The organism is Allobosea sp. TWI1241 (genome assembly GCF_039673065.1).
In the GTDB taxonomy this organism is placed as follows: Bacteria; Pseudomonadota; Alphaproteobacteria; order Rhizobiales; family Beijerinckiaceae; genus Allobosea.
The window spans coordinates 1-55,746 of record NZ_JBDJKW010000014.1 but is presented as its reverse complement, the minus strand read 5'-3'; the positions used below and the strand labels follow the sequence as shown (position 1 = coordinate 55,746).

General features: G+C 71.7%; 52 protein-coding genes (1 of these 52 only partly in view). 24 read left to right on the top strand and 28 right to left on the bottom strand.

From position 1 onward, the window contains the following. The 4 genes from ABE438_RS16680 to ABE438_RS16665 form a co-directional block, all read right to left on the bottom strand. Nucleotides 1-311: the 5' portion of an ABC transporter permease gene (locus ABE438_RS16680; protein WP_346503784.1), read on the bottom strand. Its footprint begins 550 nt before the window's first position; only the first 311 of its 861 coding nucleotides appear in the window; it begins with the start codon at nt 309-311; the stop codon falls past the left edge of the window. Then, nucleotides 308-1,255, bottom strand: coding sequence for an ABC transporter permease (locus ABE438_RS16675; protein ID WP_346503783.1), 948 nt, complete (start codon nt 1,253-1,255; stop codon nt 308-310). Before ABE438_RS16675 ends, ABE438_RS16680 begins: the two co-directional genes overlap by 4 nt. Nucleotides 1,256-1,259: 4 nt before the next feature. Continuing rightward, nucleotides 1,260-2,750: an ABC transporter substrate-binding protein gene (locus ABE438_RS16670; RefSeq protein ID WP_346503782.1), complete on the bottom strand. Its 1,491-nt coding sequence runs from the start codon at nt 2,748-2,750 to the stop codon at nt 1,260-1,262. A gap of 71 nt (nt 2,751-2,821) precedes the next feature. Then, nucleotides 2,822-3,538 (bottom strand): GntR family transcriptional regulator, encoded by a 717-nt coding sequence (locus ABE438_RS16665; protein ID WP_346503781.1) that lies wholly within the window; start codon nt 3,536-3,538, stop codon nt 2,822-2,824. 157 nt (nt 3,539-3,695) lie between these two features. On the opposite strand from ABE438_RS16665, the gene uxaC reads away from it, so the two are divergent. From uxaC to ABE438_RS16630, 7 genes are all read left to right on the top strand, one after another. Then, on the top strand, nt 3,696-5,099 hold the full coding sequence (gene uxaC / locus ABE438_RS16660) for a glucuronate isomerase (protein WP_346503780.1): 1,404 nt from the start codon (nt 3,696-3,698) through the stop codon (nt 5,097-5,099). A gap of 39 nt (nt 5,100-5,138) precedes the next feature. Further along, entirely contained in the window at nt 5,139-5,972 is an 834-nt protein-coding gene (kduI, locus tag ABE438_RS16655) for a 5-dehydro-4-deoxy-D-glucuronate isomerase (protein ID WP_346503779.1), read from the top strand. Beyond that, on the top strand, nt 5,972-6,736 hold the full coding sequence (kduD, locus tag ABE438_RS16650; protein WP_346503778.1) for a 2-dehydro-3-deoxy-D-gluconate 5-dehydrogenase KduD: 765 nt from the start codon (nt 5,972-5,974) through the stop codon (nt 6,734-6,736). The genes kduI and kduD overlap by 1 nt, the downstream gene beginning before the upstream one ends. 48 nt (nt 6,737-6,784) lie before the next feature. Then, nucleotides 6,785-8,254, top strand: a complete 1,470-nt coding sequence (locus ABE438_RS16645) for a mannitol dehydrogenase family protein (RefSeq protein ID WP_346503777.1) — start codon at nt 6,785-6,787, stop codon at nt 8,252-8,254. Nucleotides 8,255-8,308: 54 nt separating this feature from the next. Next, nucleotides 8,309-9,157 carry a transporter substrate-binding domain-containing protein gene (locus tag ABE438_RS16640; RefSeq protein ID WP_346503776.1) on the top strand — a complete coding sequence of 283 codons (849 nt, stop codon included), beginning with the start codon at nt 8,309-8,311 and terminating at the stop codon, nt 9,155-9,157. Between the two features lie 82 nt (nt 9,158-9,239). Further along, entirely contained in the window at nt 9,240-9,986 is a 747-nt protein-coding gene (locus ABE438_RS16635) for an enoyl-CoA hydratase-related protein (RefSeq protein ID WP_346503775.1), read from the top strand. 130 nt (nt 9,987-10,116) lie between these two features. Beyond that, entirely contained in the window at nt 10,117-10,569 is a 453-nt protein-coding gene (locus ABE438_RS16630) for a Fur family transcriptional regulator (RefSeq protein ID WP_346503774.1), read from the top strand. Between the two features lie 43 nt (nt 10,570-10,612). Here the strand turns inward: ABE438_RS16630 and ABE438_RS16625 are convergent, their stop codons facing one another. Both ABE438_RS16625 and acs read right to left on the bottom strand, forming a co-directional pair. Further along, nucleotides 10,613-10,897 (bottom strand): DUF3892 domain-containing protein, encoded by a 285-nt coding sequence (locus ABE438_RS16625; protein WP_346503773.1) that lies wholly within the window; start codon nt 10,895-10,897, stop codon nt 10,613-10,615. Between the two features lie 142 nt (nt 10,898-11,039). Then, nucleotides 11,040-12,992 carry an acetate--CoA ligase gene (gene acs, locus ABE438_RS16620; RefSeq protein ID WP_346503772.1) on the bottom strand — a complete coding sequence of 651 codons (1,953 nt, stop codon included), beginning with the start codon at nt 12,990-12,992 and terminating at the stop codon, nt 11,040-11,042. Between the two features lie 262 nt (nt 12,993-13,254). Here acs and ABE438_RS16615 point away from each other — a divergent pair, with 262 nt between their 5' ends. Beyond that, nucleotides 13,255-14,376 carry a DUF2235 domain-containing protein gene (locus tag ABE438_RS16615; RefSeq protein ID WP_346503771.1) on the top strand — a complete coding sequence of 374 codons (1,122 nt, stop codon included), beginning with the start codon at nt 13,255-13,257 and terminating at the stop codon, nt 14,374-14,376. Between the two features lie 33 nt (nt 14,377-14,409). Here the strand turns inward: ABE438_RS16615 and ABE438_RS16610 are convergent, their stop codons facing one another. From ABE438_RS16610 to tsaD, 4 genes are read right to left on the bottom strand one after another with little or no spacing between them, the layout of a single operon-like run. Further along, nucleotides 14,410-14,817 (bottom strand): EVE domain-containing protein, encoded by a 408-nt coding sequence (locus tag ABE438_RS16610; protein WP_346503770.1) that lies wholly within the window; start codon nt 14,815-14,817, stop codon nt 14,410-14,412. Beyond that, nucleotides 14,817-15,146, bottom strand: a complete 330-nt coding sequence (locus tag ABE438_RS16605) for a hypothetical protein (RefSeq protein ID WP_346503769.1) — start codon at nt 15,144-15,146, stop codon at nt 14,817-14,819. The genes ABE438_RS16610 and ABE438_RS16605 overlap by 1 nt, the downstream gene beginning before the upstream one ends. Before the next feature lie 9 nt (nt 15,147-15,155). Next, nucleotides 15,156-16,142, bottom strand: coding sequence for an NAD(P)H-dependent glycerol-3-phosphate dehydrogenase (locus ABE438_RS16600; RefSeq protein ID WP_346503768.1), 987 nt, complete (start codon nt 16,140-16,142; stop codon nt 15,156-15,158). Between the two features lie 52 nt (nt 16,143-16,194). Next, on the bottom strand, nt 16,195-17,238 hold the full coding sequence (gene tsaD, locus ABE438_RS16595) for a tRNA (adenosine(37)-N6)-threonylcarbamoyltransferase complex transferase subunit TsaD (RefSeq protein ID WP_346503767.1): 1,044 nt from the start codon (nt 17,236-17,238) through the stop codon (nt 16,195-16,197). A gap of 182 nt (nt 17,239-17,420) precedes the next feature. Between tsaD and hemC the strand changes: the two genes are divergently transcribed. The 5 genes from hemC to rpoH all read left to right on the top strand — a co-directional run bounded on the left by hemC (nt 17,421) and on the right by rpoH (nt 24,479). After that, nucleotides 17,421-18,380 carry a hydroxymethylbilane synthase gene (gene hemC, locus ABE438_RS16590; protein WP_346503766.1) on the top strand — a complete coding sequence of 320 codons (960 nt, stop codon included), beginning with the start codon at nt 17,421-17,423 and terminating at the stop codon, nt 18,378-18,380. A gap of 32 nt (nt 18,381-18,412) precedes the next feature. Next, nucleotides 18,413-20,515: a uroporphyrinogen-III synthase gene (locus tag ABE438_RS16585; RefSeq protein ID WP_346503765.1), complete on the top strand. Its 2,103-nt coding sequence runs from the start codon at nt 18,413-18,415 to the stop codon at nt 20,513-20,515. A gap of 16 nt (nt 20,516-20,531) precedes the next feature. Continuing rightward, the gene (locus ABE438_RS16580; protein ID WP_346503764.1) at nt 20,532-22,232 is read left to right on the top strand and encodes a heme biosynthesis protein HemY; all 1,701 of its coding nucleotides are present in this window, start codon (nt 20,532-20,534) and stop codon (nt 22,230-22,232) included. A gap of 104 nt (nt 22,233-22,336) precedes the next feature. Then, nucleotides 22,337-23,365, top strand: a complete 1,029-nt coding sequence (locus ABE438_RS16575; RefSeq protein ID WP_346503763.1) for an RluA family pseudouridine synthase — start codon at nt 22,337-22,339, stop codon at nt 23,363-23,365. A 217-nt stretch (nt 23,366-23,582) separates the two neighbouring features. After that, nucleotides 23,583-24,479: an RNA polymerase sigma factor RpoH gene (gene rpoH / locus ABE438_RS16570; RefSeq protein WP_346503762.1), complete on the top strand. Its 897-nt coding sequence runs from the start codon at nt 23,583-23,585 to the stop codon at nt 24,477-24,479. A 17-nt stretch (nt 24,480-24,496) separates the two neighbouring features. Here rpoH and ABE438_RS16565 read toward each other — a convergent pair whose 3' ends face one another. Then, nucleotides 24,497-25,540, bottom strand: a complete 1,044-nt coding sequence (locus ABE438_RS16565; protein ID WP_346503761.1) for a DUF2125 domain-containing protein — start codon at nt 25,538-25,540, stop codon at nt 24,497-24,499. 128 nt (nt 25,541-25,668) lie between these two features. Here ABE438_RS16565 and ABE438_RS16560 point away from each other — a divergent pair, with 128 nt between their 5' ends. After that, nucleotides 25,669-26,214, top strand: coding sequence for a gamma-glutamylcyclotransferase (locus ABE438_RS16560; protein ID WP_346503760.1), 546 nt, complete (start codon nt 25,669-25,671; stop codon nt 26,212-26,214). 16 nt (nt 26,215-26,230) lie between these two features. Here ABE438_RS16560 and ABE438_RS16555 read toward each other — a convergent pair whose 3' ends face one another. The 5 genes from ABE438_RS16555 to ftsE all read right to left on the bottom strand — a co-directional run bounded on the left by ABE438_RS16555 (nt 26,231) and on the right by ftsE (nt 29,967). Further along, nucleotides 26,231-26,614 carry a hypothetical protein gene (locus tag ABE438_RS16555; protein ID WP_346503759.1) on the bottom strand — a complete coding sequence of 128 codons (384 nt, stop codon included), beginning with the start codon at nt 26,612-26,614 and terminating at the stop codon, nt 26,231-26,233. Nucleotides 26,615-26,672: 58 nt separating this feature from the next. Beyond that, complete coding sequence (locus ABE438_RS16550) at nt 26,673-27,461, bottom strand: lysophospholipid acyltransferase family protein (protein ID WP_346503758.1); 789 nt, start codon at nt 27,459-27,461, stop codon at nt 26,673-26,675. Nucleotides 27,462-27,506: 45 nt separating this feature from the next. Next, nucleotides 27,507-28,256 carry a YdcF family protein gene (locus ABE438_RS16545; protein WP_346503757.1) on the bottom strand — a complete coding sequence of 250 codons (750 nt, stop codon included), beginning with the start codon at nt 28,254-28,256 and terminating at the stop codon, nt 27,507-27,509. Between the two features lie 117 nt (nt 28,257-28,373). Next, nucleotides 28,374-29,321 (bottom strand): cell division protein FtsX, encoded by a 948-nt coding sequence (locus tag ABE438_RS16540; protein WP_346503756.1) that lies wholly within the window; start codon nt 29,319-29,321, stop codon nt 28,374-28,376. Then, the gene (ftsE, locus tag ABE438_RS16535) at nt 29,308-29,967 is read right to left on the bottom strand and encodes a cell division ATP-binding protein FtsE (protein ID WP_346503755.1); all 660 of its coding nucleotides are present in this window, start codon (nt 29,965-29,967) and stop codon (nt 29,308-29,310) included. The genes ABE438_RS16540 and ftsE overlap by 14 nt, the downstream gene beginning before the upstream one ends. Before the next feature lie 269 nt (nt 29,968-30,236). Here ftsE and ABE438_RS16530 point away from each other — a divergent pair, with 269 nt between their 5' ends. The 3 genes from ABE438_RS16530 (at nt 30,237) to ABE438_RS16520 (ending at nt 32,106) form a co-directional block, all read left to right on the top strand. Then, entirely contained in the window at nt 30,237-31,043 is an 807-nt protein-coding gene (locus ABE438_RS16530) for a zinc-ribbon domain-containing protein (protein WP_346503754.1), read from the top strand. Between the two features lie 124 nt (nt 31,044-31,167). Next, complete coding sequence (gene hpt / locus ABE438_RS16525; protein ID WP_346503753.1) at nt 31,168-31,728, top strand: hypoxanthine phosphoribosyltransferase; 561 nt, start codon at nt 31,168-31,170, stop codon at nt 31,726-31,728. A 3-nt stretch (nt 31,729-31,731) separates the two neighbouring features. Next, nucleotides 31,732-32,106, top strand: a complete 375-nt coding sequence (locus ABE438_RS16520) for a response regulator (RefSeq protein WP_346503752.1) — start codon at nt 31,732-31,734, stop codon at nt 32,104-32,106. A 4-nt stretch (nt 32,107-32,110) separates the two neighbouring features. On the opposite strand, the gene ABE438_RS16515 is transcribed toward ABE438_RS16520, so the two are convergent. Continuing rightward, nucleotides 32,111-32,623, bottom strand: coding sequence for a TspO/MBR family protein (locus ABE438_RS16515; protein WP_346503751.1), 513 nt, complete (start codon nt 32,621-32,623; stop codon nt 32,111-32,113). A 154-nt stretch (nt 32,624-32,777) separates the two neighbouring features. Here ABE438_RS16515 and ABE438_RS16510 point away from each other — a divergent pair, with 154 nt between their 5' ends. Continuing rightward, complete coding sequence (locus tag ABE438_RS16510) at nt 32,778-33,932, top strand: trans-sulfuration enzyme family protein (RefSeq protein WP_346503750.1); 1,155 nt, start codon at nt 32,778-32,780, stop codon at nt 33,930-33,932. Between the two features lie 3 nt (nt 33,933-33,935). On the opposite strand, the gene ABE438_RS16505 is transcribed toward ABE438_RS16510, so the two are convergent. The 5 genes from ABE438_RS16505 to argH all read right to left on the bottom strand — a co-directional run bounded on the left by ABE438_RS16505 (nt 33,936) and on the right by argH (nt 40,554). After that, the gene (locus tag ABE438_RS16505) at nt 33,936-34,529 is read right to left on the bottom strand and encodes a glycoside hydrolase family 19 protein (protein WP_346503749.1); all 594 of its coding nucleotides are present in this window, start codon (nt 34,527-34,529) and stop codon (nt 33,936-33,938) included. A 63-nt stretch (nt 34,530-34,592) separates the two neighbouring features. Then, nucleotides 34,593-37,289 carry a TIGR02302 family protein gene (locus ABE438_RS16500; protein ID WP_346503748.1) on the bottom strand — a complete coding sequence of 899 codons (2,697 nt, stop codon included), beginning with the start codon at nt 37,287-37,289 and terminating at the stop codon, nt 34,593-34,595. Nucleotides 37,290-37,433: 144 nt separating this feature from the next. Beyond that, a complete protein-coding gene (gene lysA, locus ABE438_RS16495) occupies nt 37,434-38,723 on the bottom strand; it encodes a diaminopimelate decarboxylase (RefSeq protein ID WP_346503747.1) in 1,290 nt (429 codons plus the stop codon). Nucleotides 38,724-38,732: 9 nt separating this feature from the next. Further along, nucleotides 38,733-38,996, bottom strand: a complete 264-nt coding sequence (lptM, locus tag ABE438_RS16490) for an LPS translocon maturation chaperone LptM (protein ID WP_346503746.1) — start codon at nt 38,994-38,996, stop codon at nt 38,733-38,735. A 127-nt stretch (nt 38,997-39,123) separates the two neighbouring features. Beyond that, entirely contained in the window at nt 39,124-40,554 is a 1,431-nt protein-coding gene (gene argH, locus ABE438_RS16485) for an argininosuccinate lyase (RefSeq protein WP_346503745.1), read from the bottom strand. A 31-nt stretch (nt 40,555-40,585) separates the two neighbouring features. On the opposite strand from argH, the gene tlpA reads away from it, so the two are divergent. From tlpA to ABE438_RS16470, 3 genes are all read left to right on the top strand, one after another. Beyond that, on the top strand, nt 40,586-41,215 hold the full coding sequence (gene tlpA / locus ABE438_RS16480; RefSeq protein ID WP_346503744.1) for a thiol:disulfide interchange protein TlpA: 630 nt from the start codon (nt 40,586-40,588) through the stop codon (nt 41,213-41,215). Nucleotides 41,216-41,367: 152 nt separating this feature from the next. Next, nucleotides 41,368-42,357, top strand: coding sequence for a hypothetical protein (locus ABE438_RS16475; RefSeq protein ID WP_346503743.1), 990 nt, complete (start codon nt 41,368-41,370; stop codon nt 42,355-42,357). Between the two features lie 85 nt (nt 42,358-42,442). Beyond that, nucleotides 42,443-44,173, top strand: a complete 1,731-nt coding sequence (locus tag ABE438_RS16470) for a carbamoyltransferase family protein (protein ID WP_346503742.1) — start codon at nt 42,443-42,445, stop codon at nt 44,171-44,173. Nucleotides 44,174-44,284: 111 nt separating this feature from the next. Here ABE438_RS16470 and grxD read toward each other — a convergent pair whose 3' ends face one another. The 6 genes from grxD to ABE438_RS16440 all read right to left on the bottom strand — a co-directional run bounded on the left by grxD (nt 44,285) and on the right by ABE438_RS16440 (nt 50,415). Further along, nucleotides 44,285-44,620: a Grx4 family monothiol glutaredoxin gene (gene grxD, locus ABE438_RS16465; protein WP_346503741.1), complete on the bottom strand. Its 336-nt coding sequence runs from the start codon at nt 44,618-44,620 to the stop codon at nt 44,285-44,287. A 45-nt stretch (nt 44,621-44,665) separates the two neighbouring features. Then, a complete protein-coding gene (locus ABE438_RS16460) occupies nt 44,666-44,902 on the bottom strand; it encodes a BolA family protein (RefSeq protein ID WP_346503740.1) in 237 nt (78 codons plus the stop codon). 11 nt (nt 44,903-44,913) lie between these two features. After that, nucleotides 44,914-47,142 carry a phosphoribosylformylglycinamidine synthase subunit PurL gene (purL, locus tag ABE438_RS16455; RefSeq protein WP_346503739.1) on the bottom strand — a complete coding sequence of 743 codons (2,229 nt, stop codon included), beginning with the start codon at nt 47,140-47,142 and terminating at the stop codon, nt 44,914-44,916. A 93-nt stretch (nt 47,143-47,235) separates the two neighbouring features. Then, nucleotides 47,236-47,676 (bottom strand): acyl-CoA thioesterase, encoded by a 441-nt coding sequence (locus ABE438_RS16450; protein WP_346503738.1) that lies wholly within the window; start codon nt 47,674-47,676, stop codon nt 47,236-47,238. Then, entirely contained in the window at nt 47,673-48,554 is an 882-nt protein-coding gene (locus ABE438_RS16445; protein ID WP_346503737.1) for a methyltransferase domain-containing protein, read from the bottom strand. Before ABE438_RS16445 ends, ABE438_RS16450 begins: the two co-directional genes overlap by 4 nt. Nucleotides 48,555-48,570: 16 nt before the next feature. Beyond that, nucleotides 48,571-50,415 carry a M3 family oligoendopeptidase gene (locus ABE438_RS16440; RefSeq protein WP_346503736.1) on the bottom strand — a complete coding sequence of 615 codons (1,845 nt, stop codon included), beginning with the start codon at nt 50,413-50,415 and terminating at the stop codon, nt 48,571-48,573. A gap of 187 nt (nt 50,416-50,602) precedes the next feature. Here ABE438_RS16440 and ABE438_RS16435 point away from each other — a divergent pair, with 187 nt between their 5' ends. From ABE438_RS16435 to ABE438_RS16425, 3 genes are all read left to right on the top strand, one after another. Next, nucleotides 50,603-52,093, top strand: coding sequence for a sigma-54-dependent transcriptional regulator (locus tag ABE438_RS16435; RefSeq protein ID WP_346503735.1), 1,491 nt, complete (start codon nt 50,603-50,605; stop codon nt 52,091-52,093). A 140-nt stretch (nt 52,094-52,233) separates the two neighbouring features. Further along, nucleotides 52,234-54,084, top strand: coding sequence for a L,D-transpeptidase family protein (locus ABE438_RS16430; protein ID WP_346503734.1), 1,851 nt, complete (start codon nt 52,234-52,236; stop codon nt 54,082-54,084). Between the two features lie 230 nt (nt 54,085-54,314). Next, nucleotides 54,315-55,746, top strand: a 1,432-nt coding sequence (locus ABE438_RS16425; protein WP_346503733.1) for a peptidoglycan L,D-endopeptidase MepK, incomplete at its 3' end; no start/stop codon positions are given.

Below are 55,746 nucleotides of genomic sequence, written 5' to 3'. Positions count from 1 at the left end.
GCGAGCCCGAGCGCCGTGCCGACGAGCAGCGCGATGCCGACCGCGCCCAGCCCGACCGCCAGCGAATTGCGCGCGCCGACCATGATCATCGAGAAGACGTCGCGGCCGAACTGGTCGGTGCCGAACCAGTGCTCGGCGGAGGGCGGGCGCAGGCGCTTGAGGATCGCCATCTGCGTCGGCTCGTAGGGCGTCCAGACGAAGGAGACCAGCGCCAGCGCCACCACCAGCGCCGCCAGCGTGGCGCCGATCAGCAGCGACGGCCCGGCCCACCCGCGGCGCCCGCGCGGCAAGGAAGCGGAAGGCCCCCTCACGTCGCCTGCCTCAGCCGCGGGTCGATCAGCCCGTAGAGCAGCTCGACCACGAAGTTCAGCGCCACCACCAGCGCGCAGAACAGCATGACGAGGTCCTTGACCACGATCAGGTCGTGCTGGGCGATCGACTGGAAGACCAGCCGGCCGAGCCCCGGCAGCGCGAAGACGTTCTCGATGATGATGGCGCCGGCCAGCAGCACCGAGAATTGCAGGCCCAGCACCGTCACCACCGGAATCAGCGCATTGCGCAGCACATGGCGGCGCAGCACCCGGCGCCGGCTGACGCCCTTGGCGCGGGCGGTGCGGACATAGTCCTCCTGCATGGTCTCGAGCATGGCCGAGCGCGTCACGCGCGCCAGGATCGCCGCCTGCGGCAGGGCGAGCGCCAGCGCCGGCAGCAGCAGCGCCTTCAGTGCCGGCCCAGCCCCGCCCTCCCAGCCGGGGAAGCCGCCGGCCGGCAGCCAGCCGGCGCCGATCGCGAAGAGCAGCACCAGCAGCAGGCCGAACCAGAAATTCGGGATGGCGAGGCCGAGCTGGGCGAAGACCATCACCGCCGCGTCGCCCGCCCTGTTGTGATGCGCGGCGGCGAGCGCGCCGAGCGGGATGCCGATGGCGCAGGCCAGCAGGATCGCGAAACTGGCGAGCGGCAGCGTCACCGCCATGCGCTCGCCGATCAGCTGCGTCACCGGCACGCGATAGGTGTAGGACAGGCCGAGATCGCCGGTGAGCATCCCGCCGATCCAGGCCAGGAAGCGCAGCGGCGCCGGCCGGTCCAGCCCCATCTCGGTGCGCAGCGCCGCCAGCGCCTCGGGCGCCGCGTTGAGGCCGAGCGTCACCGCCGCCGGATCGCCCGGCAGGATCTCCAGCACCAGGAAGATCACCAGCGCCGCGACCAGCAGGGTCGCGGCGAGGGAGACGAGCCGGCGCAGCAGGTAGCCGCTCATCGCCTCAGCGCCAGCGCACCCCGGCGAGCGGCGTCATCGGCAGCGGCCAGTCGGTCCACATTCCGTCGAGATCGGCGCGGGTCACGGTGATCTTCGGCAGGATGAACAGGAAGCCGTTGACAGCATCGCGCGGCAGCATGCGCTGGGCGTCGCCATAGAGCCGGTTGCGCTCGCCGTCGTCGACTGTGCCGTCGATGCGCTGCATCAGCGCCTTGAACTCCGGGTTGCGGTACTGGAAGTAGTAGTCGTCGCGGGCGTAGTTGCCGATGTCGAGCGGCTCGGTATGCGAGATGATCGTCATGTCGAAGTCGCGCCCCCGGAAGACCCGCTCCAGCCATTGCGGGAATTCGAGCGGCTCGATCTTGGCGACGATGCCGATCTGCGCCAGCAGCGCCGCGACGATCTCGCCGCCGCGCCGCGCATAGGCCGGTGGCGGCAGGCGCAGCGTGCAGGTGAAGCCGTTGGGGTGCCCGGCCTGGGCCAGCAGCGCCTTGGCCTTGGCCAGGTCGTGGGGATAGGTGCCGGTCAGGTCGACATAGGCCGGGTGCATCGGCGAGAAATGGCTGCCGATCAGGTCGACCTCGAAGCCGAACACACCGAGCGCGATGGTCTTGCGATCGAGCGCATGCGAGATCGCCTGGCGCACCCGGAGATCGTCGAAAGGCGGCTTGGCGTTGTTCATGGCGAGGATGGTCTCGCCCTCGGTGCGCCCGATCGTGACCTTGAGCTTGCTGTCGGATTGCAGCTGCTTGATCGATTCCGGCGCCGAGAGATTGGTGAAGGCGTCGATGTCGCCGGCCCTCAGCGCCGCGACCTGCGCCTGCGGATCCGAGATGAAGCGGAAGACCGCCTTGGCCAGCGCCGGCTTCTCACCCCAGTATTCGTCGTTGCGGGCGAATTCGATGCGGTCGCCGCGGTTCCAGCGCACGAAGCGGTAGGGGCCGGTGCCGACCGGCTTTGTCTTGTTGTCGGCCGCCGTGGCGGGGGAGACGATCACCGCATCGCCCCAGGCCAGCCCGTAGAGGAAGTTCGCGGTCGGCTGCTTCAGCCGGATCGTCACCGTCACCGGGTCGGGCGTCTCGATCGCCGCGATCGGCGTGAAGATCCAGCGCTGGGCGTTGGTGGAGTCGGGCGCGGTCGCGCGCTCGAAGGAGAACTTCACATGCCTGGAGGAGAAGGGCTCCCCGTCATGGAAGCGGATGTTCGGGCGCAGCTTGAAGGTGTAGCTCACCTTGTCGTCGGCGAGCGTCCAGCTCTCGGCCAGCCCCGGCACCAGGGCGCCGGTGCGGTCCATCGCCACCAGCCCCTCGAACAGGTTCTGCAGCACCACCTCGCGGATCGCCTGCGCGGCACCGGAGGTCGGGTCGAGCGTCGGCGGCTCGAGCGTCATGCCGATGGTGACGCCGTCGCGCGCCTGCGCCAGCGCGACCAGGGGCAGCTGAGAGGCGATGGCCGCGAGCCCCGCTCCGGCCAGTAGGTTGCGCCGCGTCGTCATTGGTCCGCCTCCCTGCGTTCGCGGCAGGATGGCGCCGGAGCCGGCGCGAAGGCAAGCGCCCGCGCCGCGGCTCAGACGAAGTAATGGGGATGGCTGCGGCGCAGCGCCGCGAGATCGGGCACCAGCGTGCCGAGATGGCGCTCCATCGCCGCCTGCGCCGGCGCGACCTCGCCGGCCGCGATCGCCGCGAGGATGGCGCCGTGCTCGGCGATCACCGCCGCCATCCGGCCCGGCACCGGCAGCGTCATGCGCCGGCAGCGGTCGATCTGGCTCTTGGCGGCCTGCGCGATCTTCCAGACGCCGGGATGCCCCGCCGCCTCGGCGAGCGCGGCGTGGAAATCCTCGTCGGCCAGGTGGAAGCCCTCCTGGTCGCCGGCGGCGCAGCGCTCCTGCTGGCGCGCGATCGTCGCCTCGGCGCGGCGCAGATCGATCTCGCCCGGCCGCTCGGCCAGCCGCGCCACGGTGGCCGATTCCAGCGTCTGGCGGATGAACACCGCCTCGGGGACCGCCGCGGCCGGAATGCGCGCGACGAAGGTGCCGGCCTGCGGGAAGATCTCGACCAGCCCCTCCTCGCGCAGCTTGATCAGCGCTTCGCGCACCGGGGTGCGGCTGACGCCGAAGCGCTCGGTCAGCTCCTTCTCGGCGATCGGCGTGCCCGGCAGGCTCGCCATGGCGAGGATGTCGCGCCTCAGCGCCTCGCGCACCCGCGTCGCCGCGCTGGGCTGGGCCGCCTGCGCCGCGCCCGCCGGCAGGCGCCGGTCGCGCGCCGGCTGCGGGCTCTCGCTCACTGGCCGTTCCGGCATCGTCCCATCCTCGCCATGCTCGCATGCCCATCGTCAGGCCCGCCCAAGCGGCGGCGGCTGTCTTTGACAGTCTAATATATTAGTATATTGAGCTTGTGGAGTCGCCGCCGTCGATGCGGCGCCAGTTCAGGATACGCACGCGATGCTGCTGCACGATGATCGCCTCCTTCCCGCGGAACCGGTGACGCGCGGCATCGCGCGACGCCTCTACGGCCATGTCCGCGACCTGCCGATCATCTCGCCGCACGGCCATACCGACCCGCGCTGGTACGCCGAGGACCTGCCCTTCCCCGATCCCGCGACCCTGTTCGTCAAGCCGGACCACTACATCTTCCGGATGCTCTATTCGCAGGGCATCCCGCTGGAGAAGCTCGGCATCGCCCGCAAGGACGGCGGCAAGGTCGAGACCGATCCGCGCGCGATCTGGAAGCTGTTCGCCAGCCACTGGCACCTGTTTCGCGGCACGCCGACGCGGCTGTGGTTCGAGCACGCGGCCTCGACCATCTTCGGCATCACCGAGCGCCTCTCGGCCGAGAGCGCCGACCGGATCTACGACCGCATCGCCGAGAAGCTGAGCGACGAGGCGATGCGCCCGCGCGCTCTGTTCGAGCGCTTCAACATCGAGGCGATCGCCACCACCGAGGGCGCGCTCGATCCCTTGAAATGGCACGACATGATCCGTGACTCCGGCTGGGGCGGCAAGGTCGTCACCGCCTACCGGCCCGACGGCATAGTGGATCCCGAGTTCGAGGGCTTCGCCGACAATCTGCACGCGCTCGGCGAACTGACCGGCGAGGACACCGCCAGCTGGACCGGCTATCTCGAGGCCCACCGCAAGCGTCGCGCCTATTTCATCGCCCGCGGCGCCACCTCCTCCGACCATGGCCACGCCACGGCCCGCACCGCCAATCTCAGCCAGGGCGAGTGCGAGAAGCTGTTCGCCAAGATCCTCAAGGGCAAGTTCAGCGCCGCCGACGCCGATCTCTTCCGCGGCCAGATGCTGACCGAGATGGCGAAGATGAGCCTGGACGACGGGCTGGTCCTGCAGATCCATCCCGGCTCCTTCCGCAACCACAACCCGGCGCTGTTCGAGGCCTTCGGCCGCGACATGGGCTGCGACATCCCGCGCGGCGTCGACTTCGTCTCCGATCTGAAGCCGCTGCTCGACGCGGTCGGCAACGAGAAGAACCTGACGGTGATCGCCTTCACCCTCGACGAGACGGTGTATTCGCGCGAGCTGGCGCCGCTCGCCGGGCATTATCCGGCGCTGAAGCTCGGGCCGGGCTGGTGGTTCCTCGACGCGCCCGAGGCGATGCTGCGCTTCCGCGAGCTGACCACCGAGACCGCCGGCTTCTACAACACGGTCGGCTTCAACGACGACACGCGCGCCTATCTCTCGATCCCGGCGCGCCACGACGTCGCCCGCCGCATCGACTGCCACTACCTGGCGAAGCTGGTCGCCGAGCACCGGCTCGACGAGGACGAGGCCGCCGAGGTCGCCCACGACCTCGCCTACCGGCTGGCCAAGGAAGCCTACCGGCTCTGACGGTGCCGGCCCGGCGGCGATGACGATAGGAACGGTGCCATGATCGACGAACGCCAATGCGCCCATCCGCGCGACGTCCGCCATTACGACACCGAGCAGCTGCGCGCCGACTTCCTGGTCGAACGCATCTTCGTGCCGGGCGAGGTGGCGCTGACCTACAGCCATTACGACCGCATGGTCATCGGCGGCGCCATGCCGCTTTCGGCGCCGCTGGCGCTGCCGCCCTGCCCGCCCGCCGGCACGCCCTTCTTCCTGGCGCGGCGCGAACTCGGCGTGATCAATCTCGGCGGGCCGGGCAGCGTCACGGTCGACGGCGAGCGCTTTTCCCTGCCCCGGCTCGACGCGCTCTATGTCGGGCTGGGCGCCCGCGAGGTCATCTTCGCCAGTGAGAACGCGGCTGCGCCGGCGAAATTCTACCTGACCAGCGCGCCCGCCCATCGCGAGGCGCCGCACCAGCTGATCCGCCAGCAGGACGCGAACACGCTGCATCTCGGCGCCGCCGAGACCGCGAACAGGCGCACCATCCGCCAATACGTCATGCCCGACACCACCGGCACCAACCAGCTCGTCATGGGCATGACCACGCTGGAGGCCGGCTCGGTCTGGAACTCCATGCCCTGCCACACCCATACCCGGCGCATGGAGGCCTATCTCTATGTCGACCTCGACCCGGCGCACCGGGTCTTCCATTTCATGGGAGAGCCGCAGCAGACCCGCCATATCCTCGTCGCCAACGAGCAGGCGGTGATCTCGCCGAACTGGTCGATCCATTGCGGCTGCGGCACCTCGAACTATGCCTTCGTCTGGGCGATGGCCGGCGACAACGTCACCTTCACCGACATGGACCAGGCCCCCGTGGAGACGCTGCGCTGATGACCGACCGCTCTCCCTTCTCGCTCGCCGGCCGCAGCGCGCTTGTGACCGGCGCCAATACCGGGATCGGCCAGGGCATCGCGGTCGCGCTCGCCCGGGCCGGCGCCACCGTGGTCGCGGCCGGGCGCTCGGCCATGGACGAGACGCTGGCGCAGGTGACGCAGGCCGGCGGCACCGGCCACGCGCTGCGCGTCGACCTGCAGGAAGCCGGCATCGCCGCGCGCGTCGTGGCGGAGGCGGCCGCGCTCGCCGGCCCGCTCGACATCCTGGTCAACAATGCCGGCATCATCCGCCGCGCCGACGCGCTCGATTTCTCCGAGAGCGACTGGGACGAGGTGATGAACCTCAACCTCAAGGCGAACTTCTTCCTGGCGCAGGCCTTCGCCAGGGCGGCGCTGGCGGAGCGGCGCGGCGGGCGCATCGTCAACATCGCCTCGCTGCTCTCGATCCAGGGCGGCATCCGCGTCGCCTCCTACACCGCCAGCAAGAGCGGGCTGGCCGGGCTGACGCGGCTGCTCGCCAATGAATGGGCGCCGCACGGCATCAATGTGAACGCCATCGCGCCCGGCTATGTCGAGACCAACAACACCCAGGCCCTGCGCGAGGACCCGGCACGCAGCGCCGCCATTCTGGCCCGCATCCCGGCCGGGCGCTGGGGCAACCCCTCCGATATCGGCGGCGCCGCCGTCTTCCTGGCGAGCGACGCCGCCGCTTACGTCCATGGCGCGATCCTGCCCGTGGACGGCGGCTGGCTCGCCCGCTGACACCAACCCGCCTTCCGCCTTTCAGTCTCCCGCCCGCGAGGTCTTCCCGTGACGCGCCTGTCCGACGCCACCCTGCACGGCCTGCCGGCCGCCATCCGCCGCCCCGGCTACCAGCGCGCCGCGCTGGAGCAGGGCATCGTCCATCTCGGGCTCGGCGCCTTCGCCCGCGCCCATCTCTGCGAGTTCACCGACGATGCGCTCGCGGTCGAGGCCGGGGCCTGGGGCATCACCGGCGCCAGCCTGCAGCGGCCCGACCAGCGCGACCGCCTCGCCCCGCAGGACGGGCTCTACACCTTCCTGAAGCGCGCGCCCTCCGGCCCGGAGCTGCGCGTCATCGGCTCGGTGCGCAGCGTCATGGTCGCGCCCGAGGATCCCGGCGCGCTGGTCGCCCGGCTCGCGGCGGCGCAGACCCGCATCGTCTCGCTGACCGTCACCGAGAAGGGCTATTGCCACGATCCGGCGACGGGGCGGCTCAGGGCCGACCATCCCGACATCGTCCACGACCTCGCCAATCCGCAGGCGCCGCGCTCGGCGATCGGGCTGATCGTCGCGGCGCTGGCGCTGCGCAAGGCGGAGCGACTGGCCCCCTTCACCGCGCTGAGCTGCGACAACCTCCCGCATAACGGCCGGGTGCTCGCCGGGCTGGTGCAGGATTTCGCGGCGCTGCGCGACGACAGGCTGGCGGCCTGGATCGCGGCGAACGGCGCCTTCCCCTCGACCATGGTCGACCGCATCGTACCGGCCACCACGGACGCCGACATCGCCGAGGTCGCCGGCCTGCTCGGGCTCGACGACGCCGCCCCGGTGATCGGCGAGCCCTTCCGGCAATGGGCGGTGGAGGACGTCTTCACCCTCGGCCGCCCGCGCTGGGACGCGGTCGGCGCGCAGATGGTCTCGGAGGTCGCACCCTTCGAGTTCATGAAGCTGCGCATGCTCAACGGCGCGCATTCCTGCCTGGCCTATCTCGGCTATCTCGCCGGCCACGAGACGGTGGCGCAGGCCAGCGGCGATCCCGTCCTGGCGCGCTTCCTCGGCGGTTTCTGGCAGGAGGTCGCCCCCACCGTGCCGGCGCCGCAGGGCGTCAACCTCGACATCTATGCCGGCGAGCTGCTGGCGCGCTTCCGCAATCCGGCGATCCGCCACCGCACCTGGCAGATCGCCATGGACGGCTCGCAGAAGCTGCCGCAGCGCCTGCTCGGCACCATCCGCGACCGGCTGAAGGCCGACGCGCCGATTGCGCATCTGGCGCTCGGCGTCGCCGCCTGGATGGCCTATGTCGCCGGCACCGACGAGCGGGGCCAGCCGATCGACGTGCGCGACCCGCTCAGCCCCGAATTCGCCGCCCGCGCCGCGCAGGCCGGCCGCGACGCCGGCCGCCTGTCGCAGGCGCTGCTCGGCATCGGCGCGATCTTCGGCGACGACCTGCCGCGCGAGCCGCGCTTCACCGCCGCGGTCGAGCGCCATCTCGCCGGCCTGTTCGACAAGGGCGCCGCGGCGACGGCAGCCGCGCTCGGCTGAGCGCGCGGCGGGGCCGCTCTTGATCCCGGGCCCGCACTGGCGCCAGATGCCGGCATGATCGCCCGCTTCGCGAACGCCCTGGCCCGCTTTGCGCTGGCGGCCCTGCTGCTCCTGCCCGCCGCAGGCGCCCGCGCGGCGCCCGGCTATGTCGTGCCAAACTACTGGGACCCGAGCGTCAGGGTCGAGCGGCCGGATCTCGGCCCGCCGCGGGTGGTGCGCTTCCTCACCGACGACGAGTTCCCGCCGCTGCATTTCGCCGCGCCGGAAGGCGGGCTGACCGGGTTCTCGGTCGAGCTCGCCCGCGCCGTCTGCGAGAAGCTGGCGCTGACCTGCACCATCCAGGCGCGGCGCTTCGACACGCTGCTCGACTCGCTGGCGGAAGGGCGCGGCGACGTGCTGGCCGCCGCCATCCCGGTGACGCAGGCGCTGCGCAGCCGCTTCGCCGCCAGCCATCTCTATCACCGCTTCCCGGCGCGCTTCCTGACGACGCGCGGCAATGCCGCCCCCGAACTCGACCTGCCGGCGCTGCAAGGCAAGCGCGTCGCCGTCGTCGCGGGCACCGCGCACCAGGCCTTCCTCGAGCGGCTGGCGCCCTTCGTGCAGCGCCGCGAGGTGCCGGGCCTGCCGGCTGCGCTGGCGCTGCTGCGCAGCGGCGACGCCGAATACGTCTTCGCCGACGGCATGGCGCTGTCGCTGCTGCTGGCCGCGCCCGGCGGGGCCGACTTCGCCTTCGCCGGCGGCCCCTATCTCGAATCGCATTATTTCGGCGACGGCATCGCCTTCCTGGTGCGCAAGGACGACCTCGTCCTGAAGCGCGCCATCGACTTCGCCCTGCAAGCGCTGCACGACGACGGCAGCTATGCCCGCCTGTTCATCCGCTTCTTCCCGGTGAGCCCGTTCTGAGCCGGGCGCTTCCTTGACCCTGGCCGGCGCCTCGCCCATCGTCCGCGGCGACCGACGCCGAGAACGAGCGAGCCGAGCCGCCATGTCCGAGACCGTGCTGAGCGAAACCGTCGCCGAGGGCGTCCGCCGCATCACCATGAACCGGCCCGACCGCCGCAACGCCCTCGACCGCGCCAGCTACCGGGCGCTGATCGACGCGCTCGCCGAGGCCGAGGCCGCGTCCGACATCCGCGCCATCGTGCTCACCGGGGCCGGCGGCTGCTTCACCAGCGGCAACGACATCAAGGACTTCGCCGCCGCCGGCGCCGCGATCCCGCGCGTCGCCATCGACTTCCTCGAGGCGATCTCGACGGCGCGCAAGCCGATCGTCGCCGCGGTCGAGGGCTTCGCGGTCGGCATCGGCACCACCATGCTGCTGCATTGCGACCTCGCCTTCGCCGGGCGCGGCGCCAGCTTCCGCCTGCCCTTCGTCACGCTCGGCCTCTGCCCGGAGGGCGGCTCGAGCTATCTGATGCCGCTGGTCGCAGGCCCGAAGAAGGCGGCCGAGCTCCTGATGCTGGGCGAGGCCTTCGATGCGCAGGCGGCGCTGGAGGCAGGCCTGCTCAACGCGGTGACCGAGGAGGGCGAGGCGCTCGGAATCGCGACGCGCAAGGCCGCGGCGCTCGCCGCCCTGCCGCCGGAATCGATCGCGCTGACCAAGGCGCTGCTCAAGCGCGGCGGCGCCGCCGCCGTCGCCGAGACCATCGCGACCGAAGCCCGCCATTTTGGCGAGCGGCTGGTCTCGGCCGAAGCGCAGGCGGCCTTCGCGGCTTTTCTCGGCCGGCGCTGAGAGGCCGCGCCCGCGGCTGCGGCAGGCCGCGCGCAGAGCGTCCTCACAGGCGTGCGTGCGCTCTCCCGCTCTTGCAAATGAGTATCGATAGAGTTTTGCAAAAGCGGTCGGCCGTTGCTAGGTCTCGCCGATGAACGGAATCGCGAAACGCGTGGCGGCTTTCGAAAGCCAGCTCAGGAAGGCCGGGCTGCGGATGACGCAGCAGCGCCGCCTGATCCTGCGCATCCTCGCCGAATCCGACGACCATCCCGACGCGAAGGGCATCTTCAGCCGCGCCTTCGCCTGCGACCCGACGCTGTCGCTCTCCACCGTCTACCGCACGATGAAGCTGCTGGAGACGCAAGGGGCGATCGAGCGCCACGCCTTCCAGGACGGGGTCTCGCGCTACGAGCACGCCGACCAGGACCATCACGACCACCTGATCGACGTAGAGACCGGCGCAGTGGTGGAGTTCTCCTCGCCCGAGATCGAGGCGCTGCAGGCCAAGATCGCCAGCGAGCTCGGCTACGAGATCGTCCGCCACCGGCTCGAGCTCTACGGTCGCAAGCTGCCCGCCCCGTCGCGCCGCAAGGCCCGCGCCTGAGGGCGTAGGCCTCGACGGCGGTGCCGATGTGTGCCGTCCGGCCTCAGGGGCACTCGGGAAGGCTGAGCAGGTTGTTCGGCGCGTCGCCGTCCGCCTCCGTCTTGATGTATTTGTGCCCGAGGCGGCTGACCGCGACGATGACCTCGACGGTGTCGCCCAGCGGACGGCTCACATAGAAGCTGTCAGCGCCGGACTCGATCCGGGCGATCACCTCCGAAACCGGCAGCTTCCACCGCGAACCGCCGACGCCGCCGACATGGCTGATGCACTCATACGGGCTTTCGCGGTTGGTCTTGTTGATGCAGCTGATCTGATAGCGGCCTGCCATGGGGCACCTCCTGCGCGCGGCGACATCACCGCCGGAAAAATCAACTATAAGTTGCACTTTCTGGCAAGAGCACGCAAAAAGACGAAGGCCGGGCTTTCGCCCGGCCTCGTACCTCATGCAAAGTGCCGCCGCCCGTCGGCCGTCAGCCGGCCTTGCGCTTGTTCTGGCGGTTGTCGATCAGGTCGTCGACCACGGCCGGGTCGGCCAGCGTCGAGGTGTCGCCCAGCGCGCCGAACTCGTCCTCGGCGATCTTGCGCAGGATGCGGCGCATGATCTTGCCGGAGCGGGTCTTGGGCAGGCCCGGCGCGAACTGGATCAGGTCCGGCGAGGCGATCGGGCCGATCTCGTTGCGGACCCAGGTGACCAGCTCCTTGCGCAGATCGTCGCTCGGCGCCTCGCCCGCCATCAGGGTGACATAGGCGTAGATGCCCTGGCCCTTGATGTCGTGCGGATAGCCGACGACCGCCGCCTCAGAGACCTTCGGATGGGCGACCAGCGCCGACTCGACCTCGGCGGTGCCCATGCGGTGGCCGGAGACGTTGATCACGTCGTCGACGCGGCCGGTGATCCAGTAATAGCCGTCGGCGTCGCGCCGGCAGCCGTCGCCGGTGAAGTACTTGTTCGGATAGGTGGCGAAATAGGTCTCTTCGAAGCGCTTGTGGTCGCCATAGACCGAGCGCATCTGGCCCGGCCAGCTCTCGGCGATCACCAGATTGCCCTCGCAGGCGCCGTCCAGCACCTTGCCCTCGGCGTCGACGATCTGCGGCTCGACGCCGAAGAAGGGCCGGGTCGCCGAGCCGGGCTTGAGCTTGGTCGCGCCGGGCAGCGGCGAGATCAGGATGCCGCCGGTCTCGGTCTGCCACCAGGTGTCGACGATCGGGCAGCGGTCGTCGCCGACGACGCGATGATACCACTCCCAGGCTTCCGGATTGATCGGCTCGCCGACCGAGCCGAGCAGGCGCAGCGAGGCGCGGCTGGTCTTCTTCACCGGCTCCTCGCCGGCGCCCATCAGCGAGCGGATTGCGGTCGGGGCGGTGTAGAAGGTGTTGACCTTGTGCTTGTCGACCACCTCCCAGAAGCGCGAGATCGAGGGATAGGTCGGGATGCCCTCGAACATCAGCGTGGTCGCGCCGTTGGCGAGCGGCCCGTAGAGGATGTAGCTGTGGCCGGTGACCCAGCCGACATCGGCCGTGCACCAGTAGATCTCGCCCTCGTGGTAGTCGAAGACGTATTGATGCGTCATCGAGGCGTAGACGAGATAGCCGCCGGTGGTGTGCAGCACGCCCTTCGGCTTGCCGGTCGAGCCCGAGGTGTAGAGGATGAAGAGCGGATCCTCCGCGTTCATCTCCTCGACCGGGCACTCGGCCGAGACCTTGGCGGCCTCCTCGTGATACCAGACGTCGCGGCCGTCCTGCATCGCGACCTTGCCGCCGGTGCGGCGCACCACGACGACGCGGCCGATGCCGCCCTTCACCTTGGGATCGGCGGCGTCGACATTCTTCTTCAGCGCCACGACGCGCCCGCCACGCAGGCCCTCGTCGGCGGTGATCACCACCTTGGAATCGCAGTCCTCGATACGGTTGGCGAGCGAATCCGGCGAGAAGCCGCCGAACACCACCGAATGCACCGCGCCGATGCGGGCGCAGGCCAGCATCGCATAGGCGGCCTCGGGGATCATCGGCATGTAGATGGTGACGCGGTCGCCCTTGCGGACGCCGTTGGCCTTCAGCACGTTGGCGAAGGTGCAGACCTCGCGGTGCAGCTCGCGATAGCTGATATTGCGGGACTCGGACGGATCGTCGCCCTCCCAGATGATCGCGGTCTGGTCGGCGCGCTTGGCGAGATGGCGGTCGACGCAGTTGGCGGCGACGTTGGTGGTGCCGTCCTCGAACCAGCGGATCGAGACGTTCCCGGGCGCGTAGCTGACATTGCGGACCTTGCCATAGGGCTTGATCCAGTCGATGCGCTTGCCGTGCTCGCCCCAGAACGCGTCGGGATCCTTCACCGACGCGGCGTACATGTCGCGATAGCCGGCCTCGTCGAGCCAGGCCTTCTCGGCCCAGCCGGCCGGAACGTCGTAAATCTTCTCGGACATCAAGGCGCCTCCCCGCAGCTGGGCGATATCGCGTCGGCCATGGTCGCGACGACGTCGTGACATCGCCGGCGCCGGCCCCGCTTCTTTCGAATTCGGCGCATCATAGGACCCGTGGCCACGCGGACAAGCGCAATGGGCTCGCACTTTCGTTGCTGCGACTTTGGCAGTGGACAGCGCGCGAAAAATACAATCCCCGGTTGCATAGACCTTTGCTACTATCCCCATGGCGGCACGCCTTCGCGTGCGCGGGAGGGGACAGGTCATGACCAGGACGCTCTGCGTGTTTTCCGACGGGACCGGCCAGCGCGGCGTGCGCGTCGATGCCGGCGCCAGCAACGTCTTCAAGCTCTACGAATGGGCGCGGACCGAGCCGTCGCAGCCCTGCTTCTACGATCCCGGCGTCGGCGCCGAGCCCGGCCGCAAGCTGAGCTGGACGCGCTGGGGCCGCAACCTCATCGGCAAGGCCACCGGCGCCGGCATCACCCGCAATATCCGCGACGGCTACGAATTCCTGCTCTGCAACTGGGACCCGCCGGGCGGCGGCAGCCCCGCCGCCAACCGCATCGCCGTGTTCGGCTTCAGCCGCGGGGCCTATACGGTGCGCAGCCTGGCCGCGGCGATCACGCTCTGCGGCATTCCCGCGCGCATCCAGGACGGCGTCGACATCGGCGCCCGCACCCGCGAGGCCGAGGCGCTCAGGCTGGCGATCCTCGACGAGGCGATCGCCATCTACCAGACCGCCCAGGGGCCGGAGGGCGCGGGCGAGCGCCGCCGGCGGGCCCAGGACTTCCGCCGGATCTATCACTGCCACGACGCGCCGGTGCATCTGGTCGCGGTGTTCGACACCGTCGCCGCGCTCGGCCTGCCCGGCGTGATGAACCTCGCCAACCCGTTCCGGCACATCTTCCACGACCACAAGCTCGGCGCGAGCGTGCCCTTCGGCCTGCAGGCCCTGTCGATCGACGAGAACCGCAAGGCCTTCGCACCCGTGCCCTGGGACGAGAGCGCCGCCTCGCCCGGCCAGGTGATCGAGCAGGTCTGGTTCCCCGGCGTGCATTCCGACATCGGCGGCGGCTATGCCGATCGCGGCCTGTCCGATCTCAGCCTGTCATGGATGCTGGAGCGCTGCCGGCGCCCGGATATCGGCCTGCGCTTCGACAGCGGCGACTACGAATTCCGCGCCTCCGTCACCGCCCGCCAGCATGACGAGCGCACCGGCATGGGCGTGCTCTGGTCGGGCGGTGACCGCACCGGCAAGGTCCTGACCGCCAGCCGTGACCGCGACGCGCTCTGCGGCGGGATCGAGACGCGCTTCGAGGCGCCGGAGCTGGCCTATCGGCCGAAGCTGCTGGGCCGGCATCCGCGCGTCGGGCACTATTACTGAGCCCGATTTACCGAGCCCCGGCCTCCGGCCCGGTCAGAGCCCGCCCATGCGGCAGACGATCTCCCATTCCGCGTCGCTCACCGGCTGCACCGAGAGGCGGAAGGAGGTGACGAGCGACATTTTCGCCAGCGAGGGCTCGGCCTTGACGGCCGCCAGCGTCACCGGCTTCGGCAGCGGCTTCACCGCCTTGAAGTCGACCAGAACCCAGGGCTCGCCCGGCTTCCAGGGATAGTGCTCCTTGATGACCTCGACGATGCCGACGACCGCCAGCCCCTCGTTCGAGTGGTAGAAGAAGACCTGCTCGCCGGCCTTCATCGCCATCATGTTGAGCTTGGCGGTGTGGTTCTTCACGCCGTCCCAGGGCGTGCCCTTGGCGCCGGCCGCGACCTGGTCGTCCCAGGACCAGACCGACGGCTCCGATTTGACCAGCCAGTGCGCCATCAGCCTTCATCCTCTTGCTGCTGCGGGCGCGGCGGCCGCGTCGCCGCCTCGCCCTGCTCGTTCCAGAACCGGACCATCTCGCGGGTCAGCCCGGCATAATCCTGCGGCGACAGCTCGATGCGGACCTCGCCCTCGCCGAATGGCAGGATCAGCACGAAGCGGTGCTCGTCCTCGGCGCGCCGGCGGCGCAGCTCGATCACCCGCCCGGCGATCCGCCCGGCTAGCGGCACCGGCTGGCTCTCCGCCACCAGCTCGGAGCCGGTGGTCTTGCGCACCTCGGCGATGCCGCGCGCCACGCGCTTGGTGAGGTCGGACCAGTCGTTCGCCATGGGTTACCCTCAGGTTTCGGAGCGGATCGGGCGGGCCAGCAGCGCGGCGACCGCCTCGCGCACGCCGAGCCGCCCGGCAATGATGCCGGCCACGGCCGTGGCGATCGGCGTCTCGACCTGCCGGTCCTGCGCCATGCGGGCGAGGATGGCGGCGGTGAAGGCGCCCTCGGCCAGCTTGCCGCCGGCGGCCTCCTGCGGGCTCGCGCCCTGCCCGAGCGCCTGGCCATAGGCGAAATTGCGCGATTGCGCCGAGGCGCAGCTCAGCACCACGTCGCCGAGCCCGGACAGGCCCATCAGCGTCTCGCCCTGCGCGCCATAGGCCTCGCCGAAGCGGCGCAGCTCGGCGAAGCCGCGCGCCACCAGCGCCGCGCGGGCGCTCTCGCCATAGCCCAGCCCGATCGCGATGCCGGCGGCGATCGCCAGCACGTTCTTGGCCGCGCCGCCGATCTCGACGCCACGCACGTCGCCGCTGTGATAGATGCGCAGCGACGGGCCGCTCAGCGCCTCGGCGAGCCGCCCGCTGATGCCCGCATCGGCGCAGGCCAGCGTCAGCGCCGTCGGCAGGCCGCGGGCGATGTCGGCGGCGAAGCTCGGGCCGGAGAGCACGGCCGGCACGCAGCCCGGCAGCGTCTCGGCGATGATCTGGGTGGTGAAGCGGCCGGTCGCCTGCTCGATGCCCTTGGCGGCCGAGATCGCCGGCAGCCCGGCCGGCAGGACCCCGGCGAGACCTTCACAGGCGGCGCGCAGCGCCTGGGTCGGCACCGCGAGAACCAGTGCGTCGACCCCGGCCAGCGCGGCGCGCTCGGCGGTCGGCACCACGCTCTCGGGCAGCACGGCACCCGGCAGGCGCGGCGCCTCGCGGCGGGTGCGCATGGCGGCGACCGCCTCCGCATCGCGGGCGTGCAGCACGACGCCATGGCCGGCACGCGCCGCCGAGAGCGCCAGCGCCACGCCGAAGGCCCCGCCCCCGACCACGCCGATCGACAGCGCGCTCATCGCAGGGCCCGTCGCGCCGGTGCGGAACAGCAGTAGTTCGCGCGCAGGCGCATCAGCCGGCCGCCTTGAGCTCGTCGAGCGGCCAGCGCGGCCGGGCCAGCGCCGCCATGTCGTCGACGAGGCCGAGCCGCAGCCGTTCCAGCCCGGCCCAGGCGATCATCGCGCCATTGTCGCCGCACAGCGCCAGCGGCGGCGCGATCATCGGCAGGCCGGCCTCTGTGGCGAGGCGCGACAACGCCGCGCGGATCGAGCCGTTGGCGGCGACGCCGCCGGCGACGACCAGCGCGGTCGGCGAGACCTGCGCCTCGCGGCAGGCACGCAGCCCGGCCCGCGTCCGGTCGACCAGCACGTCGACGACCGCCGCCTGGAAGGAAGCGCAGATGTCGGCGACGTCGCGGTCGGAGAGCGGCGCGATCCGCTCCGCCATCAGCCGCACCGCGGTCTTGAGGCCCGACAGCGAGAAATCCGGCTTCGGCCGGCCCGAGAGCGGGCGGGGGAACTCGAAGCGCTCGGAATCGCCGGTCAAAGCCTCGCGCTCGACCGAGGGGCCGCCCGGATAGGGCAGGCCGAGCATCTTGGCGATCTTGTCGAAGGCCTCGCCGACCGCGTCGTCGATGGTGGTGCCGAGCCGGACATAGTCGCCGACGCCGCGCACCGCGAGCAGCTGGGTGTGCCCGCCCGAGACCAGCAGTAGCAGATAGGGGAAGGCGACCGCGTCGGTCAGCCGCGCCGTCAGCGCATGCCCCTCGAGATGGTTGACCGCGATGAAGGGCTTGCCGGTGGCCAGCGCGATCGCCTTCGCCGTGGTCAGACCGACCATGACGCCGCCGATCAGCCCCGGCCCCGCGGCGGCCGCGACCGCGTCGATCTCGGAGGGCTTCAGCCCGGCGGTGTCGAAGGCGCGCGCCACGATCCGGTCGAGCGCGTCGACATGGGCGCGCGCCGCGATCTCCGGCACCACCCCGCCATAGGCGGCATGCGCCGCGATCTGGCTCAGCACCTCGTTGGCGAGGATCTTCGTGTCGCCCGAACGCTCGACCGCCACGATCGCGGCGGCCGTCTCGTCACAGGTGGTCTCTATGCCCAGGACTCGCATGGCGGATGAGGTCGATCTGGCTCGCTTGGCCGGGCGTCCGCGAGGCCGCCGGCGGGGTGCGCGGTTTCGCGCGGGGATTTCCTTCGTATAGTGCTGCACGAAGGCGAAGGCCAAGGGCCGCGCCGCGCCCTGTCCATTCCTTCTCACGAATTCCTGCCCCCGAACCGGAGTGACTGCCCCCGATGAACGAGCTGCCGACCCCGCCGCGCGAGCACCGCCTGCCCGGCCGTTTCGTTCTCGGCACGCGCGGCAGCCCGCTGGCGCTGGCGCAGGCCCATGAGCTGGCCGGCCGCCTGGCGCAGGCGCATGGCTGGAGCACCGACGAGCTGCCGCTCGACGTGATCCGCACCACCGGCGACGCCATCCAGAACCGCGCCCTGTCGGAGGCCGGTGGCAAGGGGCTCTTCACCAAGGAGATCGACCTCGCCCAGCTCGCCGGCATGGTCGACTTCGCCGTGCACTCCGCAAAGGACCTGCCGACCGCCCTGCCAGACGGGCTGGTGCTGGCCGGGTTCCTGCCGCGCGAGGACGTGCGCGACACGCTGATCGCCCGCGGCGCCACCAGCCTCGCCGATCTGCGCCCCGGCGCGGTGGTCGGCTCGGCCTCGCTGCGCCGCCAGGCCATCCTGCGCCGCGCCAGGCCCGATCTCGAGATCGTGCTGCTGCGCGGCAACGTCGCCCGCCGGCTCGAGAAGATCGACGGCGGCGCGCTCGACGCCACCATGCTGGCGCTGGCCGGTCTGAAGCGGCTCGGCCTCGCCGACCGCGCCAGCGCGATCCTCTCGGTCGAGGAGTGCCTGCCGGCCGTCGGTCAGGGCGCGATCGGCATCGTGGTGCGCGCCGATGCGCCGGACGCCGCCGCGGCGCTGGCGCCGATCCTCTGCCGCGACACCGGCCATGCCGTCGGTGCCGAACGCGCCTTCCTGACCGAGCTCGACGGCTCCTGCCGCACGCCGATCGCCGGCCACGCCACCGTCTCGGGCGACCGGCTGCACCTGCGCGGGCTCGTGCTCTCGCCGGACGGGCGCGAGATCGCCGAGGGCGAGCGCCACGGATCCGTCACCGAAGCCGCGCAGCTTGGCGCCGATCTCGGCCGCGAGCTGCGCCGCCGCGCCCCGGCCGGCGTCTACGCCCCGGCGTGAGCCGGGACGACGAGCGAAGAGGACGAGAGCGCATGCGCATCCTGGTGCTGAGGCCGCAATCCGTTGCCGGGCGGACCGCCGCCGCCCTGCGCGAGCTTGGGCATTCGCCGGTGGAAGCCCCGCTCTTCACCATCGAGCAGACCGACGAGACCCCGCCGGCCGGCGCCTTCGCCGCACTGGTGCTGAGCAGCGCCAACGCCGTGCCGGCGCTGGCGCGCCTGCCGGACGGGGTCGCGGCCGCCGCCCGCCTGTTCTGCGTCGGCGACCGCACGGCAGCCGTCGCCCGTGCCGCCGGCTTCGCCGCCGAGAGCGCCGAGGGCGACCGCGGCGACCTGCGCGCCCTGGTGCTACGCGAGCTGCCCGCCGGCTCGCGCATCCTGATGGTCGCCGGCGAGGACCGGCACGAGGACCTGCCCGTGCAGCTGCGCGAGGCCGGCCACGAGGTCCATGTCTGGACGGCCTATCGCGCCCGCGCCGTCGCGGCACTGCCGGAGGAGGCGGCGAACGGGCTGCGCGCCGGCGATCTCGACGCGGTGCTGCATTATTCGCAGCGCGGCGCCCGCACCTATCTCGCCCTCGCGGATGCCGCCGGGCTGGCGGCGGAGGCGCTGCGCCCGGCCCAGATCGTGCTTGCCGAGCAGGTGGCCGAACCGTTGCGCGCGGCGCAGGCAGCCGCCATCCTGGTCGCCGAACGGCCGGACGAGGCCTCGCTGCTGGCGGTCCTCGACCATGTGCCCGCTCGCAATCGGGCCGGGGGGGATGCTACACAGGGGAGCGCCGCGACCGGCGCGGCGGAGAGGATGGATCGGAACGGGATGGACGAACAGGGCAGCGACAAGGCCGGCCCCCGGGGGCGCCGCACGAAATCCGGCCGCACGCCGCCGACCATCGAGCTGAGCGCCGAGACCGTCGCCGCCCAGGCCGAGGCCACCATGGCCCCGGCCGGCGAGACGGGCGAAGCCGCCGCCATGCCGCCCGCCCCGAGCGGAACAGCCGAGACCGCCCCGATCGAAATTTCCGCGACCGAGCCCACACAGCACGGCACCGCGCCCGAATCCGCGTCCGAGGCGCCGCCGGAGGCCGAGGCCGCCGCCGCGCCCGACACCGCCCTGCCCCCGCCGCCAGCGCCGGCCCGCGAGCAGAAGCGCACCTCCGTCCTGCCGGCGATCGCGCTCGCCGCACTTGTCGGCGGCGCCGTCGGTGCCGGCGCGACCCTGCTCGGCCACCGCGTCACCGGCGCCGACGACACCGCCCGGATCGCCGAGCTCGGCCAGCGCCTCGACGCCCTGCAGCAGCGCAGCGAGACCCTGGCGGACCGCGCGGCACTCGCCGCGATCGACGGCAAGGCCACGCAAGCCGCCGAGAGCGCCAACCGCGCCGCCGGCGAGGCCAAGGCGGCGACCGCCCGCCTCGCCGAACTCGCGAAGCAGCCGGCCCCGGCGCCGGCCCAGAGCGCCGCGCCGGCCATCCCCGGTTTGCAGGAGAAGCTCGACCGCACGCTCGCCGACGCGGCCGCCGCGCGCGAGACCGCCGCGACCCTGGTCGGCCGGCTCGACCTCACCGCCAAGCGCCTCGACACGGTCGAGGCCACGGCGAAGAGCGCCGCCACGCCGGGCCGCCAGGCGCTGGCCGCCGCCCGGCTCGTGCTCGGCGACCGGCTGCGCGCCGCGATCGCCGCCGGCCGCCCCTTCGAGCAGGACGTCGCGGCGCTGGTCGCCGCCGGCGTCCCGGCCGAGCAGATCAACGAACTGCGCCCGCTCGCGCCCAGCGGCGCCGCGACCCGCGCGACCCTCCTGGCGCAGTTCCGCACCCATAAATCGCTGTTCCTGCGCGAGACGGCGCCGGCGGCCACCAGCTGGCAGGACCGGCTGCTCGCCGTGGCGAGCCGCATCGTCACGGTGCGGCCGGAGGGCAGCTCCGCCTCGAGCGATCCGGCGACGCTGCCGCTGCGCCTGCAGGACGCGCTGGAGCGCGACGACATCCCGCTGGCCGCCCAGCTCTGGACGCAGCTGCCGGAGCCGGCGCGCCGCGCCAGCGAGGGCTTCGGCACCGCGCTGCGCCAGCGCGCCGTGGCGGAATCGACGCTGGAGCGCATCGCCCGCGACGCGGTCGCCGCGCTCGGGCAGGCAGGCTGAGGAAGGCTAGAGGTCCATGGTTCGCGTACTGACCTATCTTCTCGTCATCGCCGCCCTCGCCGCCGGCGCGGTCTGGCTGGCCGATCGTCCCGGCGAGGTCTCGATCCTCTGGCAGGGCTACCGCATCGAGACCAGCGTCGCGATCGGCGTGATCGGCGTGGCTCTGCTCGCCTTCCTGGCGCTCGTCTTCTGGGTGACGATCCGCTTCATCCTCGGCATGCCCTCGGCGCTCGGCTTCGCCTCCAAGGCGCGCCGGCGCAATCGCGGGTTCGAGGCGATCTCGCGCGGCATGGTGGCGATCGGCGCCGGCGATCCCGTCGCCGCCAGCCGCTATGCCGGCGATGCCCGAAAGCTGGTCGCCGAGGAACCGCTGACCCTGCTGCTCGAGGCTCAGGCCGCCCAACTCAAGGGCGACCGCGCCCAGGCCGAGGCCGCCTTCAAGGCGATGCTCGACCGGCCGGAGACCCGCGTGCTCGGCCTGCGCGGCCTGTTCGTCGAGGCCCGCCGCCGCGGCGACATGGCCGCCGCCCGCGCCTTCGCCGACGATGCGGTGCGCCGCTCGCCCTCGCTCGCCTGGGCCAATGACGCGCTGCTCGACTTCCACACCGCCGCCGGCGACTGGCAGGCGGCCCGCACCGCCGTGGAGCGCCGCGCCGCGCTGCGCCTCGCCGACAAGGCCGAGGCCAAGCGCCAGCGCGCCGTGCTTCTCGCGGCCGAGGCGCTGGAGGCGCGCGACCGGGAGCCGGAAAAGGCGCTGGCCGCAGCGCTGGAGGCCAGCAAGCTCGCGCCGGGGCTGACGCCGGCGGCGGCACTCGCCGGCCGCATGCTCTCGGAGCGCGGCGACATCAAGAAGGCCACGCGCGTGCTCGAAGCGGCCTGGAAGGAGGTCGCCCATCCCGACATCGCCGCCGCCTATCTCGACGTCCGCCCCGGCGACAGCGCCCGCGACCGCCTCGCCCGCGCCGAGACGCTGGCGCGCCTGCGCCCGGCCGATCCGGAAGGCCTGCTCGCCGTCGCTGGCGCCGCAATCCACGCCCAGGACTTCGCCCGCGCCCGCGAGGCGCTGCGCCCGCTGGTCGCCGGCGGCGCCTCGACCCGCGTCTGCCTGCTGATGGCCGAGCTGGAGGAGGCCGAGCACGGCGCCGCCGGCCGCGTCCGCGAATGGCTGGCGCGCGCCACCCGCGCTCCGCGCGACGCCGCCTGGGTCGCCGACGGGCTGGTTTCCGACCATTGGCTGCCGGTCTCGCCGGTTTCCGGCCGTCTCGATGCCTTCGCCTGGACCGTGCCGCCCATGGCACTGGGCGGCGGCACCGAACTCGACGATGTGCTGGCCGATCTCGACGATCGCGCCCCGTCCGCCCCGCTGCTGGAAGGCAGCGTCGAGGCCCCGACCGAGGCGCAGGCCGTGATCCTGCCGCCGGCCGCTCCCGCTCAGGCTCCCGCCGAGCCGGCGCCCGTGCCAGTCCCGGCGCCGCAGCCGGAGACCGTCCCGGCCGTGCCTGTGACGGAGCCCCCGGCACCGGCGCCCAAGACGGCGGAGGCCAGGGCGTCGGACGGCAGGGCGGCGGAGAGCAAGCCCGCGAATGCGGCGCCGGCGTCTTCGGCCGCGCAGAAGCCCGAGCCCGTGGTCTTCCCCGTGCCGCATGCGCCGGACGATCCGGGCCCGAGCGAGACCCCGCCGGCCGAGCCGCGCGGCCGCTTCAAGCTGTTCGGCTGAGCGGCGGGCGAAAGCGCCCGCCGAGCGGCCCGTCAAACGCCCTGCGCTCTGCCCGCCCGCAGATCGCAGGTGCGCCGAGGCGCGGCTGCGCCTATAGACGGGGCATGACCAGCGAGCCGAACACCCTTGCCGCCACCGAACTCGTGATCAGCACCGAGCAGGCGGGCCTGCGCCTCGACAAGGCGCTGGCCGAGCTCTCTGGCGAGGTCTCCCGCGCCCGGCTCCAGCAGGTGATCCGCGAGGGCGGCGTCACCGTCGACGGCAAGGTGGCGGCCGAGCCGAGCCGCAAGGTCGCCGAGGGCCAGCGCCTGGCGCTGGTGATGCCCGAGGCCAAGCCCGCCGCGCCGATCGGCCAGGACATCCCGCTCGACGTGGTGTTCGAGGACGAGCATCTGATCGTCATCGACAAGCCCGCCGGCCTCGTCGTCCACCCTGCCGGCGGCCATGAGGACGGCACGCTGGTCAATGCGCTGATCGCCCATTGCGGCGACAGCCTCTCGGGCATTGGCGGCGTGCGCCGCCCGGGCATCGTCCACCGGCTCGACAAGGACACCTCCGGCCTGCTCGTCGTCGCCAAGCACGACAAGGCGCATCGCGGGCTGGCCAAGCAGTTCGCCGACCATGGCCGCACCGGGCCGCTGGAGCGGGCCTATCTCGCCCTGGTCTGGGGCTCGCCGCGCCGGCAGACCGGCACGATCGACGCGCCCATCGAGCGCTCGAACCGCAATCGCGAGAAGATGACGGTGGTCGGCGAGGGCCGCGGGCGCGAGGCGATCACCCATATCGCCCTGCTGGAGCGCTACCCGCCCTTGCTGCGCGGCCATGAGGAGCTGGAGGCGCTGGCCAGCCTGGTCGAGTGCCAGCTCGAGACCGGGCGCACGCACCAGATCCGCGTCCATATGAGCCATATCGGCCACCCGCTGCTCGGCGACCAGCTCTACGGCTCGGGCTTCATGACCAAGGCGAGCTGCCTGCCCGAGGAGGCGCGCGAGGCGCTCGCCGCGCTCGGCCGACAGGCCCTGCATGCCAGGCTGCTCGGCTTCGCCCATCCGGTCACCGGCGAGGAGCTGCACTTCGAATCGGAACCTCCCGAGGACTTTGCACGTTTGCAATCCGCGCTCTCGGTTCTGTGACGGAGTGTGCCGGCCCGCCTCCTTTCCGCCACCCTCGCATCGTCTATACTGCGCTTGCGAAAGCGGATGGCTAAAGGGGCGCCGCTTCAGTTTCAGTGCGTAGCCGGCGACAGGACGAGGAGCCGTCGCCCGGAGCAGAGCACCTGACAATCCTGCCCGATGGACCGATCGGGCGGTTGGCCTGCCGCTTGGCGGGGGCCGCGAAAGGAGTACGAGCATGGCCAATGCGTCGCTGCCCGTCATGTCCGCCGAGGGCGGACTGTCACGTTATCTCGACGAGATCCGCCGGTTCCCGATGCTGGAACCGAACGAGGAATACATGCTGGCCAAGCGCTGGCGCGAGCACAATGACAGCGAGGCGGCGCACAAGCTCGTCACCTCGCATCTGCGTCTCGTCGCCAAGATCGCCATGGGCTATCGCGGCTACGGCCTGCCGATCGGCGAGGTCGTGTCGGAGGGCAATGTCGGCCTGATGCAGGCGGTGAAGCGCTTCGAGCCCGACAAGGGCTTCCGCCTCGCGACCTATGCCATGTGGTGGATCAAGGCCTCGATCCAGGAATACATCCTGCGCTCCTGGTCGCTGGTGAAGATGGGCACCACCGCCAACCAGAAGAAGCTGTTCTTCAACCTGCGCAAGGCCAAGAGCAAGATCTCGGCGCTGGGTGACGGCGATCTGCGCCCGGACCAGGTCAAGACCATCGCCACCAAGCTCGGCGTGGGCGAGCAGGACGTCATCGACATGAACCGCCGCCTCGGCGGCGACGCCTCGCTGAACACGCCGCTGCGCGAGGACGGCGACGGCGAATGGCAGGACTGGCTGGTCGACGACAGCGAGAGCCAGGAGCACCGGCTGGCGGAATCCGAGGAGCGCGACAACCGCCACCTCGCGCTGCGCGAGGCGCTCGGCGTGCTCAACGAGCGCGAGCGGCGCATCTTCGAGGCCCGCCGCCTCGCCGAGGATCCGATCACCCTGGAGCAGCTCTCCGAGGAGTTCGGCGTCTCGCGCGAGCGTGTCCGCCAGATCGAGGTCCGCGCCTTCGAGAAGGTGCAGGACGCGGTGAAGAAGGCCTTGGTCAAGATCGAGGCGCCGCCGGCTGCCCTGCCGGCGGCCTGATCAGGCCCCTGACATCGTCAGTAGAGCGGGGCGACCGGCTGCAGCGGCAGCCGGATCGGCCCGAGGAAGACGCGGCCCTCGCGCAGCACCACCGGCGGCAGCGGCGTCAGGCCGGAGGCATCCCCGGCCGGCTGGCGCCCGCCGAAGATCGCGCCCAGGCCCGCCGTCAGCCCACCGACCTTGATGCCGCCGATGCGCTCCACGCCGGCGATCGAGGCGTCGAGATTGCCGGCCGGGCGGTGCATGTCGTCGAGCCCGCCGCGGCCGGCCGCCTCGACGCGGATCGTGCCCTTGCGCAGCGACAGCCGCGAGACCGTCACGTCGCCCGCCGCCTGCCGCCAGCTTTCCAGCGCGTCGGGATTGAAGCCGCGCCGGAAGGCCGGCACCTGCGAAACCGTGGCCTGGATGTCGAGATCGGCCGGCGTCGCATCGGCGAGAAGCTGGTCGAGCACCGGCAGCACCGTGCCCTTGGTCTCGATCGCCAGATCGACCGCCGTCTCGCCGGCGAAGCGCTGCGGGTTCGGGCGCAGATGCGCCTCGAAGGCCTGCGAGCGCAGCACCTCGTCCGGCTGGCCGGGGCGGCGCAGCGTGGTCACCGGCTGGTCGATCACCAGCGAGAGCCGCTCGAACCCGTCCATCTTGAGCTTGAGGCTGGCCTCGAACAGGCTCCAGCTCGTATCGGCGCTGGCGCCGCCCGGCAGCGTCGCGGCCAGCGGCCCGGTCGCCTGCAGGATGACATGGCCCGGCGCCCAGGCCTGCGCGACCAGCACGGCCGGCCCGACCTTCAGCGAGACCTCGTCGCCCCAGCGCGAGGAGACCAGACCGAGCGAGGCGCAGCGCACCTCGAGGCGGAAGGGATAGCCGCCGATGCTGCGGTCGGCGCATGTCCAGGTCCGGCCGGCGGCGGCCTCGCGTGCCAGCCCGGCGTCGAGCTGCTGCTCGACCTTGCCGCGCGCAACGTGCCAGAGCACCGACCAGCCGGCGGCGACCAGCCCGAGCAGGGCGAAGGGGGCGTAGAGCCAGAAGCGGCTGCGACGGCGCGCGGACGGGTCGGCAGGCATGCGCGGCGGCTCCATTGCGAAAAACTCGACGGATTGATAGCGAGCGGGGCCGCGCGGCGCCAGTGTGCCGCGCGCCCCGGACTGGCCGGGACGCCCTCACTGACGGCGCAAGCAGGCGGAATTATGGGATGACGCCGACGGCTCACGACGCATCGGAGGATCTCTGGGTCTTCGGCTACGGCTCGCTGATCTGGCGGCCGGGCTTCGCCTTCGCCGAGCGCATGGGCGCGCGCCTGCACGGCTTCCACCGTTCGCTCTGCATCTATTCGCATGTGCATCGCGGCACGCCGGAGACGCCCGGCCTCGTGCTCGGGCTCGACCGCGGCGGCATCTGCCGCGGCGTCGCCTTCCGGGTCGAGGCCGATCGCGCCGACGAGACGATCGCCTATCTGCGCGAGCGCGAGCAGGCGACGGCGGTCTATCTCGAGCGCCGCCTCGCCGTCAGGCTCGACGACGGGCGCCGCCTGCGGGCGCTGACCTATGTCGCCGACCGCGCCCATGGCCAATATGCCGGACGCCTGCCGGAGGACACGCTGCTGGCGCTGGTGCGGCAGGGCAAGGGCATTTCCGGCGAGAACCCGGACTATCTGCGCCGCACCCACGCGCATCTGCACGAGATGGGCGTGCACGATCCGCTGCTGGCGCACCTCGTCGCGGCGCTGGACCGCGGCTGAGCCGGCGCGCGGCGGCTCAGGCTTCCGGCATCAGGTCGCGCAGGGCGGCACGGCGGCTGGCGCCGTCCTCGGCCAGCAGATGCACATGGATCTCGCAGGCGCCGGCGAGCGCCACCGTATCGCGCCAGCGCGACATCGCGGCGGCGACGCCGAACGGGCCGCTCTCGCGCGCCGCCAGGATCGTCCGCTCCGGCGAGACCGCGAGCAGCACCGCGTCGGTGAAGGTCAGCGCATGGGTGTCGTGCACCGGGAAGACCGAGGCGACATAGCGCCGGCCGGAGCGGCCGCGCCAGGCGGTGAAGCGCCGTTCCGCCAGATGCGCGGCGCTGCGCATCGGGATCTCGTGGGCGATCTGGGCCTGCGGGCCCGAAGATGGGGACAGGGCAGCGAGGGCGGCCATTTGTTCCTCCTTTGTTCAAGAACAAAATCGGAACGACAGGGCTGCATGTCAAGAGCTGTCAGGGCCGCGCGGGCGGCTCCTGACGCAAATTGGCAGGAGGTTCGACGCCGAGCGCCGCAAGTTCGGCGAGGCCCTGCTGCAGCAGCCGGTCGCAGGCGGTCTCGATCGTCTCCTGGAGCCGGGCATGGAAGGCCATCTTGTCCATGCCGGGCGCGATCGCCGGCATGATCTCGAGGCGGATCGTCCCCGGGCGGCGCAGGAAGCTGCGGCGCGGCCAGAACAGCCCGGCATTCAGCGCCACCGGCACGCAGGGCACGCGCAGCTCGGCATAGAGATGCGCCACGCCGTATTTGTAGGCCGGCGGCGCGCCGGGCGGGCGGCGCGTGCCCTCCGGGAAGATCATCAGCTGGCGGCCATGGCCGGTGATCTCGGTCTTGGCGCGCCGCGTCGCCTCCTGCAAGGCGCGGCTGCCGGCGCTGCGGTTCACCGGGATCATGCCGGAGCGCAGCAGCGCCCAGCCGAACATCGGGATCCAGGTCAGCTCGCGCTTGAGGATGTAGACCGGGTCGTTGAACACCGTGATCAGCGCGAAGGTCTCCCAGATCGACTGGTGCTTCGAGGCGACGATGATCCCGCCCGGCGGGATGTGCTCGGTGCCGGTGATCTCGACGCGCGTGCCGACGATGACCCGCATCAGCCAGAAGCTGGTGCGACCCCACAGCGCCGCGATCCGCACGATGGCGTTCATGCGGCGCGGCAGCGGCAGCGACAGGGTCGTGCACAGGGCCCAGAAGGCCAGGTTCACGTAGAAGGCGGCGTTGAAGATCAGCGAGCGAAGCACGAGCATGCCGGCAAGAAGCCCGCCGGCAGGCCGCCGTCAAGAGCGGCGGCGTCAGACGTCGCGCTCGGGTGCCACCGCGCGCGAGCGCCGCTCCTGCTCCGGGCCGATGCGGTCGGGCGGCTTGGGCGAGACCGGCTTGCGCCCGCCGATGATCACCGAGAGCCGCGAGGTCTCCGGATCGTCCTCGATCATGCTGCGGGCCGAGACGACGAGATATTTGGCGTATTCCGGCACCAGCAGGCGGATCGTCGGCCAGTCATACCACCAGCCGGTGACGTCGACCTGCTCGGTCACCACCGAATAGGGCACGACGCGGATGCCCGGCATGGCGTGGCGGAACTCCACCAGCGTGCGCGGCATGTGGTAGTTCGATGTCACCAGCAGCAGCGAGCCGAAGCCGTGCTGCCTCGCCCAGCGCCGCGCCTCGATGGCGTTTCCGGTGGTATTGCGGGCGCGATAGTCGAGATCGACGCAGCAGGACAGTGCCTCGCGCGCCTTCGGGTTGAGCTTGGCGAGTTCCTCACGACCGGTGCGCTCGTTGACGCCGCTGATCAGAAGCCGCGAGCCGCGCTCGGCATTGAGCAGGCCGATGGCGTCGCCGATGCGCTGGGCGCCTCCGGTGACCACCACGATCGCGTCGGTGCGCGGCGGCTGGGTCTCGTCGACGGTGAGCAGCGAGGCGAAACGGACATAGCCGGCCAGCAGCGCCAGCGCCGCGGCCAGGACGAGCCACAGCAGCGCCTTCAGGAAGCGGAGCTTCCTGCGCCCTGGCGCAATCCGTGCCGGCGACGCATCGCTCATGCCGCCCTCAGCTTCCGGCCCGTCCGCACGTCCAATGCCGATCATCACCATGAGGACGGCAGGATATCGGCGCAATCGGGCGCTTTGGCGGCGTGCTGGTGCCGGAACCGCGCCGCATCACGCCATGGCCCGCAGGTAATGGCGGACCGTGACCCGCGAGACGAGGCCGGCGATCGCCGCCACGATCGCCGCCACCAGCAGCACCACGCCATAGCCCGACCAGCCGATCTCGAAGGCGCCGAACATCGCCTGCAGTTGGTCTGCCTCCGGCGTCGCGCTCCAGGCCGAGGCGATCCAGCCGAGCAGCGCGATCGCGATCACTGCGGCGAGCCCGCCGGCGGCGCCGCCGCGCAGGCCGAGCACCACGAAGCGGTTCTGGAACTCGCGGGCGATGAAGTCGTCGTCGGCGCCGACCAGATGCAGAACCTCCACGCTGTCGCGGCTGCCGGCCATGGCGCCGCGCGTGGCGAAGGCGATCGCCAGCGCCGCCGCGACCAGCACCAGCAGCACGACGGCGACGCCGGCGAGGATCATGGTGTTGGCCATGGCAGAGAGCCGGCGCACCCAGAGCCGGTGATCGTCGAGCGTCGCCGAGGCGACCTCCTTGCGCAGCGTCTGGCCGAAGGCGGCGATGTCGGCCGCCTTGGCGGCGTTGAGCCTGAGCACCACGAGGCGCGGCACCGGCAGCTCGATCAGGTCGAGCCCCGCGCCGAGCCAGGGCTCGAGCAGCTTGTCCGATTCGGCCCGCGGCACCACCCGCGCCGAGGCGATGCCGGGCACCGCGCGGGCGAGCTCGGCGGCGCGCGCGAGATCCGCCTCCATGTCTCGGCGGGTATCGGGCCTGACCTGGATGGTCATCTCGTCGGCGACGGCGCCGCGCCACTGGTCGGAGGCGCGCGCCGCCAGCATCGCGGCGCCGGCGCTCAGCGCCGCCAGGAAGGTCAGGATGGCGATGACGACGACGAGCGCGCGGCCAGCGACCGAATCGACCGGCACCAGCGGCTGGTCGCGCCGCAGATTGGCGGGCAGCCCGCCCGCGCCGGCCCGCTCCTCACGCGTCGACATGCAGATGCCCGTCGGCCAGCACCAGGCGCGGCGCGTCGTACTGCTCCATCAGCGCCAGATCATGCGTGGCGATCACCACGGCCGTGCCCAGCGCCTGCAATTCCATGAACAGCCGCAGCAGCCGGCGCCCCAGGCCGGGATCGACATTGCCGGTCGGCTCGTCGGCGAGCAGCAGCTGCGGCCGCGCGATCAGGGCGCGCGCGATCGCGGCGCGCTGCTTCTCGCCGCCGGAGAGCACCGGCGGCACCGCGTGCATGCGCTCGCCCAGCCCGACCCAGCGCAGCAGCTCGACCACCTCGGCACGATAGCCCGCCTCCTCCTTGCCGAGCACGCGCAGCGGCAGGGCGACGTTCTCGTAGAGGGTGAGGTGGTCGAGCAGGCGGAAATCCTGAAAGACCACGCCCATGCGCCGGCGGAAGCCGGTCAGCGTCGCGGCGTCGAGGCGCGAGACGTCCTGCCCGAAGAGATGCACGAGGCCGCGCGTCGGCTTCAGCGCCATCAGGATCAGGCGGATCAGCGTGGTCTTGCCGGCACCGGAGGGCCCGGTGAGATACTGGAACGAGCGGGGGGCGATGCTGAAATTGATGTCCTTCAGCACCTCCGGCCCCATGCCGTATCGCAGCCCGACATTCTCGAAGCGAACCAACGCCCTTCCTTTCGCCTGCCGAATCGCGCCGCGCCGACCAGGGGCGACGAGGCGATCCTACACCCGCCGGCGGGCGTCGCGGAACGGGCGTTCCGCCGCCACCGGCGCCCCAGCCCTAGAGGAGGAAGCTTTTACGGGACGTTAACCATAAAGCGGGCCAATGTGACCGGAACGAGCCGGCCGCCGCGTGCGGCCCCTTGAGGCCGCGGCTATGCTGGACGGACGCGCGCGCGGACCGTCCCGGCCGCGACGGAGAGCGCCCCCAGACCATGCTGATCGCCTGCCCTTCCTGCGCCAGCCGCTACGAGCTCGACGACGGCAAGATCGGCGCCGAGGGTCGCAAGGTCCGCTGCCCGGCCTGCCGCACGGTCTGGCATGTCGATCCGCCCGTCGCCGCAGCGCCCGAACCCGAGACGGCGGAGGCGGCCGACGCGGCCTTTCCGCCCGCGCCCGACGCATCCGAGACCAGCGCCGAGCTCGCCGCCGAGCTGGAGCGCGCCGCCGACATCGCGGCGGAGGTCTCGGCGATCGCCGCCGAGCAGGGCGCGCAAGCCGCCGGAGCCACGACGGACCGCCCGCGCCGGCGCCCGCAAGCCAACAAGCGCCGCCGCGGCAACCCGCTCGCCGGGCGCCGCCCCGCGACCATCGGCCTCGCTCTGGCCGGCTGCGCGCTGGCCGGGCTCGCCCTCTGGCAGCGCGAGCCGGTGGTGCGCGCCGTGCCGCAGGTCGCCGCGCTCTATGCCGCGATCGGCCTGCCGGTGAACCTGCGCGGTCTGGTCTTCAGTGCGGTCGAGAGCGAGATCGTGCAGGACGCGCAGGGCCGCTTCCTGGTGGTCGAGGGCGACATCACCAATGTCGCGCGCCGCAACACCAGCCTGCCGCCGATCGCCGTCACCGTGCGCGACGCCGCCGGCCAGGACCTCTACAGCTGGACCACCGAGCCGCCGCGCCCCGAGCTCGAGCCCGCGGCGCTGGTGCGCTTCCGCGCCCGGCTGGCGCAGCCGCCCGAGGCCGGCCGCTCGGTCCAGGTCCGCTTCGGCGGCGAGGCGCGCACCGCCGCCGCAGCCCCGCGCTGAGCGCCGCGCCTCATCCCCTCGTCCGGCTTCTAATGTCGCCGCGCGGAGGCTATCACGGTGTCCTGTCCCGGTGCGGCCCCAGCGGCCGGCGCCGGCCCCGACCATCCCGGAGGATTGCGAGTCCATGCCCCATCCCCAGCGCATCCGCGTCCTCTACGACGAGGCCGCCATCGCCGCCCGCAACGCCGAGATGGCGGCGGAAATAGCGGCGCGGTCCGGCCCGGACCTGCTCGTCGTCGCCGTGCTGAAGGGCAGCTTCATGTTCGTGGCCGACCTGATCCGCGCCATGCACCGCACCGGCATGAGCCCACAGGTGGAGTTCGTGCACCTGTCGAGCTATCGCGCCGCCACGGTCTCCTCCGGCCAGGTCGAGATCCTGCGCGACGTGCAGAGCGACGTGCGCGGCCGCGAGGTGCTGCTGGTCGACGACATCCTCGAATCGGGCCGCACCCTCGCCTTCGCCAAGGACCTGCTCGCCGCCCGCGGCGCCGCGCGCGTCGAGAGCTGCGTGCTGCTGGAGAAGCCCGGCAAGCGCGCCGTCAGCATCCAGGCCGATTATGTCGGCTTCGAATGCCCCGACTATTTCGTCGTCGGCTACGGCATGGATGTCGCCCACTCCTTCCGGCAGTTGCCCTATGTCGGCGTGATCGAGACGGCCGACCAGGCCGGCCTGCCGGGGATCTGAGCGATGTCGCGCATCCTTGTCGTCGACGACGAGGACAGCCTGCGGGCGCTGATCGCCCGCGGCCTGACCCTGGACGGCCATAGCTGCACCATGGCCGCCGACGGCGCCGAGGCGCTCGACATCCTGATGGCCGAGCAGGGGCGATTCGACCTGCTGCTCACCGATATCCGCATGCCGCTGATGGACGGGATCGCGCTGGCGCTCGCCGCAAAGCAGGCCTTCCCCGAGCTGACCATCATGCTGATGACCGGCTATGCCGAGCAGCGCGAGCGCGCCCGCAGCCTCGAATCGATCGTGGCGGAGGTGATGACAAAGCCCTTCACCATCGCCGAGCTGCGCGAAACGGTGATCCGGGTGATCGAGCGCTCGATCGGCTGAGGCCTCAGCTGTTCAGCCACCAGATCGTGCCGTTCAGCACCGCGGCGAACGCGACCCAGGCGAGATAGGGCAGGAAGAGCGCGGCCGAAAGCCGCGCCCCGGCGCGCAGGAAGGCCGAGATCGTCCACAGGATCGCGGCGATCAGCACGGCGATGACGGCGAGCCCGGCCGCCGGGCTGTTGGCGGCGAAGAAGGCCGCCGACCAGGACAGGTTGAGCACGAGCTGGACATGGTAGGCGAGCAGCGCCTCGCCCCGGCCCGGCGCCCCCGCCGGCAGCCGCCAGACGCGGAACGCCGCCAGAGCCATCAGCGCGAAGAGCAAGGTCCAGACCGGGCCGAACAGCCAGTTCGGCGGGTTGAAGGACGGCTTGGCCAGCCCGGCATACCAGCCCGCGATCTCCGGCACGGTCAGCGCGCTGCCGGCGAGCGAAACCACCACAACCGGCACGACCGCCAGCAGCAGGTCGATCCAGGCCGGACGCCTGGCGGCGGTGCCGCCGATCTCCCGCGTGCTCATCGCCGCTCTCCCCCGGATAGACGCCGGCCGGCACCATGGCCGGCATGTTTTGCAGATGGGGCGCATCTGCGTGCATGGCAAGGCGCGGCTGCTTGCGCGCCCCGCGATGAAATGAGATGAAATGTCTCTCATAGTGGAAATCCGGATCTCGCTCATGGCCACGCGCCCGCTGCATCCCCGCTCCCTCGCCGCCCAGGCGCTAGGCAAGATCGACCCCGCCACCCGCGCCGTGGTGACGCCGATCCACGTCTCGACCACCTATATCCGCGACGAGGACAACGCCTATTCCAGCGGCTTCGTCTATGGCCGCCCCGACAACGAGACGGTGCGCGAGGCGGAAGCCGTGCTCGCCATGCTCGAGGAGGCGCCGGCCGGCGCGCTGCTGTTCGGCTCCGGCATGGCCGCCGCCACCGCGGTGTTCCAGGCGCTGTCGCCGGGCGACCATGTCGTGGTCTCGCGCGTGATGTACTGGGCGCTGCGCAGCTGGCTGCTGACCGAGGCGACGCGCTGGGGGCTGGTGATCGAGTTCGTCGAGACCGACGATCTCGACGCGCTGCGCGCCGCGATGCGCAAGGGCGAGACCAGGCTGGTTTGGATCGAGACACCCTCGAACCCACTCTGGACCATCACCGACATCGCCGGCGCCGCCGAGATCGCCCATGCCGCCGGCGCCAAGCTCGCGGTCGATTCGACCTGCGCCTCGCCGGTGCACACCCGCCCGCTGACGCTCGGCGCCGACATCGTTATGCACGCCGCCACCAAGGTGCTGAACGGCCATTCCGACGTGATCGCCGGTGCGCTCTGCGCCCGCGAGGACGACGCCTTCTGGGGCCGTGTCAAGACGGTGCGTCGCGGCCAGGGCGGCATCCTCGGCCCGTTCGAGGCCTATCTGCTGATGCGCGGCATGCGCACGCTCCATGTCAGGCAGGAGCGCCAGTCGGCCTCCGCCATGGCGCTGGCGCAGCGGCTCTCGGCCCATCCGCTGGTGACGCGCGTGCTCTATCCCGGCCTGCCGCAGCATCCCGGCCACGACGTCGCCGCCCGGCAGATGGAGGGCGGCTTCGGCTACATGCTCTCCGTACAGGTCAGCGGCGGCGAGCAGGCCGCGATCGCCACCGCGGCGCGGGTCCAGCTCTACAAGCGCGCCACCTCGCTCGGCGGCGTCGAGAGCCTGATCGAGCACCGCGCCTCGATCGAGGGCGCCGGCACGCCCTGCCCGACCGACCTGCTGCGCCTTTCGACCGGCATCGAGGACGTCGACGACCTCTATGCCGATCTCGACGAGGCGCTGCGCGCCGGCCATCGCTGAGGTTCAGGGCCAGATCGCCCGCGCGCGCTCCAGCAGGGCGCGGCGGGCGGCGAGCCCGTTCAGCCCGCCATTGATCAGCCGCGTCACCGCGACGATATCGTCGCGGTCGGCCGCAGCGTCGATCCCGCGCTCGCGCCAATAGGCCAGCGCGATGCGCAAGGAGAGCTCCGGCTCCGCCGCCTGCGCCGGCTCGCCCTCGAGATCGACGCCGAGCAGCCGGCCATAGCGGCGATAATTGGCGCGGCCGGTGAGCTGGAAGACGCCGCGCCCGCGATAGCGCGCCCCGTCGCCCGGCCGATCGTTGCCGAGATCGGCGCGGCCGTCATAGCGGGCGAACCAGCCCGGCCCGCCATATTCGACCAGCGTGCGGAACCCGTCGGTCTCATGCGCCGCCTGCGCCAGGAAATGCGGCAGCCGCAGCGGCGCCAGCAGCCCGGCGGGTGCCGCGAGACGGTCGAAGGGCTCCGCGAGCCCGGCCAGGATCGACGGCCGTCCGCCCGGCGCCAGCGCCAGCAGGCGTCCGGCGCTGACCACGGCATCATGACCATGCGCGGCCTGTGCCGCCGCATCGCTTCCGACAGCTGCCCGCATCGTCATCGCTTCGCCCTCCACCGACGCCGGGCATTATGCCGGCGGCGGCGATGGCGGGGATAAGCGGCGTCAGTTGCGGCGCAGCAGCCGCTCCAGATAGTCGAGCTCCTGCGACGGCCGGGCCGGATCGCCGAGCCGGCGGCGCAGCTCCTCCAGGATGCGGCGGGCGCGCTGCGTCGCGCTCTCGTCGGCGCCCGGCACGCGCACGCGGCCATCGGCCCAGTCGCGCTGGCGCTGCGGCCGGCCGAGCGGATCGTCGCTGCCGCGCTGCTGCGCCGAGGGGCGCCCAGGGGGCCGGCCGTCCGGCTCGCCATAGGCGTTGCCCTGGCCCTCGCCCTCACCGGGCTGGCCCTGCATCTGCTGGGCGAGGTTGTCGCCGCCGCGCCGCAGCGCCTCGAGCGCCCGGCCCTGCGCGTCGAGCGCCTCGCCGCCCTGGCCCTGCCCGAGCTGGCGCTCGGCCTCGCGCATCGCCTCCTCGGCCTCGGCGAGCTCGCCCGGATCGGCGCCCATGCCGCGCATGCGCCGCTGCAACTCCTCCAGCCGCTCGCGCAGCGCCTGCTGGCGCTGGGAGAGCCCCTCGCCCGACTGTCCCTCGCCGGCTTCGCCCTGCTCGCCGGGCTGCGGACGGCCCCTCTGGCCCTGCTGCTGACTCTGCTGGCCTTGCTGGCGCTGGCCCGGACGGGCCTGCGGGCGCCCGCGCTGCTGCTGCATGCCGTCCTGCCGGCGCTGCTCCTGGCGGAAGGTCTCGTCGCGCAGGTCCTGCTGCTCGCGGGCCATGCGGTCGAGATCGCCGAGCGTCTGGTTCATCTCGCGCTGGCGCGGATCCTGCTGGCCGGGACGGGCCATCTGGAGATTGTTGAGCAGGTTGTTCAGCTCCTCCATCAGGCGCTGCGCCTCGGCCGTCTCGCCGCGGCGCGACAGCTCCTCGATGCGGTCGAGCATGTTCTGCAGGTCGCGCGGCGTCACCGAGCGGAAGTTCTCCGGCGTCTGGGCCTGCTCCTGCCCGCCCTCCTGCATGCGCTTCTGCATCTGCTGGGCGAGGTCGCGCATATAGCGGTCCATCGCCCGGCGCATCTCCTCGGTGAGCTTGCGGATCTCCTCGTCGGAGGCGCCGCGCTCCAGCGCCTGACGCAGGTTCTCCTGCGCGGCACGCAGCGCCTTCTCGGCGTCGGAGAGCGCGCCGTCCTCCAGCTCGATCGCCAGCGCCCACATCAGCTCGACCACCTCGCGCAGCTGGTCGTCGCTGGCGGCGCGGCGCAGCCGCTCCGAGACCATGCGCATGCCGAGATAGACGCCGGTCTCCTTCATGAAGAGCTGCGGCTCGATCATCAGCGCGTCCATGGCGAGCTGCACCGTGCGGCGTGCATCGGCGTCCATGGCGAGGATGCGGCGCTGCTCGACCAGCGCCTTGGCCAGCGGCTTGGAGAACACGCGCTGCGGCAGCGTCACCGTCAGGGTCTGGCTGCGGCCCTCCTGGCCGACCTCGTCGCGGGCGACCAGCGTCAGCCCGACGCGCGCCCCGGCCCAGGGATGGCTGGTGACGTCGAGCACCCGGCGCATCTCCTCCTCGCCGGAGGCCGGCACGGGCAGCGACTGCGTCGGCGGCTCGACCAGCGAGCGCCCGGCGGCGCCCTCCTCGCGCGACATCACCGCCTCGATCCCGGCGATGCCGTAATCGTCCTTGGCGCGATAGGTCACGGCCAGCCCGCCCTGCAGGCCGCTGACGCTCTCCGGCTCGCCGACGAAGGCGATCTCCGGCGGCTGGTCGCTCACCGCCGTGAGCTGCAGCACCTGCTCGGGCGCGCCGCGGCCGGTGATCCTCAATGTCGCGTCGCCGCTGACGGTGAAGCGCTTGTCGAGCACGCCGGCGGACGCTGCGGCAGCCGTGCGGGCCGCCGGGGCCGGGGCGGGCTTGCCGCCCGCGGCCGGCGCCTTGGCGGAATCCTTGGTCGCGTCCTTGGTCGCGTCCCTGGCGGCATCCTCGGCGGCGATCGGGTCGAGCCCGCCGGTGGTGGCGACGTCCATGCCGCTCTCGCCGGCGATGCGCACCACCACGGTGGAATTCTTCGGCACGGAAAACTGCGTGCCCGGCAGGCGGGCGAAGTCGATCAGGATCGGCGGCAGGCGGGTATGGGCCGGCGGATCGATCCAGGCGTCGATGCGCACCGGCGCGCCGGCGGCGGCCGGGCCGCGCCAGTCGAAGGCCGAGAGCAGGCGCGGCACCGCCGCATGGCCGGCGACGAAGAAGGCGGCGACCGCGGCCAGCACCGGCAGCAGGCGCAGCGCGCGGCGGTCGTGCAGCGCCATGCGCGGATGGGGGGCATCGACGCGCAGGCGCGAGACCGCCTCGCTCTGGCGCTTGACGTGCAGCGCCCAGAGCGCCTGCGAGACCGGGTCGCGCTGGCCGACCGCCAGCGAATCGTCGAGCGCCGTCGCCGGCCGGTGCGCGCCGAGCGAGGAGCGGTCGAGCCGGGCCAGCGCCTCGCGCCGCGACGGCGCGCCGCTGCGCAGGACCGGAACGAGGGAGGCGAGGATGGCGAGCGCGAACAGCCCGACGCCGACGGCGCGGCCCCACCACGGCAGATGCTGCCAGAGACCGAACCAGGAGACGGCGAGGAAGGTGAGCAGGACGGCGAGCGGCGTCCACAAACGCGGCCACAGCCGCTCCCAGGCCAGCGCGAAGCGCGAGGCGGTGGCGAGGCGCTCCAGCCTGCGGCGCGTCACGGAAAGCGTGTCGGGCGCCGCGCGGCGCGGTGTCTCATCCATTCCGATGCTCCGGCCCGCCTCCTCGCGACGGTTTCGTCCACCATAGCCCGCAGGCTAGCACGGGAATGTGGCATGACCAGCGGCGACAGGCGCGCAGCGGCAGGCCGCGCCGGGAATCGTGATCGGCGCGGCCGGGGCCGCCCGTCAGGCCAGCCAGGGCGGCAGGCGGTCGGTGCCGATCAGCTCCTCATAGCTCTGGCGCGGACGCGTCACCGCATAGCGGTCGCCCTTGACCAGGACCTCCGGCACCAGCTGGCGCTGGTTGTAGGTCGAGGACATGCTCGCTCCATAGGCGCCGGCCGTCATGAAGGCGATGAGGTCGCCAGGCGCCAGCGCCGGCAGGGTGCGCGCCGTGGCGAAGGTGTCGCCGGTCTCGCAGATCGGCCCGACCACGTCATAGGCGACGCCCGCATCCCCCGGCACCGGCTCGGCCACCGGCCAGATCTCGTGATAGGCCTCGTACATCGCCGGCCGCATCAGGTCGTTCATGCCGGCATCGACCACCAGGAACTGCTTGGTCGGGCGCGGATTGAGATGCAGCACCCGCGCCAGCAGGATGCCGGCATTGCCGACGATCAGCCGGCCCGGCTCGAAGCCGAGCGCGAGGTCCAGCCCCTCGGTGACGCGCGCCACCATCGCGGCATAGGCCTCGATCAGCCCGGGGCCGTGGTCGAAATCCTTCGGGATGTCGTAGGGGATGCCGAGCCCGCCGCCGAGATCGAGCCGCTCGACGCCATGGCCCTCGGCACGCAGCGCCAGCACCAGCGCGCGCATCTTGGCATAGGCCTGCTCGAAGGCCTCGACCTCGCGGATCTGGCTGCCGATATGCAGCGCCAGCCCGGCGATGCGCACGCCCGGCAGGTTCGCGGCGCGGGCGTAGAGCCGGTGCACCTCCTCGAAGGAGACGCCAAACTTGTTCTCCGACGAGCCCGTGGTGATCTTGGCGTGGCCGCCGGCGCCGATGTCGGGATTGACGCGGAACACCGCCGCCTGGTGCCGGCCGCGCGCCTGCGCCACCTTCGACAGCAGGTCGAGCTCGCCCTCGGTCTCGATATTGACCTGGTAGATCCCGGCCTCGACCGCGAAGGCGAGCTCCGCCTCGCTCTTGCCGACGCCGGAGAAGACGATGCGCTCGGCCGGGATGCCGGCCGCCAGCGCCTTGCGGATCTCGCCCTCGGAAACCGTGTCGGCCCCCGCCCCGAGCGAGGCCAGCGTCCGCAGCACGCCGAGATTGCTGTTGGCCTTCATCGCATAGAAGACATGGGCCGGCTGGCCCGGGCGGATACCTGCCATCGCCGCGGCGAAGACGCGGTAATGCCGCTCGATCGTCGCGGAGGAATAGACGTAGACGGGCGTGCCGACCTCGTCCGCGATGCGGCGCAGATCGACGTCCTCGGCGAACAGCGCGCCGTCGCGATAGGCGAAATGATGCATCGGACGCTCTTAGAGCAGCGGGTCGAGCAGGAAGGGCTTGTCGGGAATCTCGATCGGCCGGTTGCGTTTCGCCGGCCGGCCCAGCGGGGTCGCGCTGGTCGGATCGGGCGCGACGTTCTCGGTCGCGCCGGTCTGCTTGTCCGGCAGGTCGATCGCGGTCTTGGAATCCGGCGGCGGCTCCAGCGGTCCCCGTCGCCCGCAGGCGGAGAGCGCGAGGCCGAGCAGGCCCGCCATCAGCAGGGCGCGGCCGAATGTCAGGCGGGTATGCGGCACGAACGGAATCCTCGGGCGAAACGATGCGGCACCATAGCGAATGGTGCCGGCGCTTGCGAGCCTCAACGGGCGCTCAATCGGGACGCGGCGCGAGGCCGCATCCCGGATCGCGCGCGGACGCAGCCGCTCAGGCCTTTGCCGGGCGGGCAGCGTCCTTGGCCGCCTGCTTTGCGGCCTCCTTGGCGAGGCGGCTCAGCCAGCGCTTCGCCTGCCGGCGGACATTGGCCGGGGCGGTGCCGCCATGGCTGGTGCGGCTCTTCACCGAACGGTCGACGCCGAGCACGCCGAACACCTCCTGCGTGATGCTGGGCTCGACCGCCTGCATCTCGGCCAGCGTCAGCTTCTCCAGCCCGATGCCGCGCTCCGAGGCGAGGCCGACCAGGCGGCCGGTGACGTGGTGCGCGTCGCGGAACGGCATTTTCAGCACCCGCACCAGCCAGTCGGCAAGGTCGGTCGCGGTGGCGTAGCCGAGGCCGGCCGCCTTCTTCATCGCCTTCAGGTCGGGCTGCATGTCGCGAACCATGCCGGCGGTGGCGGCCAGGCACAAAGACAGGGTCTGCACCGCGTCGAAGGTGCCTTCCTTGTCCTCCTGCATGTCCTTGGAATAGGTCAGCGGAAGGCCCTTCATCATGGTCAGAAGGCCCTGCAGCGCGCCGAAGACCCGGCCCGCCTTGCCCCGCACCAGCTCGGCCGCGTCGGGATTTCGCTTCTGCGGCATGATCGAGGAGCCGGTCGAGAACCGGTCGGAGAGCCGCACGAAGCCGAATTGCGGCGTCGCCCACAGCACGATCTCCTCGGCGAAGCGCGAGAGATGCATGGCGCAGATCGAGGCCGCCGCCAGCGTCTCGAGCACGAAGTCGCGGTCGGAGACCGAATCGAGCGAGTTCTCGGTCGGCCGGGCGAAGCCGAGCGCCTGCGCCGTCATGTGCCGGTCGATCGGGAAGGAGGTGCCGGCGAGGGCGGCGGCCCCCAGAGGGCACTCGTTCATGCGCTCGCGGGCGTCGCGGAAGCGGCCGCGGTCACGCGCCAGCATCTCGACATAGGCGAGCAGATGGTGGCCGAAGGTCACCGGCTGCGCCGACTGGAGATGGGTGAAGCCCGGCATCACCGCGCCCGCATGCGCCTCGGCCTTCTCGGCCAGCGCCTGCTGCAGCTCGGCGATCTGCGCGTCGAGTTCGTCGAGCGCATCGCGCACCCACAGCCGCATGTCGGTCGCGACCTGGTCGTTGCGCGAGCGCGCCGTGTGCAGGCGGCCGGCGGCGAGGCCGATGCGCTCGCGCAGCGTACCCTCGACGTTCATGTGGATGTCCTCAAGCGCGCGCGAGAACGTGAAGCGGCCGCCCTCGATCTCGGCCTCGATCTGCTTGAGTCCGGCCGAGATCGCGTCCACGTCGTCCTGGGTCAGGATCCCGGTGCGCGCCAGCATCGCCGCATGGGCGAGCGAGCCCCGGATGTCCTGGCGCCACAGGCGCTGGTCGAAATCGATGGAGGCGTTGATCTCCTCCATGATGGCGTCGGGACCTGTGGCGAAACGCCCACCCCACATGCGGTTGCTCACGGCGGTCTTTCCTGCTCTTCAAGGACGCGCGATGACGTCTCGTTGGAAATTCGTGGCGGCTCTCGGAGCCCTGGCGCTGGTCGCGGTCGGCGCTGCCGCGGCGTTCTACTCCGGCCGGGGCACCCCCGGCAATTCCGCCTGCAGCGCCGCCGGCCCTAAGCTCGCCTCCCTGCGCCCGCTGGCGCGCGGCGAGGTCGCGGCCGTGCAGGTGGCGCAGACGCCGGTTCCGGTGCCCGACCTCGCCTTCACCGCGCCTGATGGCAGCCGCACCTCGCTCTCCGCCCTGAAGGGACGCACCGTGCTGGTCAACCTCTGGGCGACCTGGTGCGCGCCCTGCCTGCACGAGATGCCCTCGCTCGACGCGCTCCAGGGCGCGCTCGGCGGTGCCGAGTTCGAGGTCGTGGCGATCAACATCGACACCCGCCATCTCGACAAGCCGCGCAAATGGCTGGCCGAGAAGGGCATTTCGCGCCTGCGCTACTATGCCGATCCCGAGGCGAAGGTGTTCCAGGACATGCGCGCCGCCCGCAAGGTCGAGGGGATGCCGATCAGCGTGCTGGTCGACCCCGCCGGCTGCGAGCTCGCTCTGCTCCAGGGCCCGGCCGACTGGGCCAGCGACGACGCCAAGGCGCTGATCCGCGCCGCGATGGCACGCCCCTGAACGCGCGGGCGGTCACGCCGCCTCCATAATCGCCCGCCACAACGCTCGCCCGTCGTCGCGCTGCGGCATCGCTCGCGTGAACCGGACGCGGCGCCGGGCGTTGCCCCGGTGTCGCGCGGGCGCGACCCGACCAGTTTCAACGGAGCCAACCCATGACCCTTTCCCTTTCGCGCCCGTCGGGGCGGCTCGGCCGCACGATCCTGGCGCTCGCCGCCACGCTCACCCTGGTCGTGACGGCGCCGCTGGGCGCGCAGGCGCAGCAGCGCCAGCCGATCGCCGGCACCACCGTCTCGCTGGAGCCGATGGAGGGCTTCAAGCCCTCGACCCAGTTCGCCGGGCTGGAGAACCCCGCGGAGAAGGCCACGCTGCTCGTGGTCGAGATGCCGCCCGAGGCGCATGACCAGCTCGCCGCGCTGTTCGGCTCGCTCGACACCGCCAAGGCCGGCTTCGCCAGCCAGAACATCACCGTCTCGTCAGTCGACGACATCGCCACGGCCGGCGGCACCGGCCGCCTGGTCACCGGCGTGCAGAAGGCCGGCGACGTCACCTTCGACAAGTGGATCGTGCTGCTGAAGGGCGCCAAGACCGTGATGGTCACCGTGCAGGCGCAGGAGAGCGCCGATATCGACGCCGACGAGGTGGTCGATATGCTAATGACCATCTCGCTCGGCGCCGAGCCGAGCATCGACGAGAAGCTCGCCTCCCTGCCCTTCCGCATCAAGACGGCCGAGCCCTTCCGCTTCGTCGACACCTTCGGCGGCCTCGGCGTCATCATGACGGTCGGCCCGCAGAACACCGACCCCGAGGGCAAGCAGCCGCTGCTGATCGCCAGCGTCCAGACTGCCGGCGCCGTGCCGGCCGACAAACTCGCCGCCGCCGGCGAGACGCTGCTGAAGGTGACCAAGGGCTTCGAGACCGCCGAGATCGCCAAGCGCGAGACCGTGCGCTTCGCCGGTGGCGACGGCGCCATGCTCGCCGGCACGATTGGCAGCGGCGAGGCCCGCAAGCGCTTCGTCCAGTATATCGGGCTCGGGCCCGAGGGCCGCTTCGTCCGCATGATCGTCAACGCCCCGGAGGCCGGCTTCGCCGCGCTGGAGCCCGCGATCAAGACGATCGCCGACAGCGTCTCCTTCCCGCGCTGACGCAAGCCGTTCCGCCCAGCCGGCCGGCGTCCCGCGCCGGCCGGCATTTGCCTCGTCCGCCGCCCTGGCGCATATCCGGCTCACCATGACCTATACGATCGGCCTCGCGACCACCTTCCACGACCCTGCCATCGCCATCCTCGACCCGCAGGGCACGGTGCTCTTCGCCGAGGCGGCCGAGCGCTACCTGCAATACAAGCGCGCGCCGAACTGCGAGCCCGACCCGGCCGGGCGGATGGAGAGCCTGATCCGGCGATACATCCCGGCCGGCGCGCCGGTGCGGCTGGCGACGAGCTGGGGCGAGGAGTTCACCGGCTTCCTCGACCAGATGGCGCGGGCCGGCAGCTTCACGCTCGACGCGCTGCTCAAGCTCTCGCCGGGCTTCAACCGCTCGATGGTGCCGCAGCGCACCGAGCGCGCGCTGATCGCCTCGCTGCACCAGCAGCAGCAGCGCGCCGGACTCGGCGTGCTGATCGGGCTCGACCGCGCCTTCGGCGAAGCCCGCCTCGAGGGGCTGAGCCGCTTCGGCCACCATCTCAGCCACGCCGCCTATGCCTGTTGGTCCTCGCCCTTCCGCGACGCCGCCTGCCTCGTCGTCGACGGCATGGGCGAGACCGGCGCCTCGGCGATCTTTGCGCTGAAGGACGGGCGCCTTACCGAGCTGAAGCGCCATCGCGGCCGGGAGTCGATCGGCTTCTATTTCGGCTTCGTCACCGATCTCGCCGGCTTCGACCAGGCCAAGGGCGAGGAATGGAAGATCATGGGGCTCGCCCCCTATGGCAAACCGGACCCGGAGCTGATGGCGCTGCTGCGCCGGCTCTACCGGGTCGAGGGCACCAAGCTGGTCTTCGCCGACGCCGAGACCGTGCAGCAGGTGGCGCGCGAGATCCTGGCGCGGCGCCCGGCCGAGGCGCTGGAGAGCGGCTGGGCCGATCTCTCGCGCTGCGGGCAGGACGTCTTCGCCGAGATGATGGACGCGCTGCTCGCCGAGGCGGCGGCGCTCTGCCCCTCGGAAAACCTCGTCCTGGCCGGCGGCTGCGCCCTGAACTCCTCCTTCAACGGCAGGATCGTCGGACGTCACGGCTTCGCGCGGGTGCATGTGCCCTCCGCCCCTGCCGATGACGGCAACGCCATCGGCGCCGCCTGGCTCGCCCATGCCGAGGCCAATCCCGACTGGCGGGCGCCCACCGGCCCGAGCTCGCCCTATCTGGGCTCGAGCCTGTCGAGCGAGCCCTTCGAGCGCATGCAGGCCTGGGAGCCGCGCCTGCGCCGGCTGCCGCCCGAGGAGATCGCGCAGGAGACCGCGGCGCTGCTCGCCGCCGGCAAGCTGGTCGGCTGGGCGCAGGGCCGCGCCGAATTCGGCCCGCGCGCCCTCGGCAACCGCTCGATCCTGGCCGATCCGCGCCCGGCGGACGCCAAGGACATCCTCAACGCCAAGGTGAAGTACCGCGAGGCCTTCCGGCCCTTCGCGCCCTCGATCCTGGCCGAGCACGGGCCGGACTGGTTCGAGTCCTACCAGGATTCGCCCTATATGGAGCGCACGCTGGTCTGGAAGCAGGCGGTGCGGGCGCGCGTGCCGGCCGTGGTGCACGAAGACGGAACGGGGCGGCTCCAGAGCGTCACCGCGGAGCGCAACCCGCGCTATCACGCGCTGATCTCGGCCTTCCATGCCCTCACCGGCGTGCCGGTGCTGCTCAACACCTCGTTCAACATCATGGGCAAGCCGATCCTGCACAGCAGCGAGGATGCGATCCTGATGTTCTACACCTCCGGCCTCGACGCGCTGGTGGTCGAGGACTGGCTGCTGGTGAAGTGAGGCCGGCGGCGGAACGCGGCTCACCCGCTCGGGACCACGAAAAAGGGCGGCGCCATCGGCACCGCCCTTCGTCGTTTCGCCGTCGCGCGCGGGGGTGAGCCCGCGCGGCGCTCAGCTCGCCTGCTTCACGGCGATGCCCTTCTCGGCCAGCAGGGCCTGCAGCTCACCGGCCTGGAACATCTCGCGGGTGATGTCGCAACCGCCGACGAACTCGCCCTTCACATAGAGCTGCGGGATGGTCGGCCAGTTGGAATAGGCCTTGATGCCCTCGCGGATCTCCTGGTCCTCGAGCACGTTGACGCCCTTATAGGGCACGCCGACATAATCGAGGATCTGGACGACCTGGCCCGAGAATCCGCACATCGGGAATTGCGGGGTGCCCTTCATGAAGAGCACCACGTCGCTGCTCTTCACCTCGGCGTCGATGCGGGCATTGATATCGGTCATATCTGGCTCCTGACGCGGGTTCAAGGCCCGCAGGAATGAACGGTTCTAATCTTGGGGAGCGGCCGTCGTCAGCGCAAGGGCGTGCAGGACGCCGCCCATATTGCCCTGCAGGGCCGCATAGACCATCTGATGCTGCTGCACCCGCGACTTGCCCTTGAACGCCGCCGAGGTCACCGTCGCGGCGTAATGGTCGCCGTCGCCGGCGAGATCGCGGATCTCCACCACCGCATCCGGCAGCCCCGCCTTGATCAGGCGCTCGATCTCGCTCGCTTCCATCGCCATGGCATCTCTCCTCAGCCGGCCTTGCCGGCCAAATTCTTGCCGGCCATGTAGTCGGGCAGCCAGCGCTCATGCGCGCCGCGCAGCGCCGCAACAGAGACCGTGGCCTCGCCGCCGAGCACCAGATCCGCGCCGCCGGTGCGGCCGATCTCCTGCGCCGGCACGCCGGCCGCCTTCGCCTCGGCGACCACCGCCGCTGCGGCCTCCGCCGGCACGGCGATCAGATAGCGGGCCTGGTCCTCGCCGAACAGCGCGCCATGCGCCGCACCCTGCGGCAGCGCGGTGATCTTGGCGCCGATGCCCGAGGCCATCGCCATCTCGGCCAGCGCGACCGCGAGGCCGCCATCCGAGAGGTCGTGGCAGGTGGCGACGCGGCCGGACTGGATCAAGGCACGCACGAAATCGCCATTGCGACGCTCGACCGCGAGATCGACCGGCGGCGGGGCGCCCTCCTCGCGGCCGCAGACGGTCGCGAGCCAAGCCGACTGGCCGATCCAGCCCTGCGTGTCGCCGATCAGCACGATCGCTTCGCCCTCGGCCCTGAAGGCGACGGTGGCGTGGCGCGTCACGTCCTGCATCAGGCCGACGCCGCCGATGGTGGGGGTCGGCAGGATCGAGACGCCGTTGGTCTCGTTGTAGAGCGAGACATTGCCGGAGACGACGGGGAAGTCGAGCACGCGGCAGGCCTCGCCGATGCCGTTGATGCAGCCGACGAACTGGCCCATCACCTCGGGCCGCTCCGGATTGCCGAAATTGAGGTTGTCGGTGATGGCGAGCGGCGTGGCGCCGACCGCGGTCACGTTGCGCCAGGCTTCCGCCACCGCCTGCTTGCCGCCCTCGAAGGGATCGGCCTCGCAATAGCGCGGGGTCACGTCGGCGGCCATGGCGAGGCCCTTCGGCCCCTCCTCGATGCGCACCACGCCGGCGTCGCCGCCGGGCACCACCACCGAATTGCCGAGGATCAGCGTGTCGTACTGCTCCCAGATCCAGCGCTTGGAGCTGAGATCGGGCGAGCCGACCAGCTTGAGCAGCGCCTCGCCGGCCGGGACCGGCGGGGTGACGCTGTCGGCCGCGATCACCGCGGGCTTCGGCGTCTCGATCCAGGGCCGGTCGTATTCGGGGGCCTCGTCGCCGAGCTCCTTGATCGGCAGGTCGGCCATGGTCTCGCCCTGGTGCTTCACGACGAAGCGCAGGCTGTCCGTGGTCTTGCCGACGACCGCGAAGTCGAGCCCCCATTTGCGGAAGATCGCCTCGGCCGGCTCCTCATGGCCCGGCTTGATCACCATGAGCATGCGCTCCTGGCTCTCCGAGAGCATCATCTCATAGGCGCTCATGCCCTCCTCGCGGCAGGGCACCGCATCGAGGTCGAGCTCGACGCCGAGATCGCCCTTGGCGCCCATCTCGACGGCCGAGCAGGTCAGGCCGGCGGCGCCCATGTCCTGGATCGCGTCGACATGGCCGGCGGCCATGATCTCGAGGCAGGCTTCCAGCAAGAGCTTCTCGGCGAAGGGATCGCCGACCTGCACCGTCGGGCGCTTCTCCTCGGCGCCCTCGCCGAAGGCTGCCGAGGCCATGGTGGCGCCATGGATGCCGTCGCGGCCGGTCTTGGAGCCGAGATAGACGATCGCCTTCCCGACGCCGGAGGCCTTGGCGTAGAAGATCTCGTCGGCCCGTGCCAGGCCGACCGCCATGGCGTTGACCAGGATGTTGCCGTCATAGCGGCTGTGGAAGCCGGTGGCGCCGCCGACATTCGGCACGCCGAAGGAATTGCCGTAGCCGCCGATGCCGGCGACCACGCCGGAAACCAGGTGACGCGTCCTCGGATGGCTCGGATCACCGAAGCGCAGCGCGTCGAGCACCGCGATCGGCCGGGCCCCCATGGTGAAGACGTCGCGCAGGATGCCGCCGACGCCGGTGGTCGCGCCCTGATAGGGCTCGATGAAGGACGGGTGGTTGTGGCTCTCCATCTTGAAGACCACGGCCAGCCCGTCGCCGATGTCGATGACGCCGGCGTTCTCGCCCGGGCCCTGGATCACCCAGGGCGCCTTGGTCGGCAGGGTCTTGAGATGCAGCTTGGAGGATTTGTAGGAGCAGTGCTCGTTCCACATCGCCGAGACGATGCCGAGCTCCGTGATCGTCGGCTCGCGGCCGCCGAGCAGGTGCAGGAAGCGCTGATACTCGTCGGGCTTGAGCCCGTGCTCGGCGACCAGCTGCGGGGTGATCTTGATCTCGTTGGGAATCACGCGGCCTGTTCCTACGGACGGGGCGAGCTCTGCGCTCGGATCGAGCCGGGGCAATAGCCCGAAAACCGGCCCGGAGACAATCGCGACGGCCGCCTAGCCGACCTGCAGCCGCGCCAGCGCCTCGCGCAGCGGCGCCGGAATCGGCACCGGCGTCTGCGGCCCGCGCGCGACATAGACATGGGTGAACAGCCCCTGCGCCACGGTCACAGGCCCGCCCTCGCGGAAAATCCCGATCCGGTAGGTCACGGAACTCCGCCCGAGCCGTTCGACCGCCATCGCCGCCTCCACCGTCTCGGGAAAGGCGACGCTCTCGAAATAGTCGCAGCGCGTGCCTGCGACGAGGCCGACGATCTCGCTGGCGGCGATGTCGAGGAAGCGGTTCTCGATCAGCCAGCCGGTGATCAGCGTGTCGAACCAGTTGTAGTAGACGACATTGTTGACGTGGCCGAACACGTCATTGTCGGCCCATCGCGTCGAAATCGTCCTGAACACGCGGAAATCCCCGCGCCCCAGCCTGACCGGCTTGCCGCTCATCGCTTCTCCCCCTCGGCTGTGCCCGCGCCGGCCTCAACCACGCCCAGCGCATCCGCCAGCCGCATCTTGGCCGAGCCGGGGCGCAGCGGCTTCTGCTGGCTCTCATGCGGCACCCAGCCGGACAGCCAGACGATCTCGAAGCTCGCGCGCAGCCGCCCGTCCGCATCGGCGAAACGCTCGGCGTAGATCTGCGCCGCCCGCATCAGCACGGCACGCCGCAGCGGCTTGCGGCTGCGCTGGTGCAACGCATTGGCCCAGCCCATGGCGCGCAGGTCGCGCAGCAGCGCGAACATGTCGCCATAGCGCACCGTCACCGCCTCGCTGTCGATCACCGGCAGCGCGAAGCCGGCCCGCTGCAAAAGCCCGCCGAGATCGCGCAGATCGGCGAAGGGGGCGACGCGCGGGCTCGCCCCGCCGGTGACCTCGACCTCGGCCGCCAGCAGCGACTGGCGCAGCTCGGTCAGGCTCTGGCCACCGAGCAGGCAGGCGATGAACAGCCCGTCGGGCCTGAGCGCCCGCCTGATCTGCACCAGCGCGCCCGGCAGGTCGTTGACCGCGTGCAGCGCCAGCAGCGAGGCCGCGAGGTCGAGCGAGCCCTCGGCGAAGGGCAGCGCCTCGAGGTCGCCGGCGCGATCGTCACCCTGCGCGCCGGCCTCCGCCAGGCGCAGCACGGCGTCCGCGCGCATCGCCAGCACCGGCAGCGCCAGCGGCAGCGGCGTGCCGAGATCGGCGGCGCAGGCGAAGCGGCGCAGCACCGCCGACAGCCGCTCGTCGAGATCCTCGACGCAGCGCGCCAGCAGGAAATCGGGATAGCCCGCCCCCACCGCCGCCCCGAGGCGGCGGCGATAGAGCGCCCGGTCGAAGACCTCCTGGCTCACGCGGCCCGCTCCGGCGTCATGCCATGCCTTCCAGCTCGGCGATCAGCCCCTCGATCATGGTGAGGCCGATCTGCCAGAAGGCCGGATCGCGCGCATCGAGGCCGAAGGGCTTCAAAAGCTCGGAATGATGCTTGGTTCCGCCGGCCGAGAGCAGCGCGAAATAGCGCTCCTGGAAGCCCGTCGCGGCGTTCTGGTAGACGCCGTAGAGCGAGTTCACCAGGCAGTCGCCGAAGGCGTAGGCGTAGACGTAGAAGGGCGAGTGGATGAAGTGCGGGATATAGGCCCAGAAGGTCTCGTATCCCGGCCCGAGCCGGATCGCCGGCCCAAGGCTCTCCGACTGCACGCTGAGCCAGAGTTCGCAGAGATCCTCGGCGGTCAGCTCGCCCGTCCGGCGCGCCTCGTGCACCTTGCGCTCGAAGGAGTAGAACGCGATCTGGCGCACGACCGTGTTGATCATGTCCTCGACCTTGGCGGCGAGCATCGCCTTGCGTTGGCGCGGATCGACCGTCTCGTCGAGCAGCTTGCGGAAGGTCAGCATCTCGCCGAACACGCTGGCCGTCTCGGCGAGCGTCAGCGGCGTCGGCGCCATCAGCGCGCCGTTCGGCGCGGCCAGGACCTGGTGGACGCCATGGCCGAGCTCATGGGCGAGAGTCATCACGTCGCGCGGCTTGCCCTGGTAGTTCACCAGCACATAGGGATGCGCCGACGGCACGGTCGGATGCGCGAAGGCGCCCGGCGCCTTGCCCGGCCGGGCCGGCGCGTCGATCCAGCGCTCGTCGAAGAAGCGCCGGGCGATGCCGGCCATCTCCGGCGAGAAGGCGCCATAGGCGGAGAGCACCGTGTCGCGCGCCTCCTCCCAGGGAATCGTGCGCTGCTCGACCTGCGGCAGCGGCGCGTTGCGGTCCCAGTAGTCCAGCGCCTCGCGGCCGAACCAGCGCGCCTTCAGCCGGTAATAGCGGTGCGACAGCCGCGGATAGGCCTCGCGCACCGCCGCGACCAGCGCATCGACCACCTCGCGCTCGACCCGGTTGGCCAGATGCCGCGAATCCGCGACGTCCGCGAAGCCGCGCCAGCGGTCGGCGATCTCCTTGTCCTTGGCGAGCGTGTTGGTGATCAGCCCGAAGGTGCGCAGATTGCGGCGGAACACCGTGCCGAGCGCCTCGGCCGCCTCCTTGCGCACGGCGCCGTCGGCGTCCTGCAGGCGGTTGAGGGTCTGCTCCAGCGTCTGCTCCTCGCCGCCGCCGACGGGAAAGCGCAGCGAGGCGATGGTCTCGTCGAACAGCCGGTTCCAGGCGCCATGGCCGGTCACCGACTTCTCGTGGAAGAGCTGCTCGATCCGGTCCTCGAGCTGGTAGGGCTTGTCGCGGGCGAGATCGTCGAGCCAGGGCTTCCAGTGCGACAGGGGCGCGGTCCCCGCCGCCGCGGCGAGCAGCGCCGCGTCGATGCGGTTGAGCTCCAGCCCGAAGAACAGCAGGTCGGTCGAGATCGCGGTGACCTTGTCCTGCGTGTCGCCGTAGAACTTCGCCCGCTTGGGATCGGTGGTGTCGCCGGCATAGACCAGACCGGCATAGGACATGATCCGGCCGACCACATCCTCCAGCGCCTCATAGGTCTTCACCGCCTCGGCCAGCGCTGCGCTGGCGCCCGGCCCTTCGGCCAGGCCGGCGAGCCTGCCGCGATAGCGGGCGGCGAAATCGCGCGCCTGCTCGGCGGCACGGGCCAGATCGGCGGCGAACTCCGGCGAATCGGTGCCGGGATAGAGATGGCTGAGATCCCATTCCGGCAGCGCGCCCAGGGCGGCAGCTCCGCCTCCGGACTGGGCGGCACGCAGGATGGCGGGGCGGTCGACGGGGCGGGTCATGCGGTCTTGCCTCGGACGGTGCTGGTAAGCTCTGGCCTTCTCATATGCGCGGCGCGGCGCCCGCGATCAACGCCGGCCGGCCCGCAGGGCGCATTCGCCGCGCCCGCCGGCTTAAGCGCGGTTTAACCCTTCTCCCGGACAGTGCCCCGAAACGGAACAGCGTTTTTGCCTGCCTGCCCGAGGATCCATGACCGCCACCGTCCTCGTCGTCGACGACGATCCCGTCCAGCGCCGCCTGCTCGACGCCATGGTCCGGCGTCTGGGCTACGAGGTCGTGCTGGCCGAGGATGGCGACCAGGCGCTGGCGCGGCTCGGCGAGGACACCCGCCGCATCGACTGCATGGTGCTCGACCTGACCATGCCCGGCCGCGACGGGCTGGCCGTGCTCGCCGCCCTGCGCGAGCGCGGCATCGACACGCCGGTGATCGTGCAGACCGCCAACGGCTCGATCGAGACCGTCGTCACCGCGATGCGGGCCGGCGCCATCGACTTCGTGGTCAAGCCGGTCGGTGCCGAACGCCTGCAGGTCTCGCTCAAGAACGCGCTGACGCTCGGCGCGCTCGAGCACGAGATCCGCTATATGAAGCGGCGCTCGGCCGGGCAGCTCGGCTTCCGCGACCTCGCCAGCAAGAGCCCCGATATGGGCCGCGTGGTGCGCCTGGCCGAACGCGCGGCGAAGTCGACGATTCCCGTGCTGATCGAGGGCGAATCCGGCGTGGGCAAGGAGGTGCTCGCCCGCGCCATCCAGGGCTCCAGCGACCGGCGCGGCAAGCCCTTCGTCACGGTGAACTGCGGCGCGATCCCGCCCAATCTGGTCGAATCCATCCTGTTCGGCCACGAGAAGGGCGCCTTCACCGGCGCCACCGAGCGCCATATCGGCAAGTTCGTCGAGGCCAATGGCGGCACGCTCTTCCTCGACGAGGTCGGCGAACTGCCGCTCGACGCGCAGGTCAAGCTGCTGCGCGCCATCCAGGAGAGCGAGGTCGACCCGGTCGGCGGGCGCAAATCGGTGCGCGTCGACATCCGCGTCATCTCCGCGACCAACAAGAGCCTGCTCGACCAGGTGAAGCGCGGCGAATTCCGCGAGGACCTCTATTACCGGCTCAACGTCTTTCCGATCACGCTGCCGCCGCTGCGCCAGCGCCGCGAGGACATTGCCGACCTCGCGCGCGGCTTCCTCGCCCGCTTCGCGGCGGAGGAAGGCAAGAAGCTGCGCGGCATCGACGCCGAGGCGCTCTCCCTGCTCGGCGACTATGACTGGCCGGGCAATGTCCGCCAGCTCGAGAACACCATGTTCCGCGCGGTGGTGCTGGCCGATGGCGACGAGCTGACGGTCGCGGAGTTCCCGCAGATCGCCGCGCAGATGACCGGCTTCGAGGTGCGTATCCCCGCCGCCCCCGCCCCGCTCGGCGGCGAGGAGCGCAACGAGGCACCGCCGCGAATCATCCAGGTGCCGGTGCGCGATCCCAATGCGCTCGACCTGCTCGCCGGCACCGACATGCGCACCCTGGAAGAGCTGGAGCGCGAGATCATCCGCTTCGCGCTGACCCATTACCGCGGCCACATGTCGGAGATCTCGCGCAAGCTCGGCATCGGCCGCTCGACGCTCTACCGCAAGCTCAAGGATTACGGCCTGTTCGAGGGCGAGCCGCCCTCGAACGGCGTCGACGCCGCCTGAGGCGGCCGCAGGACCACGGCGGCGGGGAACCGCCGCGGACGAAACGATTGCCGGCCGCTGTTGCAGCCCGGCCTCTTGTCGAAACGGACCGGCTCGCGCAGTGATCGCGCACCTGCCGGTGGGATTGGGGAATTCAACTGATGCGTCTTCGCCGCCTCGCGGAAACCGTCTCTGCCCTCGCACTGTGCCTGCCGCTGCTCGCCAGCCCGTCCCGCGCCGAGACGCCGGTCGATCTCGCTCTGCCGCTGCCGGAGCAGCCGGCGCTGGTCCTCGACGGCCTGACGGATGTCGCCATCCCGAGCACCGCGACCGCCGACGCCGCGCCGCAGACGGCCCCTTCCCAGGAGATCGCCTCGCAGGAGGCCGCCCGCCCCGACGAGGCCGAGGAGCTGGTCACCGGGACCCTCTCCGCCGGCCAGCCCAAGGACGAGCCGCGCTGGGATCTCGGCCTGCCGGTGCCCGAGCTGCCGCCGGTCGACCCCGCGCTGGCCGCCCGGCCGGCCATGCCCGAGATCGTGCTGCCGCCGCTTCCCGAGTTCGCCGTCACCATCCCGCAGGGGCTGGAGCTTTCCGGCCTGATCGCCTCCAGGGCCGAGACCGCGCTGGCCCTGCCGCGTCTCGCCCCGCGCGAGCGCGCCGACATCGCCGCCGCCTATGCCGCCCATGACAACCGCCCGTTCTGGATCGAGGACGGGCGCTGGAGCGCCCCGGCCCGCCAGCTGATCGCCCGCTTCGAGCACGCCGCCGAGGACGGGCTGCGCGCCGACGACTACGCCGTGCCGGTGATCTCCGCCGGCAACCGCGATTCGCTCGCGGAGGCTGATCTCCGGCTCTCGGCGCTGGCCGTGCTCTATGCCCGCGACGCCCGCGGCGGCCGCATCGACCCGCGCCGGCTCTCGCGCATGCTGACGCCGACGCTCGCTTTGCCCTCGGCGACCGAGGTTCTGTCCGAGATCACCGGCGCCGCCGATCCGGGCGCGGTGCTCGCCGCCTACAACCCGCCGCATGAGGGCTATCGCCGGCTGAAGGCCAAGCTCGCCGAGCTGCGCGCCGACCGGCCCGAGACGCCGATGGTGCGCATTCCCGCCGGCCCGGCGCTGCGCGTCGGCATGCAGGATGCGCGCGTGCCGCTGATCCGGGCCCGGCTCGGCCTCGGCCCCAGCGAGGAGCAGGTCTTCGACCGCTCGACCGCGACCGCGCTCGCCGAGTTCCAGCGCAAGGCCGGCCTCTCCGCCGACGGCGTGCTCGGCGACCAGACGCTGCGCGCGCTCGCGACCTCGCGCTCGGCCCGGCTCGAAGGCGACATCGTCGCCCAGATGGAGCGCTGGCGCTGGCTGCCAGCCGATCTTGGCGAGAGCCACATCACCGTGAACATCCCGGAATACCGGATGCGCATGGTCCGCGACGGCCGGCTCGCCCACGAGGCGCGCGTCATCGTCGGCAAGGCTGCATCGGCGACGCCGATCTTCTCGCACCGGATGGACCATGTCGTGGTCAACCCGTCCTGGTACATCCCGCCCTCGATCATGAAGAACGAGATCCTGCCCGGGCTGGCGCGCGATCCCGACTACGCCGCCAAGCGCGGCTATGTCGTGACGCGCCGGGGGAACACCGTCTCGGTCCGCCAGCCGCCCGGCGAGCGCAATGCGCTCGGCTGGATCAAGTTCATGTTCCCGAACGACCACGCGGTCTACCTGCACGACACGCCGAACCGGCGCCTCTTCGCCGCCGAGCAGCGCGCCTTCAGCCATGGCTGCGTGCGCGTGGAGGACCCGTTCGCGCTGGCCGACATGGTGCTCGGCCCGGAATGGAGCAAGGAGCGCCTGAAGAAGCTGATCGGCTCCGGCGAGCGCACGATCCGCCTGCCCAAGCCGATGCCCATCCATCTCGTCTACGAGACCCATGTCGTCGACGAGGCCGGCACCCTGCGCACCTTCGGCGACATCTACGGTTTCCACAGGCTGGTGCGCGCCGCCCTCGAACGCGGCTGAGGCGCCCGGACACCCTGCCCCGCTCCGGCGCGGGCACGGTTTCGCCACGATCCCCCGCTAGCCAGCCTCCATCCGGCCGGGACACGGACGGGATGGTTGTATCCGCGGTAACCTCCCGTTAAGCCTTCTCGGCAACTGTTCCTTCACGTTTACCGCACCGGCGCGCCGGTGCTTTCGAGACGGGTCAGCCGAGAGTGAACTGGTCCATAGCCCCGACCAAGAGACGGCCCATGCCCAGCCCGGGCCCGGTCGCGCGCTTCGGCCTGACACTGCTGGCGGCGGTCGGCTTCCTGTGCGTCGGCGTCCGCGGCACGCAGGATGCGGTCGCCAATGGCGACACCCGCACCATCACCATCCGCCACATGCACCTGAAGGAAGACACCACCGTCACCTTCAAGCGCGACGGGCGCTATGTCTCCGACGCCCTCGAAAAGCTGAACTGGGCGATGCGCGACTGGCGCAACGACGAGGTGATCCGCATGGATCCCCGCCTGTTCGACCTCGCCTGGGAGGTTCACCGGCGCGTCGGCTCCGAGCAGCCCTTCCATGTCGTCTCGGCCTATCGCTCGGCCGGCACCAATTCGATGCTGCGCCGCCGCTCGCGCGCCGTCGCCAAGCACAGCCAGCACGTCGTCGGCAAGGCGATGGACTTCTACCTGCCCGACACGCCGTCCGCCCGCATCCGCGAGGTCGGCATGCGGCTGCAGCGCGGCGGCGTCGGCTTCTATCCCAACGCCCACACCCCCTTCGTGCATCTCGACGCAGGCTCGGTGCGCTCCTGGCCGCGCATGACGCGCCAGCAGCTGGTGCGGCTCTTCCCCGACGAGAAGACCGTGCACCTGCCGGCCGACGGCAAGCCGCTCTCGGGCTACGAGGTGGCGCGCGCCGAGATCCAGGCCGGCGGCGGCTCCGTCATGGGCTACGCCGCCAATGATTTCGACGAGGGCGCGATCATCGCCTCCGGCCGCGGCAAGGGCTTCTGGGCCGCGCTGTTCGGCGGCGACGACGAGGAGGCGGACGCCCGCCCGAGCAACAGCCGCGGACGCCGCGCCCCGGCGCAGCAGCCCGCAGTCATCGCCTATGCCGGCGGCGACAGCAACGCCAATGACGGCGGCCGCTTCGCCGTCTACAACCCGCAGCCGGCCCGCAGCGAACCGGGCGGCCGCGCCCTGATGCGCGAGCGTTCGAGCCGCGGCACGACCACGGCCGCCCCGCCGGAGCCGGAGACGCAGGTCGCGGCGCTGGCGCCCGCCCAGGTCGCGCCGCCCGAACCGGCGCGGCCCGCCCCGCTCGCCACCGCCCTGCCCGTGGCCCGCCCGAGCAGCCTGATGCCCCCGGCCCCGCCCGCCGGCGCCGGCCAGCTGGCCGCGCTCGCCGCCGAGGCTTCAGCCGTGCCGCTGATGGCGCAGCAGGAGCGCGTCACGCTCGCATCCCTGCCGCCGCGCCGCCCGGGCGACCTGCCCGGCCCGTCCCTGGAGACCATCATCACCGGCAAGCCGGTCTCGGCCCCGCTGCCGCCGACGCGGCCCGTCGCGCTGGCCAGCCTGTCGCCGGATGTGCCGCAGGCCGCCGCCGTGCCGGCGTCCGACGCTACGCCGCCTGGCGCCCGGCTCGTCGCCGTCACGCATCCCGCGCCGCCGGCCCGTCCGCGCGGACCCGGCG

What these genes read in the sequence shown, in the direction of transcription:
- ABE438_RS16670 (WP_346503782.1), bottom strand. Translation starts at nt 2,750, where the DNA reads ATGACGACGCGGCGCAACCTACTGGCCGGAGCGGGGCTCGCGGCCATC.
- ABE438_RS16600 (WP_346503768.1), bottom strand. Translation starts at nt 16,142, where the DNA reads ATGAGCGCGCTGTCGATCGGCGTGGTCGGGGGCGGGGCCTTCGGCGTG.
- ABE438_RS16510 (WP_346503750.1), top strand. Translation starts at nt 32,778, where the DNA reads ATGGCCACGCGCCCGCTGCATCCCCGCTCCCTCGCCGCCCAGGCGCTA.
- hpt (WP_346503753.1), top strand. Translation starts at nt 31,168, where the DNA reads ATGCCCCATCCCCAGCGCATCCGCGTCCTCTACGACGAGGCCGCCATC.
- ABE438_RS16530 (WP_346503754.1), top strand. Translation starts at nt 30,237, where the DNA reads ATGCTGATCGCCTGCCCTTCCTGCGCCAGCCGCTACGAGCTCGACGAC.
- kduI (WP_346503779.1), top strand. Translation starts at nt 5,139, where the DNA reads ATGATCGACGAACGCCAATGCGCCCATCCGCGCGACGTCCGCCATTAC.
- ABE438_RS16565 (WP_346503761.1), bottom strand. Translation starts at nt 25,540, where the DNA reads ATGCCTGCCGACCCGTCCGCGCGCCGTCGCAGCCGCTTCTGGCTCTAC.
- ABE438_RS16640 (WP_346503776.1), top strand. Translation starts at nt 8,309, where the DNA reads ATGATCGCCCGCTTCGCGAACGCCCTGGCCCGCTTTGCGCTGGCGGCC.
- ABE438_RS16440 (WP_346503736.1), bottom strand. Translation starts at nt 50,415, where the DNA reads ATGACCCGCCCCGTCGACCGCCCCGCCATCCTGCGTGCCGCCCAGTCC.
- ABE438_RS16470 (WP_346503742.1), top strand. Translation starts at nt 42,443, where the DNA reads ATGACCTATACGATCGGCCTCGCGACCACCTTCCACGACCCTGCCATC.
- grxD (WP_346503741.1), bottom strand. Translation starts at nt 44,620, where the DNA reads ATGACCGATATCAATGCCCGCATCGACGCCGAGGTGAAGAGCAGCGAC.
- lysA (WP_346503747.1), bottom strand. Translation starts at nt 38,723, where the DNA reads ATGCATCATTTCGCCTATCGCGACGGCGCGCTGTTCGCCGAGGACGTC.
- ABE438_RS16605 (WP_346503769.1), bottom strand. Translation starts at nt 15,146, where the DNA reads ATGGCGAACGACTGGTCCGACCTCACCAAGCGCGTGGCGCGCGGCATC.
- ABE438_RS16435 (WP_346503735.1), top strand. Translation starts at nt 50,603, where the DNA reads ATGACCGCCACCGTCCTCGTCGTCGACGACGATCCCGTCCAGCGCCGC.
- ABE438_RS16550 (WP_346503758.1), bottom strand. Translation starts at nt 27,461, where the DNA reads ATGCTCGTGCTTCGCTCGCTGATCTTCAACGCCGCCTTCTACGTGAAC.
- ABE438_RS16585 (WP_346503765.1), top strand. Translation starts at nt 18,413, where the DNA reads ATGCGCATCCTGGTGCTGAGGCCGCAATCCGTTGCCGGGCGGACCGCC.
- ABE438_RS16545 (WP_346503757.1), bottom strand. Translation starts at nt 28,256, where the DNA reads ATGAGCGATGCGTCGCCGGCACGGATTGCGCCAGGGCGCAGGAAGCTC.
- ABE438_RS16540 (WP_346503756.1), bottom strand. Translation starts at nt 29,321, where the DNA reads ATGTCGACGCGTGAGGAGCGGGCCGGCGCGGGCGGGCTGCCCGCCAAT.
- kduD (WP_346503778.1), top strand. Translation starts at nt 5,972, where the DNA reads ATGACCGACCGCTCTCCCTTCTCGCTCGCCGGCCGCAGCGCGCTTGTG.
- ABE438_RS16560 (WP_346503760.1), top strand. Translation starts at nt 25,669, where the DNA reads ATGACGCCGACGGCTCACGACGCATCGGAGGATCTCTGGGTCTTCGGC.
- ABE438_RS16630 (WP_346503774.1), top strand. Translation starts at nt 10,117, where the DNA reads ATGAACGGAATCGCGAAACGCGTGGCGGCTTTCGAAAGCCAGCTCAGG.
- ABE438_RS16675 (WP_346503783.1), bottom strand. Translation starts at nt 1,255, where the DNA reads ATGAGCGGCTACCTGCTGCGCCGGCTCGTCTCCCTCGCCGCGACCCTG.
- ABE438_RS16555 (WP_346503759.1), bottom strand. Translation starts at nt 26,614, where the DNA reads ATGGCCGCCCTCGCTGCCCTGTCCCCATCTTCGGGCCCGCAGGCCCAG.
- ABE438_RS16500 (WP_346503748.1), bottom strand. Translation starts at nt 37,289, where the DNA reads ATGGATGAGACACCGCGCCGCGCGGCGCCCGACACGCTTTCCGTGACG.
- ABE438_RS16430 (WP_346503734.1), top strand. Translation starts at nt 52,234, where the DNA reads ATGCGTCTTCGCCGCCTCGCGGAAACCGTCTCTGCCCTCGCACTGTGC.
- ABE438_RS16520 (WP_346503752.1), top strand. Translation starts at nt 31,732, where the DNA reads ATGTCGCGCATCCTTGTCGTCGACGACGAGGACAGCCTGCGGGCGCTG.
- ABE438_RS16515 (WP_346503751.1), bottom strand. Translation starts at nt 32,623, where the DNA reads ATGAGCACGCGGGAGATCGGCGGCACCGCCGCCAGGCGTCCGGCCTGG.
- rpoH (WP_346503762.1), top strand. Translation starts at nt 23,583, where the DNA reads ATGGCCAATGCGTCGCTGCCCGTCATGTCCGCCGAGGGCGGACTGTCA.
- acs (WP_346503772.1), bottom strand. Translation starts at nt 12,992, where the DNA reads ATGTCCGAGAAGATTTACGACGTTCCGGCCGGCTGGGCCGAGAAGGCC.
- tsaD (WP_346503767.1), bottom strand. Translation starts at nt 17,238, where the DNA reads ATGCGAGTCCTGGGCATAGAGACCACCTGTGACGAGACGGCCGCCGCG.
- ABE438_RS16625 (WP_346503773.1), bottom strand. Translation starts at nt 10,897, where the DNA reads ATGGCAGGCCGCTATCAGATCAGCTGCATCAACAAGACCAACCGCGAA.
- ABE438_RS16475 (WP_346503743.1), top strand. Translation starts at nt 41,368, where the DNA reads ATGACCCTTTCCCTTTCGCGCCCGTCGGGGCGGCTCGGCCGCACGATC.
- ABE438_RS16610 (WP_346503770.1), bottom strand. Translation starts at nt 14,817, where the DNA reads ATGGCGCACTGGCTGGTCAAATCGGAGCCGTCGGTCTGGTCCTGGGAC.
- ABE438_RS16580 (WP_346503764.1), top strand. Translation starts at nt 20,532, where the DNA reads ATGGTTCGCGTACTGACCTATCTTCTCGTCATCGCCGCCCTCGCCGCC.
- hemC (WP_346503766.1), top strand. Translation starts at nt 17,421, where the DNA reads ATGAACGAGCTGCCGACCCCGCCGCGCGAGCACCGCCTGCCCGGCCGT.
- ABE438_RS16615 (WP_346503771.1), top strand. Translation starts at nt 13,255, where the DNA reads ATGACCAGGACGCTCTGCGTGTTTTCCGACGGGACCGGCCAGCGCGGC.
- ABE438_RS16505 (WP_346503749.1), bottom strand. Translation starts at nt 34,529, where the DNA reads ATGACGATGCGGGCAGCTGTCGGAAGCGATGCGGCGGCACAGGCCGCG.
- tlpA (WP_346503744.1), top strand. Translation starts at nt 40,586, where the DNA reads ATGACGTCTCGTTGGAAATTCGTGGCGGCTCTCGGAGCCCTGGCGCTG.
- ABE438_RS16635 (WP_346503775.1), top strand. Translation starts at nt 9,240, where the DNA reads ATGTCCGAGACCGTGCTGAGCGAAACCGTCGCCGAGGGCGTCCGCCGC.
- ABE438_RS16575 (WP_346503763.1), top strand. Translation starts at nt 22,337, where the DNA reads ATGACCAGCGAGCCGAACACCCTTGCCGCCACCGAACTCGTGATCAGC.
- ABE438_RS16450 (WP_346503738.1), bottom strand. Translation starts at nt 47,676, where the DNA reads ATGAGCGGCAAGCCGGTCAGGCTGGGGCGCGGGGATTTCCGCGTGTTC.
- ABE438_RS16460 (WP_346503740.1), bottom strand. Translation starts at nt 44,902, where the DNA reads ATGGCGATGGAAGCGAGCGAGATCGAGCGCCTGATCAAGGCGGGGCTG.
- uxaC (WP_346503780.1), top strand. Translation starts at nt 3,696, where the DNA reads ATGCTGCTGCACGATGATCGCCTCCTTCCCGCGGAACCGGTGACGCGC.